At 71.5% G+C, this 56,552-nt stretch carries 52 protein-coding genes (2 of these 52 cut by a window edge); 23 read left to right on the top strand and 29 right to left on the bottom strand.

What is annotated here, in order from left to right; translation table 11 throughout:
• From AB0I15_RS16600 to AB0I15_RS16580, 5 genes are all read right to left on the bottom strand, one after another.
• A protein-coding gene (locus AB0I15_RS16600; RefSeq protein ID WP_358095516.1) for a beta-L-arabinofuranosidase domain-containing protein crosses the window boundary here: on the bottom strand, positions 1-138 show its 5' portion. It extends 2,694 nt beyond the left edge of the window; the window shows 138 of its 2,832 coding nt (coding positions 1-138); its start codon is at positions 136-138; its stop codon lies beyond the left edge, outside the window.
• A 163-nt stretch (positions 139-301) separates the two neighbouring features.
• The gene (locus AB0I15_RS16595; RefSeq protein WP_358095514.1) at positions 302-1,435 is read right to left on the bottom strand and encodes an FAD-binding oxidoreductase; all 1,134 of its coding nucleotides are present in this window, start codon (positions 1,433-1,435) and stop codon (positions 302-304) included.
• A 20-nt stretch (positions 1,436-1,455) separates the two neighbouring features.
• Complete coding sequence (locus AB0I15_RS16590; RefSeq protein ID WP_358095512.1) at positions 1,456-2,220, bottom strand: amino acid ABC transporter ATP-binding protein; 765 nt, start codon at positions 2,218-2,220, stop codon at positions 1,456-1,458.
• Entirely contained in the window at positions 2,217-3,068 is an 852-nt protein-coding gene (locus AB0I15_RS16585) for an amino acid ABC transporter permease (protein ID WP_358095510.1), read from the bottom strand. The genes AB0I15_RS16590 and AB0I15_RS16585 overlap by 4 nt, the downstream gene beginning before the upstream one ends.
• Positions 3,065-3,952, bottom strand: a complete 888-nt coding sequence (locus tag AB0I15_RS16580) for an ABC transporter substrate-binding protein (protein ID WP_358095508.1) — start codon at positions 3,950-3,952, stop codon at positions 3,065-3,067. The genes AB0I15_RS16585 and AB0I15_RS16580 overlap by 4 nt, the downstream gene beginning before the upstream one ends.
• Positions 3,953-4,172: 220 nt before the next feature.
• Between AB0I15_RS16580 and AB0I15_RS16575 the strand changes: the two genes are divergently transcribed.
• Both AB0I15_RS16575 and AB0I15_RS16570 read left to right on the top strand, forming a co-directional pair.
• Positions 4,173-5,099 (top strand): LysR family transcriptional regulator, encoded by a 927-nt coding sequence (locus tag AB0I15_RS16575; protein WP_358095506.1) that lies wholly within the window; start codon positions 4,173-4,175, stop codon positions 5,097-5,099.
• A gap of 82 nt (positions 5,100-5,181) precedes the next feature.
• Complete coding sequence (locus AB0I15_RS16570; protein WP_358095505.1) at positions 5,182-5,811, top strand: carboxymuconolactone decarboxylase family protein; 630 nt, start codon at positions 5,182-5,184, stop codon at positions 5,809-5,811.
• An 83-nt stretch (positions 5,812-5,894) separates the two neighbouring features.
• Here the strand turns inward: AB0I15_RS16570 and AB0I15_RS16565 are convergent, their stop codons facing one another.
• Positions 5,895-6,572, bottom strand: a complete 678-nt coding sequence (locus AB0I15_RS16565; protein ID WP_358095503.1) for a GntR family transcriptional regulator — start codon at positions 6,570-6,572, stop codon at positions 5,895-5,897.
• A 98-nt stretch (positions 6,573-6,670) separates the two neighbouring features.
• Here AB0I15_RS16565 and AB0I15_RS16560 point away from each other — a divergent pair, with 98 nt between their 5' ends.
• The 12 genes from AB0I15_RS16560 (at position 6,671) to AB0I15_RS16505 (ending at position 18,754) form a co-directional block, all read left to right on the top strand.
• Positions 6,671-7,474 (top strand): FAD binding domain-containing protein, encoded by an 804-nt coding sequence (locus tag AB0I15_RS16560; protein ID WP_358095501.1) that lies wholly within the window; start codon positions 6,671-6,673, stop codon positions 7,472-7,474.
• Positions 7,475-7,553: 79 nt separating this feature from the next.
• Positions 7,554-8,054: a (2Fe-2S)-binding protein gene (locus AB0I15_RS16555; protein ID WP_358095499.1), complete on the top strand. Its 501-nt coding sequence runs from the start codon at positions 7,554-7,556 to the stop codon at positions 8,052-8,054.
• Entirely contained in the window at positions 8,051-9,460 is a 1,410-nt protein-coding gene (locus AB0I15_RS16550) for a molybdopterin cofactor-binding domain-containing protein (RefSeq protein ID WP_358095497.1), read from the top strand. Before AB0I15_RS16555 ends, AB0I15_RS16550 begins: the two co-directional genes overlap by 4 nt.
• Positions 9,461-9,462: 2 nt before the next feature.
• A complete protein-coding gene (locus AB0I15_RS16545; RefSeq protein ID WP_358095495.1) occupies positions 9,463-10,476 on the top strand; it encodes a molybdopterin cofactor-binding domain-containing protein in 1,014 nt (337 codons plus the stop codon).
• Complete coding sequence (locus AB0I15_RS16540; RefSeq protein WP_358095493.1) at positions 10,470-10,772, top strand: EthD family reductase; 303 nt, start codon at positions 10,470-10,472, stop codon at positions 10,770-10,772. Before AB0I15_RS16545 ends, AB0I15_RS16540 begins: the two co-directional genes overlap by 7 nt.
• A complete protein-coding gene (locus tag AB0I15_RS16535) occupies positions 10,769-11,629 on the top strand; it encodes a MoxR family ATPase (protein ID WP_358095491.1) in 861 nt (286 codons plus the stop codon). Before AB0I15_RS16540 ends, AB0I15_RS16535 begins: the two co-directional genes overlap by 4 nt.
• Complete coding sequence (locus AB0I15_RS16530; RefSeq protein WP_358095489.1) at positions 11,622-12,800, top strand: VWA domain-containing protein; 1,179 nt, start codon at positions 11,622-11,624, stop codon at positions 12,798-12,800. Before AB0I15_RS16535 ends, AB0I15_RS16530 begins: the two co-directional genes overlap by 8 nt.
• 38 nt (positions 12,801-12,838) lie before the next feature.
• Positions 12,839-13,723 carry an amidohydrolase family protein gene (locus AB0I15_RS16525; RefSeq protein ID WP_358095487.1) on the top strand — a complete coding sequence of 295 codons (885 nt, stop codon included), beginning with the start codon at positions 12,839-12,841 and terminating at the stop codon, positions 13,721-13,723.
• Positions 13,724-13,933: 210 nt separating this feature from the next.
• On the top strand, positions 13,934-15,064 hold the full coding sequence (locus AB0I15_RS16520) for a hypothetical protein (RefSeq protein WP_358095485.1): 1,131 nt from the start codon (positions 13,934-13,936) through the stop codon (positions 15,062-15,064).
• Between the two features lie 435 nt (positions 15,065-15,499).
• Complete coding sequence (locus AB0I15_RS16515; RefSeq protein WP_358095483.1) at positions 15,500-16,429, top strand: hypothetical protein; 930 nt, start codon at positions 15,500-15,502, stop codon at positions 16,427-16,429.
• 177 nt (positions 16,430-16,606) lie between these two features.
• Entirely contained in the window at positions 16,607-17,635 is a 1,029-nt protein-coding gene (locus AB0I15_RS16510; RefSeq protein WP_358095481.1) for a helix-turn-helix domain-containing protein, read from the top strand.
• 30 nt (positions 17,636-17,665) lie between these two features.
• Complete coding sequence (locus AB0I15_RS16505) at positions 17,666-18,754, top strand: hypothetical protein (RefSeq protein WP_358095479.1); 1,089 nt, start codon at positions 17,666-17,668, stop codon at positions 18,752-18,754.
• An 86-nt stretch (positions 18,755-18,840) separates the two neighbouring features.
• Here AB0I15_RS16505 and AB0I15_RS16500 read toward each other — a convergent pair whose 3' ends face one another.
• From AB0I15_RS16500 to AB0I15_RS16490, 3 genes are all read right to left on the bottom strand, one after another.
• Complete coding sequence (locus tag AB0I15_RS16500; RefSeq protein ID WP_358095477.1) at positions 18,841-19,818, bottom strand: MarR family transcriptional regulator; 978 nt, start codon at positions 19,816-19,818, stop codon at positions 18,841-18,843.
• 127 nt (positions 19,819-19,945) lie between these two features.
• Positions 19,946-20,404, bottom strand: a complete 459-nt coding sequence (locus AB0I15_RS16495) for a roadblock/LC7 domain-containing protein (RefSeq protein ID WP_358095475.1) — start codon at positions 20,402-20,404, stop codon at positions 19,946-19,948.
• Positions 20,401-23,208: a nitrate- and nitrite sensing domain-containing protein gene (locus AB0I15_RS16490; RefSeq protein WP_358095473.1), complete on the bottom strand. Its 2,808-nt coding sequence runs from the start codon at positions 23,206-23,208 to the stop codon at positions 20,401-20,403. Before AB0I15_RS16490 ends, AB0I15_RS16495 begins: the two co-directional genes overlap by 4 nt.
• A gap of 412 nt (positions 23,209-23,620) precedes the next feature.
• Here AB0I15_RS16490 and AB0I15_RS16485 point away from each other — a divergent pair, with 412 nt between their 5' ends.
• From AB0I15_RS16485 to AB0I15_RS16470, 4 genes are read left to right on the top strand one after another with little or no spacing between them, the layout of a single operon-like run.
• On the top strand, positions 23,621-24,604 hold the full coding sequence (locus AB0I15_RS16485; RefSeq protein ID WP_358095471.1) for an ABC transporter substrate-binding protein: 984 nt from the start codon (positions 23,621-23,623) through the stop codon (positions 24,602-24,604).
• On the top strand, positions 24,601-25,377 hold the full coding sequence (locus AB0I15_RS16480; protein WP_358095469.1) for an ABC transporter permease subunit: 777 nt from the start codon (positions 24,601-24,603) through the stop codon (positions 25,375-25,377). The genes AB0I15_RS16485 and AB0I15_RS16480 overlap by 4 nt, the downstream gene beginning before the upstream one ends.
• A complete protein-coding gene (locus AB0I15_RS16475) occupies positions 25,374-26,153 on the top strand; it encodes an ABC transporter permease (protein ID WP_358095467.1) in 780 nt (259 codons plus the stop codon). Before AB0I15_RS16480 ends, AB0I15_RS16475 begins: the two co-directional genes overlap by 4 nt.
• A 17-nt stretch (positions 26,154-26,170) precedes the next feature.
• Positions 26,171-27,175: a methyltransferase gene (locus tag AB0I15_RS16470; RefSeq protein ID WP_358095465.1), complete on the top strand. Its 1,005-nt coding sequence runs from the start codon at positions 26,171-26,173 to the stop codon at positions 27,173-27,175.
• Here AB0I15_RS16470 and AB0I15_RS16465 read toward each other — a convergent pair.
• The 14 genes from AB0I15_RS16465 to AB0I15_RS16400 form a co-directional block, all read right to left on the bottom strand.
• A complete protein-coding gene (locus AB0I15_RS16465) occupies positions 27,126-28,508 on the bottom strand; it encodes a HAMP domain-containing sensor histidine kinase (RefSeq protein ID WP_358095463.1) in 1,383 nt (460 codons plus the stop codon). The genes AB0I15_RS16470 and AB0I15_RS16465 overlap by 50 nt on opposite strands.
• Positions 28,505-29,170, bottom strand: a complete 666-nt coding sequence (cseB, locus tag AB0I15_RS16460) for a two-component system response regulator CseB (RefSeq protein WP_358095461.1) — start codon at positions 29,168-29,170, stop codon at positions 28,505-28,507. Before cseB ends, AB0I15_RS16465 begins: the two co-directional genes overlap by 4 nt.
• 15 nt (positions 29,171-29,185) lie before the next feature.
• A complete protein-coding gene (locus AB0I15_RS16455; protein WP_358095459.1) occupies positions 29,186-30,361 on the bottom strand; it encodes an ABC transporter permease in 1,176 nt (391 codons plus the stop codon).
• A gap of 2 nt (positions 30,362-30,363) precedes the next feature.
• Positions 30,364-31,038 carry an ABC transporter ATP-binding protein gene (locus AB0I15_RS16450; protein ID WP_358095457.1) on the bottom strand — a complete coding sequence of 225 codons (675 nt, stop codon included), beginning with the start codon at positions 31,036-31,038 and terminating at the stop codon, positions 30,364-30,366.
• Positions 31,031-32,728, bottom strand: coding sequence for a peptidoglycan-binding protein (locus tag AB0I15_RS16445; RefSeq protein WP_358095455.1), 1,698 nt, complete (start codon positions 32,726-32,728; stop codon positions 31,031-31,033). Before AB0I15_RS16445 ends, AB0I15_RS16450 begins: the two co-directional genes overlap by 8 nt.
• Positions 32,728-33,513 carry a hypothetical protein gene (locus AB0I15_RS16440; protein WP_358095453.1) on the bottom strand — a complete coding sequence of 262 codons (786 nt, stop codon included), beginning with the start codon at positions 33,511-33,513 and terminating at the stop codon, positions 32,728-32,730. The genes AB0I15_RS16445 and AB0I15_RS16440 overlap by 1 nt, the downstream gene beginning before the upstream one ends.
• Before the next feature lie 244 nt (positions 33,514-33,757).
• Positions 33,758-34,339 carry a dihydrofolate reductase gene (locus tag AB0I15_RS16435; RefSeq protein WP_358095451.1) on the bottom strand — a complete coding sequence of 194 codons (582 nt, stop codon included), beginning with the start codon at positions 34,337-34,339 and terminating at the stop codon, positions 33,758-33,760.
• A gap of 133 nt (positions 34,340-34,472) precedes the next feature.
• Positions 34,473-35,246 carry an ABC transporter ATP-binding protein gene (locus tag AB0I15_RS16430; RefSeq protein ID WP_358095449.1) on the bottom strand — a complete coding sequence of 258 codons (774 nt, stop codon included), beginning with the start codon at positions 35,244-35,246 and terminating at the stop codon, positions 34,473-34,475.
• A complete protein-coding gene (locus AB0I15_RS16425; protein WP_358095447.1) occupies positions 35,243-36,301 on the bottom strand; it encodes an iron chelate uptake ABC transporter family permease subunit in 1,059 nt (352 codons plus the stop codon). Before AB0I15_RS16425 ends, AB0I15_RS16430 begins: the two co-directional genes overlap by 4 nt.
• A gap of 2 nt (positions 36,302-36,303) precedes the next feature.
• Positions 36,304-37,332: an iron ABC transporter permease gene (locus tag AB0I15_RS16420; protein ID WP_358095445.1), complete on the bottom strand. Its 1,029-nt coding sequence runs from the start codon at positions 37,330-37,332 to the stop codon at positions 36,304-36,306.
• Positions 37,333-37,341: 9 nt separating this feature from the next.
• A complete protein-coding gene (locus AB0I15_RS16415) occupies positions 37,342-38,379 on the bottom strand; it encodes an ABC transporter substrate-binding protein (RefSeq protein ID WP_358095443.1) in 1,038 nt (345 codons plus the stop codon).
• 513 nt (positions 38,380-38,892) lie between these two features.
• Complete coding sequence (locus tag AB0I15_RS16410; protein ID WP_358095441.1) at positions 38,893-39,654, bottom strand: class I SAM-dependent methyltransferase; 762 nt, start codon at positions 39,652-39,654, stop codon at positions 38,893-38,895.
• 43 nt (positions 39,655-39,697) lie between these two features.
• The gene (locus AB0I15_RS16405; protein WP_358095439.1) at positions 39,698-40,753 is read right to left on the bottom strand and encodes a methyltransferase; all 1,056 of its coding nucleotides are present in this window, start codon (positions 40,751-40,753) and stop codon (positions 39,698-39,700) included.
• Between the two features lie 102 nt (positions 40,754-40,855).
• On the bottom strand, positions 40,856-41,926 hold the full coding sequence (locus tag AB0I15_RS16400; protein WP_358095437.1) for a serine hydrolase domain-containing protein: 1,071 nt from the start codon (positions 41,924-41,926) through the stop codon (positions 40,856-40,858).
• A gap of 329 nt (positions 41,927-42,255) precedes the next feature.
• On the opposite strand from AB0I15_RS16400, the gene AB0I15_RS16395 reads away from it, so the two are divergent.
• From AB0I15_RS16395 to AB0I15_RS16385, 3 genes are all read left to right on the top strand, one after another.
• Complete coding sequence (locus AB0I15_RS16395; RefSeq protein WP_358095435.1) at positions 42,256-45,072, top strand: BTAD domain-containing putative transcriptional regulator; 2,817 nt, start codon at positions 42,256-42,258, stop codon at positions 45,070-45,072.
• Positions 45,073-45,196: 124 nt separating this feature from the next.
• Positions 45,197-45,691 carry an anthrone oxygenase family protein gene (locus AB0I15_RS16390; RefSeq protein WP_358095433.1) on the top strand — a complete coding sequence of 165 codons (495 nt, stop codon included), beginning with the start codon at positions 45,197-45,199 and terminating at the stop codon, positions 45,689-45,691.
• A gap of 60 nt (positions 45,692-45,751) precedes the next feature.
• On the top strand, positions 45,752-47,620 hold the full coding sequence (locus tag AB0I15_RS16385; protein WP_358095431.1) for a BTAD domain-containing putative transcriptional regulator: 1,869 nt from the start codon (positions 45,752-45,754) through the stop codon (positions 47,618-47,620).
• Between the two features lie 8 nt (positions 47,621-47,628).
• Here AB0I15_RS16385 and AB0I15_RS16380 read toward each other — a convergent pair whose 3' ends face one another.
• Genes AB0I15_RS16380 through AB0I15_RS16360 form a run of 5 tightly spaced genes read right to left on the bottom strand, consistent with a single transcriptional unit; the run spans position 47,629 to position 53,848 of the window.
• Positions 47,629-48,522: a polysaccharide deacetylase family protein gene (locus AB0I15_RS16380; RefSeq protein WP_358095429.1), complete on the bottom strand. Its 894-nt coding sequence runs from the start codon at positions 48,520-48,522 to the stop codon at positions 47,629-47,631.
• Positions 48,506-49,525, bottom strand: a complete 1,020-nt coding sequence (locus AB0I15_RS16375) for an asparaginase (RefSeq protein ID WP_358095427.1) — start codon at positions 49,523-49,525, stop codon at positions 48,506-48,508. Before AB0I15_RS16375 ends, AB0I15_RS16380 begins: the two co-directional genes overlap by 17 nt.
• The gene (locus AB0I15_RS16370) at positions 49,522-50,862 is read right to left on the bottom strand and encodes an MmgE/PrpD family protein (RefSeq protein WP_358095425.1); all 1,341 of its coding nucleotides are present in this window, start codon (positions 50,860-50,862) and stop codon (positions 49,522-49,524) included. Before AB0I15_RS16370 ends, AB0I15_RS16375 begins: the two co-directional genes overlap by 4 nt.
• A gap of 8 nt (positions 50,863-50,870) precedes the next feature.
• The gene (locus AB0I15_RS16365; protein WP_358095423.1) at positions 50,871-52,193 is read right to left on the bottom strand and encodes an MFS transporter; all 1,323 of its coding nucleotides are present in this window, start codon (positions 52,191-52,193) and stop codon (positions 50,871-50,873) included.
• Positions 52,190-53,848, bottom strand: a complete 1,659-nt coding sequence (locus AB0I15_RS16360; protein ID WP_358095421.1) for a thiamine pyrophosphate-binding protein — start codon at positions 53,846-53,848, stop codon at positions 52,190-52,192. The genes AB0I15_RS16365 and AB0I15_RS16360 overlap by 4 nt, the downstream gene beginning before the upstream one ends.
• Positions 53,849-54,027: 179 nt before the next feature.
• On the opposite strand from AB0I15_RS16360, the gene AB0I15_RS16355 reads away from it, so the two are divergent.
• A complete protein-coding gene (locus AB0I15_RS16355; RefSeq protein WP_358095419.1) occupies positions 54,028-54,738 on the top strand; it encodes a GntR family transcriptional regulator in 711 nt (236 codons plus the stop codon).
• Between the two features lie 33 nt (positions 54,739-54,771).
• Positions 54,772-56,256: an FAD-dependent tricarballylate dehydrogenase TcuA gene (gene tcuA, locus AB0I15_RS16350; RefSeq protein ID WP_358095417.1), complete on the top strand. Its 1,485-nt coding sequence runs from the start codon at positions 54,772-54,774 to the stop codon at positions 56,254-56,256.
• Positions 56,257-56,339: 83 nt separating this feature from the next.
• On the opposite strand, the gene AB0I15_RS16345 is transcribed toward tcuA, so the two are convergent.
• A protein-coding gene (locus AB0I15_RS16345; protein ID WP_358095415.1) for a VOC family protein crosses the window boundary here: on the bottom strand, positions 56,340-56,552 show its 3' portion. It continues 249 nt past the right edge of the window; the window shows 213 of its 462 coding nt (coding positions 250-462); its start codon lies off the right edge, out of view; it ends in the stop codon at positions 56,340-56,342.

Genomic DNA, 56,552 nt, shown 5'->3' with positions numbered 1-56,552 from the left:
CGGTGGGTCGAGTTGCGCCGGTGCGGCCGTACGGGCGGCGTGGGCGGTGCCGAGCGGGACCGAGGCGAGCGTGGCCGGGGTGGCGGCGGCCAGCACCGCCAGCCGCAGCGCCTCGCGCCTGGGCATCATGTTCGACATCTCACTGTCCTGTCATGCTCAGGGCCGCCGGATGATAGCGCTAACATTTCCGGGCCGAGCACCCGGCGATGCGTGCTCGGTCGTAACTGGGGAGTGTCAACGATCTCGTCGCACCCGTCAAGGCTCCGTTGCGGCGCGGGCCCCGGAGGGCCCGGCGGCGGGCTCAGCTCGTGGTCATGAGGGTCAGGCTTTCGTCCTCCACCGAGGCCGCGATGTCGCGGGTGACGCGGTAGCGGGCGAGGCCGGGGCCCTCGCCGTCGATGATCTCCTGAGCCGCGAGGCGGCCGAGCTCGGGCGCGAGGTTGACGCCGCTGTGGGTGACCAGGTGATAGAGGCCGGGGACGTCGGGGTGCGCGCCCGCCAGCGGCAGGCCGTCCGACGGCACCGGCCGGACGCCGAGACGGACGCCGGCCAGGCGGGCGGTGCGCAGCGCGGGCAGGATGCGCTGGCCGGCGGTGTGCAGCCGGTCCGCCAGGGCGTCGTCGCTCTGGCCGGGCAGCAGCGCGTCGACGGGCCAGGAGATGGAGCAGATCCGGTCGCCGGGGGCGGGGCGCAGGTCCACCTGGGGCGTGGCCAGGATCGCGCCGAGCCGGAGGCCGGGGATGGGGGTGCTCTCTCCCACCAGCCCGGGGATCCGGGTCATGGGGAGGCCGGTGCCGGCGAGCGCCGCGACGCGGTCGGCGTCCGGGCCGGTGCAGTTGACCACCCAGTCGGCCTCCCAGCGCCGCGTGCCGGTCTCGACACCGGTGACGGCGTCGCCGTGGCGGATCAGCGCGTGCGCCCGCAGGCCGTACCTGATGTCGGCGCCGAGCGTGGCGGCGTGATCGAGCAGGCGCTGGACGAAGAGCGGGGCGTCGTACCACGCGCTCTGGTCGTGCACGACGAGTTCGCCCGCCGTGCACGCCGCGGGGTCGACGGCGGGGGCGAGGTCGCGCAGCTCGGACGGTTCGGCGATGCGGCAGGGGTGCCCCCAGGACCGGAGACGGGCGGCCCGCTCCCTGAGCCCGCGCCGGCTCTCCTCGCTGTCGCCCCACTGGACGGCGGGCATGGGGTGCCGCCACGACGGGCCCCCGAGTTCCTCGGCCAGCGTGGCGTGCAGGGCGGCGCCGGCGCGGTTGAGCTCGTAGTAGGTGCGCGGGGTCTTCAGATGGGTGACGTCCATGGAGAAGGTCGCGCCGGAGGTTCCCGCGGCCGGACCGCCGGCTTCGATGACGACGACCTGGGCCCCGGCGGCGGCCAGGTGGTAGGCGACGGAGGCGCCGAGCACTCCGGCGCCGAGAACGATGACGCGGGACACGTGGATATCTTCCTTCGGGGTCAGAGAACCTTGCTGAGGAACGCCCGGGTGCGCTCGTGCCGGGGCTCGCCGAGCATGGCGGCGGGTGGCCCGGATTCCACGACGATCCCGTCGTCCATGAAGACGATGGAGTCGCACACCTCGCGGGCGAATCCCATCTCGTGGGTGACGATGATCATCGTCATGCCGTCCGTGCTCACCAGGTCGCGCATGACGTCGAGGACCTCGCCCACGAGTTCGGGGTCGAGGGCCGAGGTCGGCTCGTCGAACAGCATGAGGTCGGGCCGCATCGCCAGGGCGCGGGCGATGGCGACGCGCTGCTGCTGGCCGCCGGACAACCGGTCGGGGCGGCTGTGCGCCTTGTCGGCGAGCCCCACCCTGGTCAGCAGGGCGTGGGCGCGTTCGAGCACCTCGGCCTTCGGCTCCTTCTTGACCATGATCGGCGCCATCATGATGTTCTCGAGCGCGGTCATGTGCGGGAAGAGGTTGAAGCGCTGGAAGACCATCCCGATGTCCACCCGCTGGGCGGCGATCGCCTTGTCGGGCAGCTCGTAGACCTTCCCGTCGCGCTCCTCGTAGCCGATCAGGCGGTCGCGGAAGTAGAGGCGGCCGGCGTCGATGCGTTCGAGGTGGTTGATGCAGCGCAGGAAGGTGGACTTGCCGGACCCCGACGGGCCGATGAGGGCCAGCACCTCTCCCTCCGCGACCTCCAGATCGATGCCTTTGAGCACGTCGAGCGCTCCGTAACGCTTGTGCACGCCCTCCGCGCGGATGAGGGTCTTCATCGGCTGAACCTGCGTTCGATGTAGTGCTGACCGGCGTTCAGGACGGTCGTGGCCACGAGGTACCAGAAGCACGCGACCGTGAGCAGGGGCACCTGCTGGAAGTTCCTGGAGTAGATGCCCTGGATCGAGGTCAGGAGCTCCGGTACGGCGATGGCGAAGACGAGGGAGGTGGTCTTGAGCATCGAGACCACCTGGTTGCCCGTCGGCGGAATGATGACCCGCATGGCCTGGGGAAGAATGATCTTGCGCAGGGTCTGGAAGCGGGTCAGGCCCAGGGCGTGGGCCGCCTCCGACTGGCCCGGGTCGACGGAGGTGATGCCGGCCCGCACGATCTCGCCCATGTAGGCCGCCTCGTGCAGGCCGAGGCCCAGCACCGCCGCGGTGAGCTGGGTGATGATCAGATTGGTGTCGAACTCCACGAACGTCGGTCCCCAGGGCACCCCGAGCCCGATCTTCGGCACCACGGCCGACAGGAAATACCAGAACAGCAACTGCACCAGCAGCGGCGTGCCACGGAAGATCCAGATGTAGAACCCGCTCAGCGACGACAGCAGGGGATTGGGCGACATACGCATGACGGCGAGCACGACGCCGCCCGCGATGCCGACGACCATGGCGAGCAGCGTGAGCAGCAGGGTGGTGCCGAGCCCGCTCAGGACCGCGGGGGAGAACAGGTATTCGCCGACCACCCTCCACTCCATGCGCGGATTGGCCAGCCACCCCTGCAGCAGGAAGATCGCCAGGAAGCCGAGCACGGCCGCGCCCGCCCAGCGCCCCGGGTGGCGCAGCGGGACGGCCTGGATCCGTGCCCGCGCGTCCGGGGATGCCTCCTGCCGGGTCGTGGTCACGACTCGCCGCCGTTGATCACGGCCTTGTCGAGGGCGCCCGACTGCATCTGCCACTTGGCCAGGATCTTGGCGTAGGAGCCGTTGTCCATCAGCTTCTGCAGCGCCTGCTGCACGGCCTTGGCCAGGCTCTGGTCCTCCTTGTTGACGAGGATCCCGTACGGGAGGAAGCGGTAGGGCTCACCGACCTGCTTCATCCGGCCACTGGACTGGGCGGCCTGGTAGTTGATGGTGGGGGTGCCGCCGATGAAGGCGTTGGCCCGGCCGGTGGAGACGGCCTGCAGGCAGCCGACCGTGTCGGGGAACACCAGCACCTGGACCGCGGGCTTGCCCGCCGCCGTGCACTTCTTGCTCTGCTGCTCGGCGTCGTCGGCCTGGGCGGTGCCCTGCTCGACGGCCGCCGTCTTCCCGCAGAGGTCGTCGAGCGACCGGATCGCCTGAGCGTCCTTGTCCTGGACCAGCAGTGAGCTGCTGGTCTTGAAGTAGTCGACGAAGGTGACCTTCTCGCGGCGTTCCGGCTTGTCGAGCATGGCCTGGATGGCCAGGTCGTAGCGGCGTGCCTGCACGCCGGCGATCAGGCTGTCGAAGCCGGCCTGGCTGAACGTCACCTCGACGCCGAGCACCTGGCCGACGGCCTTCATCAGCTCGGGTTCCAGGCCGACGACCGACTTGTTGTCGGTGTCGAGGAAGACCAGCGGCGGGTAGTTGTGACCCGCCGCGACGTTGAGCGCGCCACTCTTCTTGATCTTGTCGGGCAGAAGGTCGTGGAGCTCTTGACTCTTCTGCTGCGCCGGGGCGGCAACCTGGGCGGTGCCACCTCCGGAACAGGCTGTCAGGGACAGGAGTCCCGCCAGGCCGAATGCGGCGGCTGCTTGGGTGAACCGCATCGCGCAGGACACCCCCTCTCGGGCTTGGTGCTACGTTCCGTAAACACCAATATTGGGGGTCCGTTTGGATACGGCAAGATGAGCGAGCATGCGCATTGATGCACAGACTGTTCAGTCCTTCTTATCCTTTTCTCGTGGGGACCTGGGGTGGAGTGTGACGACGGGTTCGTGTTGGGCAGTGGTCTGGTGATGCTGGCCACCTGACTGTTAAGTTGGGCCGATGCTCACTCCGGCCCAGTTGCAGGCCATCCGTGAAGTGGTCGCCACCGGCTCGCTCAGGACGGCCGCCAAGCGGCTCGGATTCACCCCGTCGGCCATCTCCCAGCAGGTCTCCTCGCTGGAGCGGACCCTCGGGGTCCAGCTCTTCGAGCGGCTGCCGCGCAGCATCCGGCCCACCGCGGCGGGGGCCGAGCTGGCCCGCAAGGCCGCCAGGTTGCTGGCCGACCTGGAGGCGGCGGAGGAGGAGATGCGCTCCTTCGCCGTCGCCGACCGGGGCCGGCTGCGGCTCGGCAGCTTCTGGTCCGCCGGGTTCCGGCTGGTGCCGGCCGTACTGGCCGAGTTCCTCCGCGACCGCCCCAACGTGGACATCCGCTACGAGGAAGGCGATCCGCACAGGACGATTCCGGCGGTGAACGAGGGTCGCCTCGACCTGGCCGTGATCTTCGAGTACGGCATGGTGCCGCACAGCCGGCCGAAGGACCTGGACCTGACGCTGATCATGGAGGAGCCGCTCTACGTGCTCGTGCCGCCCGGTCATCGGCTGGCCGCCCGCAAGCGCATCCAGTTCGGCGAACTGTCCGCCGAACGGTGGATCTCCTACACCGAGGGCATGGACGCCTCACTCAACCTGTCGCACATCTGCGCGGCCAGCGGCTTCGACCCCGACGTGCTGTTCCGTACCAACGACTACAACCTGCCCTTCGAGCTCGTACGCAAGGGGCTGGGGGTGGCGATCGTGCCGGAGCTGGCGATGATCGAGTCGCACGACGTGTGCGTGTTCCGGCTCGGCGACACCTCCCACATCCGCAGGGTCTTCACCGTGTGCCGCGCCACCGACCCCAACCCCCTGCTCGGCCACGCGACGAACATGCTCGTCAGCGCCGCCGAATCCCTGCACCGGCGCACGGACCTCCCCATCGCCGTATGAGGCCCGGCCTCGCCACGGCATGACGATCGGCGCGCCCGGCGGTATGAAGGGGAGGAGAACCGTCGGCGGATGGGAGCCCGTTGTGCGGAAAGAGCAGCGCATCAGCTACGTGCCGCTCGAGTCGATGGACGAGGTGATGCGGCAGGAGATGCACAGATGTGCCCGTGAGGGCACGCCCAGGCCGGAGAGCTCGGCGGTGCGGGCGCACGCGCCGAACGCGTTCTGGGCGTTCGCCGACTCCTGGAAGGCGCTGTTCTACGACGGCGTGTGCGATCACGCGATCAAGGAGCTCTGCCGGGTCTACATCTCCCGGACGGTGAAGTGCGAGTTCTGCGGCAACCAGCGCTCGGTCAGAGCCTCCGGGCAGGGGCTGCTGGAGCGGCAGTACGACGAGCTGCTGAACTTCGAGTCCTCGCCGAGGTACGACGAGCGGCAGCGGGCGGCGCTCTCCTACGCCGAGGCGATCGCCTGGCGGCTCGACACCGGCGACGCGTTCTGGGAGCGCCTGCACCGGCACTTCTCCGAGGCCGAACTCGTCGAGCTCGGGTGCTTCGTCGCGCTCACCTTCGGCCAGCAGAGCTGGATCCGGCTGCTCGGCATCGACCATCACGAATACCTCGCGGGCACGTCGGCGGCGATGGCGCCGGGCTTCGAGAGCGCGGAGTCCGCGGCGGCCACCAAGGCCGGCGACGGCTACTGGGCGGCGGACTAGAACAGGCTCACCCCGACGCACCGGAAGCCGGCGCGCGGGGCCGGCTCGTGCGGGCCTGCCTGTGGTGAGGCGTTTGGGGGTGGTCAGCCTGCGGCGGAGTCGCGGGTGCGGCCGTGGGCGTCGTGCGGGAGGTCGGCGTAGTGCCATTGGTGGTCGCGGGCGTGCCTGCACGCGGCCTCCAGGTCGCCGGCCTCGATCGCGGCCAGCAGGTCGGCGTGGTCCTGGACGATGTCGTGCAGGTCGACCTCGGTGGCGACCATCGTGACCGACGTCCGCGCCTCGATCTGCAGGCCCTCCCAGGTGAGCTTGAGCAGCTCGTTGTGCGCGGCCTCGACGACGCGCCGGTGGAAGGACACGCTGGCGCGCGCCGACGCCTCCCCGTCTCCGCGCTCGGCGGCGGCCCGCATCGTCTCCACGTCCGCCCGCATGGCCTCGACCGGCACCGTTCCGGCCAGCAGGGCGAGCCGGGTGGCCGTCTCCTCCAGCGCGGCCCGCACGACGTAGCTTTCGCGCAGCGTCTCCTGGACGAAGGGCCGGACGAAGGTGCCGCGGCGCGGCTGGGTCTCCACCAGCCGCATGGCCTCCAGCTCGCGCAGCGCCTCGCGGACGGGTGCCTGGCTGGTGCCGTAGGTCGCCGCGAGTCGCGTCTCCACCAGCCGCTCGCCCGGACCGAAGTGGCCGGACACGATGCTGGCGACCAGCGAGTCGCGGATCTGCCGGGCCAGCGTGAGGCGCGGCAACTTGGCGGGCTCTTCGGTCATGAGGTGATCCTACCGATTATCGATTGTCGAGCCGGGTCCCTTGACGCTTCTGAGTCGATAATCAATTATCGATAATGATCTGCCAAGGAGGTCCGGACATGGCCATCCGCGCGGTGCACGTGCCGGAGTCAGCCGATGCCGCGGTCGCCCGTCTGGCGGGCGGTGGCTGGGTCATGGGGGGCGGCACGGTCGTGATGCCCCTGGTGAACAGCGGGGCCGCGCCCGTGACCGAGCTCGTCAGCCTGCGCCGGGCGGGGCTGGGCGGCGTCGAGGTGCGCGACGGGGCGGCCAGGATCGGGGCGGCGGCCACGTTCACCGAGGTCGGTGCGCATCCCGGGCTCGCGTTCCTGCGTCCGGCGCTGCGGACGATCGCCTCCCCTACCCTTCGCAACCAGGCCACCGTGGGCGGCAACCTGTTCGTGGCGCAGCCGTACGGCGATCTGGCCGTCTGCCTGCTGGCCCTCGAAGCGACCTGCGAGATCGCCGGCCCGGACAGGCGGCGGGACGCGCCCGTGGCCGACGTGCTGGCGTCCGGGATCGGCGCGGGCGAGGTCGTCGTCGCCGTACGGGTCGCGCTGCCCGAGCCGGGCACCTGGCACTACCACAAGGCCATGCGCCGCCGCCTGAACTCGGCGGCGATCGTGACCGTCGCCTCCGTCACCGGCGTCGACGGTGGCGTGGTGGCCTCGACCCGGATCGCGCTGGGCGGCGTCGCGCCACGTCCGGTGCGCGCGGTGTCGGCCGAGCGCCTGATGCTGGGCCGCCCGCTGACCCACGAGGCGCTCACCGAGGCGGGCGAGGCGGCCCGCGGCGACGCCGACCCCTTCGACGACGCCTACGCCAGCGCGTGGTACCGGACGCGGGTCCTGCCCGTGCACCTGCGCCGGGCCTTCCTCCCCTAACACCGATCACCAGCAGCGATCACCAGCAGCGATCACCAGCAAGGCCGCATCAGTCAGCCGCATCCGTAAGAGGTGGACCGTGCCGTCACAGATCGTCTCGCTCGTCGTCAACGGCGAGCAACGCGAGTTCATCGCCGCGCCGGGCGTCACGCTGCTCGCGAGCCTGCGCGAGTCGCTGGGGCTCACCGCGGCCAAGCGGGGCTGCGCGCAGGGCGCGTGCGGCACCTGTACCGTCCTGGTCGACGATCGGCCGGAGGTCTCCTGCCTGGTCGCGGTGGAGACCGTCGCGGGCAGCTCGATCCGCACGCTGGAGGGGGTCGCCGCCGGCGGTGAGCTGGACGAGGTGCAGAGCGCCTTCGTCGACTGCTTCGCCACCCAGTGCGGCTTCTGCACGGCCGGCATGATCATGGTCGCCGAGGCGCTGCTCGACCGGGACCCCGATCCGAGCGAGGAGGACGTCGTCGAGGCGATCTCGGGCAACGTCTGCCGGTGCACCGGCTACCGGCCCATCGTGATCGCCATTCTCGAGGCGGCCAGGCGTCGCCGCGAGCGGGCCCCGCAAGGGGCGGTGTCGCGATGAGCTACCGGCTCGCCCCGATCGACACGACCACCTTCACCGCCGAGCGGGCCGCCGCGGCCACGGGCGCGGACGGCGGTGACCTCACCGTCATCGGCTCGGTGGTGCAGCGCTCCGACGCCCGCGGGCACGTCACGGGGCGTACCGAGTTCTTCGAGGACGTGGCCCCGCCGCGGCTCGCCCACCTGAAGATGCACCGCTCGGCCCGGCACCACGCCAGGATCCTGGACGTGGACCTGACCGAGGCCCTCGCCGTGCCGCGCGTCCTGCGGATCCTCACCCACGCCGACATCCCGAACAACCTCTTCACCCCGCTCAAGCTGATCGGTGTCGGGCCGGACGACGAGCCCATCCTGGCCGTGGACAAGGTGCGCTACCTCGGCGAGCCGATCTGCGCCGTGGTCGCCGAGACCGAGGCGGCCGCGCTGGAAGGGGCCGCCCGGATCAAGGTCACCTACGAGGACCTGCCGCCGGTCTTCGACGTCGAGGAGGCGCTGGCGGAGGGTGCGCCGCTGGTCAACGAGTACCACGGGCAGAACCACTTCATCTACGAGGGCCATCACTGCCGGCGCATCCGGTTCGGCGACGTGGAGGAGGCGTTCGCGCGGGCCGACCACGTCTTCGAGTGGCGCTACCAGTCCGCGCCGATCGAGCAGGCCCCCGTCGAGACCACCGGCTGCGTCGTCGTCCCGCAGGCCGACGGGCGGCTGCGCATCCACTCCGACACCCAGGCGTGCTTCTTCACCCTGGACAACACGGCCCTGATCCTGGAGACGCCCTTCAACAAGCTGCGCATCGTCGGCGGCACGGTCGGCGGCGGCTTCGGCGGCAAGGTGGACGTGGTGGTCGAGCCGGTCGCGTGCGTGGCCGCGATGCTGGCCGACCGCCCGGTCAGGTTCGTCTACGACCGGGCCGAGGAGATGCAGGTCTCCTCGCCGCGCGCCGCCGAGCGCATCTACATCAAGGACGCGGTCATGAACGACGGCCGGATCATCGGCCGCAAGGTCACCCTGTACGTCGACGCCGGCGCGTACGCCCGCCACAGCCCGTACGGCACCACGAAGGCCGCCGCGCACCTGCCCGGCCCCTACTCGATCCCGAACGTGTGGGCCGACTGCCACTGCGTGTTCACCAACCGCACGCCGTCCAGCGCCATGCGCGGCTTCGGCGTGACCATCGCCGACTTCGCGCTGGAGTCGCAGATGGACCAGATCGCCCGCGCGCTGGATCTGGACCCGCTGCGCCTGCGCCTGCTCAACGCCTACCGCGACGGGGACCTCAAGGCCCACCGCAAGGTCGCCGAGGGCACCGCCCTGGTCGAAGTGATCCAGAAAGCGGCGGAGATGGCCGGGCACGAGCTGCCCGAGGCGTACCGGCGGATGTCCTCCACGACCAGGGAAGGGCTGTAGCGATGGCGAAGCTGCGCGGGCGAGGGTACGCCTCGGTGAACTACCCGACCGGCATGAACCTGGGCGGCGACCCCTCGCAGGCGCTGATCCACGCCACGACCACGGGTACGTTCGTGATCTCGCTGTCCTCGGTGGACCTGGGGCAGGGCATCAAGACGATCGCCGCCCAGTGCGCCGCGGAGACGCTCGGCCTGCCGATCGAGAACGTGCTCGTCGACACCGCCGACACCGACACCGGCCCGCACTGCATGGGCACGTTCGCCAGCCGTGGCACCCACCGGGTCGGCAACGCCGTCATCATGGCCGCGGCCGAGGCGCGCGCCGTGATGCTGGAGGTCGCCGCCGAAGAGCTGGAGGTCGACGCCGGGGACCTGGAGACCGACGGCACCGGCTTCATCCGGCTCAAGGGCGCGGAGGAGAAGGGCATCCACATCACCGACCTGGCGCTGGCCGCGCACTTCAAGCACGGCCGGACGATCTCCGGCCGCGGCATCTACCTCAAGGAGCCGAGCACGCCGGTGCCCGAGACGGGGGAGATGGACCCCGACTCCTGCCAGGCGCACGCGTGCACGGCCGCCGTCGTCGAGGTCGACGACGAGACCGGGGTGGTCGAGGTGCTGGAGCTGTACAACGCCTACGAGGTCGGCCGGGCGCTCAACCCGGCCATGGCGACGCAGCAGGTGGAGGGCGGGGCCTGGATGGGCGTCTCGCACGCTCTGTTCGAGACCACCGAGCCCTACTACCCGTCGCGCGACCACGGGCCGCGCGACTTCGCCGGATATCTGATGCCCGGCCCCGCCGACATCCCGGTCCAGCACAGCCTGTTCATGGAGCGCCCGGCCGCGAACGGGCCGTACGGCGCGAAGGGGATCGGCGAGATGACGGCGAACGCGCCGATCCCGGCCATCGCCAACGCGATCTTCGACGCCTGCGGTGTGCGCCTGACGTCGATGCCCTTCACCCCCGAACGCGTCCTGCGAGGGCTGGACGCCCTGCATATGGAGGAACCATGTTGAAAGTCATCTCGCTGCTGAAGCGTGCCGAGGGCCTGTCCCACGAGGAGTTCGCCAAGTGGGTGGTGGAGGACCACGTCGAGTTCGCCAGGAAGCTGCCCGGCCTGCGGAGGTACACGGTGAGCGTGACCAACGACGACGGCGGGGCGTACGACTCGGTGAACGAGCTGTACTTCGACGACGAGGACGCCCGCGCCGCCGCGTTCGGCTCCGAGCACGGCAAGGCCGCCGCGGCCGACGCCGCCGCGCACACCTCCCAGCGCGTCCACCTGCTGACCACCGAGCACGCGCAGTTGTGACACTCGACCCCGGCGAGCTGGGCGCGGCGCTGGAACGGAAGGGCTACTTCGCCGACGAGGGGCTGTGCACGGCCGTCCACCTGGCGCTGCGGCTGGGCCGGCCGTTGTTGCTGGAGGGCGAGCCGGGCGTCGGCAAGACCGAGGTCGCCTCGGTGCTCTCGCGCGTCACCGGCCTGGACCTGATCCGGCTGCAGTGCTTCGAGGGGCTGGACTCCGGCCAGGCCCTGTACGAGTGGGACTATCCCAAGCAGCTCCTCCAGGTCCGGGTGGCGGAGAGCCGCGGTCAGGACGTCGGCGACCTGTACCGCGAGGAGTTCCTGCTGCGCCGGCCGCTGCTGCGCGCGGTGCGGGCCGAGCGGGGCGCGGTGCTGCTGATCGACGAGATCGACCGGGCCGACAGCGAGTTCGAGGCGTTCCTGCTGGAGTTCCTGGGCGACTTCCAGATCACGATCCCGGAGCTGGGCACCGTACGGGCGCGCACACCGCCGATCGTGGTGCTGACCTCCAACCGCACCCGCGAACTGCACGACGCGCTCAAGCGGCGCTGCCTCTACCACTGGATCGCCTTTCCCGAGCCGGGCCGCGAGCGGGCGATCCTGCGCGCGGCCGTCCCCGGGATGGAGGAACGGGCGGCGGAGGGGCTGGTGCGGGCGGTGCAGCGCGTACGCCGGTTGCCGCTGCTCAAACGGCCCGGCATCGCCGAGTCGGTGGAGTGGGCCCGCGGCGCGATGGCGCTGGCCGAGGGCGGCAGCCCGTGGCCCGTGGCCCTGCGCCGGGCGCTCGGCCTGCTGATCAAGGACGAGGAGGACACCCGGCTGCTGCTCGCGCATGCCGAGGAGGTGTTCGGCGATGCCTGACCCCGCCACGCTCGCCGCCGACCATCTGTGGGGGTTCCTGACCGCGCTGCGCGGCGCGGGCGTGACCGCCGCGCCGACCAAGCGGGCGGACCTGCTGCGGACGATCGCCGAGTCCCCGCCGCCCGACCCGGCCAGGCTCTACTGGTACGCCCGCATCACCCTGCTCCAGGACGTGGCCGACCTGCCCGCCTTCGACCGCGTCTTCGACGCCTGGTTCCGGCAGGGCGGCCCCCTGCCCGCCGACGCGCGGCTCGAAGCGGACGACGGCGCGCAGTCCCCCGGTGGGCCCGGCGAGGACGACCCGCCGCCCCGCGAGGTGCGGCCGGGCGACGGCATCGAGGCCAGCGTCCTGAGCACGTACGGCACGCGCGACTTCGGCCGGACCGGCGAACGCCGGGCCGCGTTCATGCGCGCGCTCGAAGCCGCCTGGCCCGCCGCGCTGCCCGCCGTCCCGTCGCGGCGGCGGCGTCCGGCCAGGTCGGGGGACCGGCTGGACGTGCGGCACGCGTGGCGACGGGCGCAGCGCCACCACGGGGAGATCATCCAGCTCCGCCGCCTCGCCCGCCCACCGCGCCCGCGCCGCCTGCTGCTCCTCGTCGACGTCTCCGGCTCGCTCCGGCGGCACACCCCGGACCTGCTCCGCGCCGCGCACACCGCGCTGCGCGCGGCGCCGGCCCGTACCGAGGTTTTCACCTTCGGCACCCGGCTCACCCGGATCACCGCCGCGCTCTCGCACCCGCACGCCGACCAGGCGCTGCGCGCCGTGTCGAGGCTGGTCACGGACGCCGACGGCGGTACGGCGATCGGCGCGGCGCTGGGACGATTCCTGGCCAACCCGCGTTTCGTGGCGCTCGCCCGGGGAGCGCTCGTGATCGTGCTGTCCGACGGGCTCGAACGCGGCGACCCCGACCCCATGGTGCGCGCCACGGCCCGGCTGTCGCGGCTCGGCCACCGGCTCGTCTGGTGGTCCCCGCTGGCCTGTTCGCCGGCCTACCGTCCCGTCACCCGCGCCATGGCCGCACAGCTCCCGAGCCTGGACCACCTCGGCGGCGTCCGGGACCTGCCCACCGCGCTGGAGGAGGTCCGCCGCCTGCCCGCCGTCCTGTCCGGCCCCCGCCGTCTCGCGGCGCGGCGCTGGTCCGCACCACGATCCAGGGGAACAACCCGATGACCTCCTCTTCCTCCCACGGCTCTTCCTCCCACGGCCCAGTGGGGATCGTCGACTCGCACCACCACATCTGGCGCGCCGCCGACCTGCCCTGGCTGCAGGGGGAGATGGTCCCGCGCATCTTCGGCCCGTACGAGCCGATCCGCCGTGACTATCCCGCCTCCGAGTACGTCGCGGAGGCCACCGCCTGCGGCATCACCTCGGCGGTCTACGTCCAGGCCAACTGGTCGCTGGATCGCTGCGTGGAGGAGGTGCGGTGGTTGCGCGACGTACACGTCGAGACCGGCTGGCCCACGGCCGTGGTGGGCTCCGCCGACCTGTTCGACGAGGGCGCGGTCGAGGTCATGCGCCGGCAGGCCGCCGTCACCCCGCTCGTCCGCGGCACCCGCCTGCAACTGCACTGGCACGAGCGGCCGGAGTTCCGCTACGCCGCCGCCCCCGACCGGATGAAGGACCCGGTCTTCCGGCGCAACATCGCCGCGCTCGCCGACCTCGGCTGGCTGTTCGAGCTCCAGGTGTTCCCCGCGCAGATGGCCGACGCCGCGGCCCTCGTGGCGGACTTCCCGGACGTCACGTTCGTGCTGGTTCACGCCGGGATGCCGGTGGGGTCGGAGCCGGCGGTCGTCGAGGAGTGGACTCGCGGCCTGCGGCTCCTGGCCGAGCGGCCCAACGTCGTGGTGAAGCTCACCGGTCAGGGCACCTTCGTGCGTCGCGTGGACCGGCCGCTGATCGAGCGGGTGGCCGCCACCTGCCTGGACCTGTTCGGGTCCCGCCGCTGCATGTGGGGCAGCAACTTCCCGATCGAGAAACTCTGGACCGATCTGGGCACCCTGGTCTCCACCTGGCAGGAGGTGCTCTCGGGCCGATCCGGGGAGGAGAGGGAGGACGTGTTCGCCGCGACCGCCACCCGCGTCTACCGCCTGTGACCGGTGCCGTGCGGGGTTGACCTGTCGATGTCCACCCAGGTTGCGCGCGGGCCGGACGATCTCCGTCGCCGCCCTCCGGCTCCGTGTGCCGGGGTGCCGCGGGCGACCACTGGACGATCTCGGACAAAACCCCCTGGCTGGTCAATGTGTGGAGCAATAAGCAGGCCTCCAAGAAGGTCCATCGGACCGACGTCCCTCACGGAGGCACTCATGAATATTCGATCAAGGCGACACATCACGTACGCCGCTCTGGCCGGTGTCCTGGCGCTCGGCGGAACGGGGCTCACCATAGGGGCCGCGACGGCGCAGCTCGAGAACGACGACCCGGATCTGACCATGGTCGAGAAGGCGGCGGCGGACAAGAGCGACTCGCTCATGGCCGCCGCCACCTCCAAGGAGGCCGACCCGGCCGAGGACGGCGAGTCGGAGGAGATCACCGTCGCCGACGAGGCGGACGACCCGGAGGAAGGCTCCGAGGAGTCGTCCTCGGAAACCGACTCCACGGACGAGACCACCACCGAGTCCGACGAGTCCGACGAGTCCGACGAGTCCGACGAGACCGAGGAGAGCGAGGAGTCCGACGAGAGCGAGGAGAGCGAGGAGTCCGAGGAGTCCGACGACGCCGAGAAGGCCGACAAGACCGTCGCCGAGGTCGGCGCCGATGAGGTCGAGGAGGTCACCGAGGAGGAGCAGGCCACCACCGAGCTCACCGAGGAGCAGGCCCGCTGCCCGTTCACCACGATCTACAAGGGCAGCGTCAAGCAGATGCTGATCAAGCGTGAGGGCGGCGCGCGGACCAAGGCGTACAACGCCGGTGAGAAGACCAGGAAGGGCAAGAGCCGCAACATCGTCACCATCGGGATCGGCTTCAACATGAGCCGCGGCGACGCCCGGACCATCATCAACCGCATCCTGAGCGAGACGAGCCCGCAGTCCGCGCAGGCCGACATCAAGTCCGGCCAGGCGTTCGACGACCTCAAGGCGGGGGTGAGCGAGCTGACGGACGAGCAGGTGACGATGCTGTTCGAGGTCTCCTACGAGGAGGCCAAGGAACTGGTCACGCGGCGGGGCATCGAGAGCTTCGACAAGCTGCCGCGGGCCGTGCAGGCGGCGTTGATCGACGTGGCGTTCATGCGGCCGGGCAACATCAACGACATCGCCGACGAGGTCAACCTGGCGACCCAGGCGGCCATGGCGAAGAAGCAGTCGCTGAGCAGCGCGAACTATGAGCCGGCCGCCAAGCGGCTGGAGACGTTCGGCAAGATCGCCGCGAAGCGGGGGCAGGGCGGTAACAAGATCCGGTTCGAGCAGGATGCCGCGATGCTGCGTAACAAGTGCTGAGTCCTTTCACTGAACCCCGCTGAATGGATCGGGTCGTGCCCGGGTTTCCCCCGAAACCCGGGCACGACCCTTTTCCATGACCGCCCCTGCACCCCGTCTCAGCCTCGCGCCGCGAGCCGGTCCCGCCCACCGGAGGCGTCGGGATCGAGGGGAGCCGGGCCGGAGAGGGCGGCGGTGTGTGGACGGCGGCGGCGGGGTTCGGGCACCCGGGGGCGGGCGCTCCCGTACAGGACCGGTGAGCAGCCGCGGCGGTGGAGCCCCCGTGTGGTCAACGGTTTGAGGCGCTGGACAACGTCCCCATCTGGATGGTCATCAATGAGCCCCGTAATCAGGAAACGCAGGCAACTTCCGGACGCGCTTCGGCGCCCCGGGGCGGCGGCTCCCGAACGAGTGGGCCCTCCCTCGCCGATCGCGTCACCATGAGAGGAAAACAACATGAGAGCACCTTCGAAGCTTCGTCTTACCGTGGCCGGGCTGGCGGTCGGCGGTGTGCTGGTCGGCACCGGCCTCACCGGCGCCCCGGCGCAGGCGCAGACGGTGGACCCGTTCGGGCTCGGCGGTTCGTCGGGCGGCAGCTCGTTCGACTTCGGCTTCGGCTCCGGGCTCACCCAGCCGCTGCCGTCGGACCAGGGCAACAGCGGCTCCGGGCTCGGCGACTTCTTCAAGGACCTGGGCAAGAACCTCGGCAAGGAGCTGGGCAACCGGGCGATCGACTCGCTGCTCAACCGGAACAAGGGTGGCGGCAACACCACCACCCAGCCCAACACCTCGACCGGCGAGGGCACCGTACAGTCCGACGACCCGAGCCTGACCCAGCAGTTGCCCAGCACGACCGGCGCGGGCAGGCGCATCCCCGAATCGATCGAGAAGGTTCTGCGGGAGGCCGGCGTCAACTTCGTGGACTGGCTGGTCAAGCGGCAGCCGGGCAGCAAGCGCAACGGGATGGGCTCCTTCGGCCAGCCGGACCGGTACTTCCGCGCGGAGCTGCAGCGGCAGTCCTGCCGCGTCCCCGGCTACGTGCGCCTCTTCGGTACGACGGTCGGCAAGGGCCGGTTCACGCCGAGCACCTTCATCGGCGGCGACAACCTGGGCAGGACGCTCGTCGTCGGCCGGAACTCCTTCCTGGCCCCGTTCGGCGACAAGCTGAAGAGGTTCAGCACGGTCAACTTCGTCTTCCTGTCGAAGAAGGGTGCCGAGGTCCTGCGTCCGCAGCCCCGCGTCGCCAGGAACACGGTCCTGGAGGACCGCGTCCGGTACTCCACGGACTTCCTGAAGAGGGGCGTCAAGTACACCGTGATCGTCCGGTACGTCAACACCTGCAACGAGCCGGTCGTGGACGTCCTCGGCAAGGTGCGGCGCCGATAGTCCGGAAATCTCCGGATCGCCGTGCGCGGGGTGGCCCCGATCCAGGGGTCACCCCGCCGGCATGTGATTTAGGGACGGGAACTGTCTGGTCATTGTCAATTCCGAAATTCAAAGGATCAGTCCGCCGGCCAGGTAGCCACGAATAGGGGCCGACAGTTCGTATCGCCAGGGGGCACGATGATCTACCAAGACACCACCACCCGAGGCAGGCGGGAACGGCCGGTCCCGCCTGGCCCGCTTCAGGAGTTCGCCCAGGGACTGCGCGACCTGCGGGCGGCGGCGGGCAACCCGAGCTACCGGGCCATGGAGCGTAAAGCGGGATATTCGTCGTCGGCGCTGTCGGCGGCGGCGTCAGGGGACAGGCTGCCGAGCCTGTCGGTCACGAAGGCGTACGTGGGGGCGTGCGGCGGTGACCAGGACGCGTGGGCCAGGAAGTGGAACACGCTGAGAGCGGATCTGGACAACAAGTCCCACGACGGCGAGGCCCCCGCGGGCGTCGCGCGTCCGGCGGCCGGGGGCCGCCCGGCGCAGGGGCGGCTGAGCCGCCGCGCCGTCAAGCTCTCGGCGCTCCTCGTCGCGCTGGGGGTGACCGGGCTGACCGGGCTGGTCACGGCCGGCGCGCTCGGCGACAGCGTGCTGTTCCGGTCGGTCTCGACCACGGGCGGCCAGCCGAAGCAGGCGCCGCAGGCGCCGGACAGGAGTCCCGCGTTCACCGCGGTCGCCGGGCCGAGCTGCCCGCGCGACACCACGCGGAGCGTCCGCATCGACGCGATGCCGGGCCGGGACGGCTGGAAGGACGCCGGCGCCTCCGGCTGGACCGGCGCGGGCTGCGGGGACAGCTTCCTGTTCTCGGAGCTGACCTACGACGCGCGGGCGAAGGCGCGTCTGCGCAACGCCTTCCAGTGGCGCTTCACCACGGGGCTGCGTGGCCCCCACCAGTGCACGCTGACGGTCTACGTCCCGAGGTCGGGGCTGGCCGGGCAGCGCGTCTGGTACACGGTGAGCGACGGCTTCGACGAGGAGGCGCGCACGGTGGGGGAGTTCACCCTCGACCAGCGCATGCGGCAGGGCCAGTGGGTGCCGGCTCCGGTTCCCCTGGTCGTCACCAGCGGTCTGGTCATCGTGGAGATCACCGACACCGGCCGCGGCAACACCACAGGCAACCAGGCCATGGCAGCCGGCCCGGTCCGGCTGTCATGCCCGTGACCACGACCGACACGATCGCTGGGGGGCACGATGACGAGCAAGGACACGATCCAGGAATTACCGCGCGGCAGCAGGCCCCGGGGGCGGCACGCGCGGCCGGCGGCGCCCGATCCGCTGAAGGAGTTCGCCCGCGGGCTGCGCGATCTGCGGGCCGCGGCGGGCGGTCCGAGTCACCGCGCGATGAAGCGCAGGACGGGACATCCGGCCGCCGACCTGTCGGCGGCGGCGTCGGGGGACGCGCTGCCGAGCCTGGCGACCACGCAGGCGTACGTGGCCGCGTGCGGCGGCGACGAGCATGAGTGGACCAGGAAATGGCACGTCGTCAACGCGCTGCTGCGGGTGCGCAACAGCGACCGGGTGTACGAGACGGTGGAGTACCCACGACTGGGACCGGCTCCGGAGCCGGCGCCGCCCGTCAGGAAGCGCCCGTCCATCAAGACGTGGGTGATCGTCGGGGTGCTCGCGCAGATCGCGGTGCCCACGGCGCTGCTGGTCTACCAGAACCAGGTCCCCGTGGCCGTGCCGGTCGCGGGCCGTCAGGAGGCGTCCCCCTCCGCCACCACCTCGCAGTCCGCGCGCCCGGCGCCGCGCGGCACGAAGGCCGGCGCCGTCCGGCCCGCGTTCGTGGCGGTGGCCGGTCCCGGCTGCCCGCGTGACGCCAGGAGGAGCGTGCGCATCGACGGCCTGCCGGGCCGGGACGGCTGGAAGGACGCCAGCGTCCCCGGCTGGCGAGGCGCGGGCTGCGGCGACGGCTTCCTGTTCTCGGAGCTGACCTACGACGCGCGCAAGGCCGTTCATCCGAGCAACAGCTTCCAGTGGCGCTTCACGACCGGGCTGGCCGGCCGGCGTGAGTGCTACGTGGGGGTGTACGTCCCCAAGACCGGCTTCGCCGGCCAGCGGGTCTGGTACACGGTCACCGACGGCTTCGACCAGGACGCCCGCACGGTCGCGGAGTTCACCCTCGACCAGCGCATGCGCCAGGGCAAGTGGGTCCCGGGCCCGGTGCCCGTCACGATCACCAGCGGCCTGGCGATGGTGGAGATCACCGACACCGGCAGGGGCAACACGACGGGCGACCTGGCCATGGTGGCCGGCCCGGTGCGGCTCGCCTGCCTCTGACGAGGGTCGCGCCCGGACCCCCGCGTACGGGTCCGCGCCGCCGGGGCGAGGTCACCCCAGACCTCGCCACCGGACACGCCGGTGAATCAGGAGCTGAAGAGATCGAGCAGGGCGGCGCCGCGCGCGGTCCGGTGCACGTAGATCTCCCTGCCGTCGCGCCGCCGGGTGACCAGTCCCGCCGACTCGAGGCGGTTGCAGTGGTAGGTGATCACGCTGGGGTGGCATTTGATGCGCCTGGCCAGGACACCCATCGACAGCGGCTGGTCGACGCTGATCAGGATGGTCGCCCGCGCGTCGCCGAAGAGGAACCCGAGCTGCTCCTCGACACTCTTCGCCCGCGGTGTCGGGACCGTCATCGGCGAGTGCGGCAGGGGGTAGCCGATCCAGACGACGTCCGGGCTGTCGAGGCGGGCCATGATCGAGTTCGGCCCGGCGAGCATGGGCATCAGCACCAGGCCCTTGGACTCGATGGAGAACTCTTCGGGCTCGAAGTCGGGCAGGCTCCACTTGCCCTCGCGGAAGGTGCAGTCGTCGTGCAGGTCGTCGAGCACGACGTCGAGTGCTCCGCGGGCGCTGGCCACGGCGACCCGCTCGACCTCGCGATCGAAGCTCGTGCGGGCCTGCTGCCACTCCGGGAGCATGGTGGACCACACCTGCTCCAGGAGGTCGGCATAGCCGAGCAGCCAGCGGCGGGGCGCCTTCATGGCGGGCCGCCAGCGGGGCGGCAGGTCCCCGTTGGTCATGGAGTGCAGCTCCAGTTGCAGCACGTCGGGCGGCAGATCGCGGAGCATTTCGACCTGCGTGGAAACGTCCAGGTCCCGGCTGACGTCTCCGGGGATCAGCACGTCGGGAAGCACGGAGGAGCCGGGCGCCGCGAGCGAACGCACCACCGTTTCGTCCGGCGTCCCAGCGGCGGACTGCACCAGTTGCCGCCACCGCTCGGGGGCGCCCTTGTCCCGGCCCGCGAGCACATCGCAGATCAGGGCGAGCATGGACAGCCCGGGGGTCAACGTCACGGTCACGGGAACCCGATCAAGCCGCTCGATGATCAGGTGCGTGCGCATAAAGTGCGACTTCCTTTCGGGCTTCGTTCAACGAGAAGCGAGATGCCGGCCATGTCTGGCGGCGGGCACAGGCGGTTGCCTCGGCGTCCGCCGCCGGGAACGCGGTGATCGTCCGCGTCGGGTGCGCTCAGTTGCGCCGGTGTCGATCCGTCGTCTGCATCACCCTGGACTGGCTGGCGCGCAGATGCCGGCGTACGGCGGGCGTCAGCACCTGGCCCGTGCGCTCCGCCATGAGCGTCATGTGGTACGCGACCAGCGCCATGTCGCTCTCGGGCCCGGCGAGCACGGCCAGGCAGGAGCCCTCGCCGATCGACATGGTGGTCAGCATCATCCCGTTGTCCATCTCCACCGAGCTCTGCATGACCCCACCGCCCTCCAGGACCCCGGCCGCGGCCTCCGACAGGCCCACCAGCCCGGCGGTGATCGCGGCCAGCCGGTCGGTCCGGTCGATGGGGAAGCCCGACGACGACGCCAGCGGCAGGCCGTCACAGGAGAAGACGACGGCGTGGGCCACCCCCGGGACGATGCCGACGAACTCACTGATCAGCCAGTCGACCTCGTAGGCCATGTAGCTCAGGTCGTTCATGCGCCCGGTCCTCTGTTCGACGGGTCAGGAGCGCCCTTGCCCATGCTGATGTCGTCGCGAGCCGACCGGTATCCCTGCTGGAAGCTGGACAGACGGCTGCGCAGCCGCTCGGCGGAGACCGACGGCATCGGCGTCGGCGTGACGTCCTTGGGCGCGGGGGCGGGGGTCGGTGAGGCCGAGCCGGGCACCAGGTTGGCCTTGGGCACCCGCTTGGGCAGCCCGGCGGCCGTCGAACCGTCGCGTACCGGCTCCACGGCGGCCGCCTTGGCCGCGTTCCAGCCGGCGTCGGCCGCACCCCAGCTCGCCGCTCCCTGCTCGAACCACGCCGACTCGATCGAGGCGTAGATCGGCAGGTAGTCGTCCGAGGTCGCCTTGGTGGTCGGGATGGGGCCGGTGGACGCCGACGCCGTCTCGGGGAAGTCGTAGCCGGACGGTCTCAGCGGCGGCTCGTCCAGGCTGTCGCGGACGCTCAGGTTGGGGCGTCTGGGCAGGAAGGGTTCTTCGCCGGTCAAGCCGGGCCGGGGCCGCGACGGCGTCCACGCGTCGGCGGCGCCGTACGGGCCCGTGGCAGGGGAGCCGTACTGGCCTGTGTCGACGCTGCCGTACGGGCCGGTGCCGGCGGCGCGCGGCACGGACGGCCAGCCGGGGTCCGCCGCCCGCTCGGCCGGCGCGAGCCAGGAGCCGGACGGGTGCGAGGGGTACGACGGGTGCCCCGGGCTCATCTGGAAGGGGCCCCACTGCGGGGCTGGGGGGAAGGCTTCGGGGACGCCGCCGGGGTAGCCGGGCGGCTGCGTGCCGAGCAGCGACTCGGGCATCAGGACCATCGCGGTGAGCCCGCCGGGCTCGTGCGAGCGGAGCTGCACCCGGACGCCGTGCCGGTGCGCCAGGCGGGCGACCACGAACAGGCCCATGCGCCGGGAGACCGACACGTCCACGGTGGGCGCGTCGATGAGGCGTTCGTTGGCCTGGGCCAGCTCGTCGTGGGTCATGCCGATGCCGAGGTCGCTGATGGCCAGCATCACGCCGCCGCCGTCGATTCGGCTGCCCGAAACCGTGACCCGGCTCTCCCTCGGCGAGAACGACAGCGCGTTCTCCACGAGCTCGGCGAGCAGGTGGATGATGTCGTTGACGGCCTGCCCGGCCACCGAGGCGCCGTCGGGCACCTGGAGCACGACGCGCTCGTAGCTCTCGACCTCCGAGAGCGAGGCGCGGGCGACGTCGACCAGCTTGACCGGCTTGCTCCAGCGGCGCGGCGGTTCCTGGCCGGCGAGGACCAGGAGGTTCTCGCTGTTGCGCCGCATGCGGGTGGCCAGGTGGTCGAGCTTGAACAGGTTGCCGAGCCGCTGCTCGTCCTGCTCGCCCTGCTCCAGGCCGTCGATCAGGGTGATCTGCCGCTCGACCAGCGTCTGGCTGCGGCGCGACAGGTTCACGAACATCGCGTTGACGTTGCTGCGCAGACGGGCCTCCTCGCCGGCCAGCCGGACCGCTTCGCGGTGCACCTCGTCGAACGCCCGCGCCACTTCACCGATCTCGTCCTTGGAGGAGACGGCGATCGGCGGCACCGTGACCGTCCGGGTGTCGACCTCGCTGGTGCGGAGCTGGCGTACGAGCTCGGGCAGGCGCTGGCTGGCGATCATGAGGGCGTCCCGGCGCAGCCGCCTGAGCGGCAAGACGAGCGAGCGGGCCATGACCGCGGTGATGCCGAGGACCAGGATCAGCAGCGTGGCCAGGATGATGATGTTGAGCGTGGCCGCGGACCGGTCACTCGACTGGATGTCGGCGCTGCGGGTGCCGACCTGCTCCAGCAGCGACCGCTGCACGGTGTGCAGCCGGTTGACGGTGTCGCTGATGGCGTTGAACCACAGGGTGACGTCATTGGTGGTCGAGGCGTCGAGCCGCTGGAGGGGCAGGCCGGCGTTGGCCAGGAACACGGCCCTGTTGATGTAGAACTCGCCCCGGCCGACCTCCACGCTGGTGACCGTGTTGTCGTGGAACTGCCGCTGCGCCAGCGTGGCCACGGCACGGAACGAGGCGCGTTCGCTCGCGCGGTTGGAGCGCGCGTCGAGGAACGCCTTGTGCTCGGGCTCTTCGAACGACCCCTTGACGAGCGCGATCGTCAGCAGGCCGCGCAGCTTGGCGGCCTCCTCCTCGGAGCGGGCGACCGCGCGCAGCGCCGCGCTGGTGGAGATGAGCTGCTCGTCCGTCGAGCCCTGCGCCACCTCGTCGTACAGTTGCAGCATGTCCGCGATGGCCTCGGAATACTTCTCCATCGTCGGCAGTGGCGGCAGTTGGGCGTTGTCGCCGGACACGGTCTGGCGCAGTGAGGGGAGCTGGGTCAGCCGGACGCGGACGGCGGCCAGTTTCCTGCTGCCGAGATCGGACAGCGAGTCGCCGACCGCCGCGGCGGCCGCGTTCGTGCGCAGCACGCTGGCATCGACGATCTCCCGCTGGCTCGCGAGCCGCTCCAACTGCTCTGGAGCCCTGTTGGAGGCGACATAGTGCGCGGAGAGGTCGCGTTCGAGCGCCATCTCGCGTGACAACTCGCCGAGCTGGGTCACCAGGGTGCCCACGTTGCTGATGCGCTCGTTCTGTTCGGCGCTGCTGATCGAGATGCCGACCCGCAGGGCCCCCAGGATCACGGCCACCAGGGTCGGGAGCACGATCAGCGTGATGAGACGGGTGCGCACACGCCAGTTCCGCAGCGCCATCGGGTTCCCGTGGGCATGCGCCTGCTCCGCTGACTTCTCCTCGGCCAGTGGCCGTTCCTGCGGAACGGCCACGCCGGTACGACCAACTTGGGTCATCTTTGTCCTTACCGATGGGAAACATCCCGACGGCCTGCCTTGGAAGACTTCGGCCGCGCTGCTGACTGAACGCGGACCAGCTCCGGTGCCGCTGATTGAACGCGGGCAAGCTCCGGCGCAATTCGACCACAAACCTCATAAGTTGGCCAACGCCCCAGGGGTATTAAATAAATAAACCTTTGCATCTCTCTCCAACTGTCCCATGCGACAGTTCGGCGGCTTGATCTCCCGGTCATCGGATCATTTGGGAGCGTGCCCACCGTTCGCCCTGGTGGCTCAATTCATTTGCAGAGAATTCCAAGAGAACGTCATCCGATGCGGCTTCGGCCTCGACCTCGCCTTCGGTACTCTTCACGCTCGGTGCCCCGGTGCCGATCACCGGAGGCTTCCTGCTGTTAGGAGAGAACCCCAAATGAACCGCATAGTGCGCTGTCGCGCCCTCGTGCTCGGCGTTTCGGCCACTCTGTTATTCGCCGGCTGTGGCGGAAACGGTGAGCCCGCCGGCTCGACGGGCGGCAATGGCTTGGAGAAGAGCACCATCAGGGTCGGCGCCATGCCGATTCCCGACCCGGCCTCCCTCTACATCGCCATCTCCAAGGGCTTTTTCAAGGAGGAGGGCCTGACGGTCGAGCCGGTGCCCATCACCGGTGGCGCGGCGGCCGTCCCGCAGATCAAGAACGGCCAGCTCGACATCACCCAGAACAACTACGTCTCCACCTTCCTGGCGGTGAGCACAGGGGAGAAGTTCAAGCTCGTCGCGGACATGTACCAGGCCGGTCCGAACGCCTACAACATCATGGTCCCGAAGGATTCGCCGATCAAGACGGTCGAGGACCTCAAGGGCAAGACCATCCTGGTCAACAACCTCAGGAACATCGCCACGCTGGCCGTCACGACCCAGCTCAAGGTGGCCGGTCTCACCGAGAAGGACGTCAAGTTCGCCGAGAAGCCCTTCCCCGACATGGGCAACGCGCTCCAGGCCGGGCAGGCCGACGCGGGCTGGATCACCGAGCCGTTCATCACCGCCAACCAGAGCAGGCTGGGCTTCCGTAAGATCGCCGACACCATGACGGGCCAGACCGAGGACCTGCCGATCGCGGGCTGGATGGCCACCGACGAGTGGGTGCAGAAGAATCCGAAGACGCTGGCCGCCTTCCAGCGGGCCATCGCCAAGGCGCAGGAACTCGCATCGAACAACCGCAAGGAGATCGAGGCGATGCTGCCCACGTACACGAAGATCGACGCGAAGACCGCCTCGGTCATCACCCTGGGCACCTTCCCGAGCGCGCTGACCGCCAACAGGCTGCAGAAAGTGGCCGACCTCATGCTCGAGTACAAGTACCTCAAGAGCCCGATCGATGTGAAGTCGGTCATCGCGGCGCCGTCGGACGGATGAGCCGTTCGCGTCTCTTCCGCAGTGTCGCGGGCGTCGCGGGGTTCCTCGTCGCGGGCGAGTTGGTGATCCGGTTCGGGCTGGGCAACGGCGTGATCTTCCCTCCGCCTTCCGCCATCCTGCTGGAGGCCGGGGGGCTGGCGGCCGACGGGGAGTTCCTGCGCGGAGCGCTCACGACGCTCACGAACTGGGCGCTCGGCCTGCTGACGGCGGTGGCCGTGGCGGTCCCGGCAGGTGTCCTGCTCGGCGCGCTCGCCCCGATGGAGCGCGCCGTCCGGCCCGTGCTGGAGTTCCTGCGGCCCATCCCCTCTGTCGCGATCATCCCGCTGGCCATCCTGCTGATCCCGGTGGACGGGCTGATGAAGGTCGGCGTCATCGTGTACGCGGCCGTCTGGCCGATCATGTTCAACACCCTGTACGGCATGCACGACGTCGACCCGCTGGCGAAGGACTCGCTGCGCAGCTTCGGGTTCGGCCCGCTGGCCGTGCTCTGCAGGGTGAGCCTGCCCAGCGCCGCGCCCTTCGTCGCGACCGGCGTCCGGATCGCCGCCGGGATCGCGCTGATCATCGCCGTCAGCGCCGAACTGTTCGCCGGCGGCACCTCCGGCCTGGGGGTCTTCGTCATCCAGGCGGGCAGCGGGGACAGGACCGACCTCATCATGGCCGCCACGCTGTGGGCCGGCATGTTCGGCCTGCTGGCCAACGTGGCGCTGCGGGCGGCCGAGCGCCGGCTGTTCACCTGGCACCGGGCGCGTACGGGCGCGGCGGAGACATGAGATCACTCGCCGGTATCTGGGCGATCGCCCCTGTCATCATCGTCTGGGAGCTCGTCACCCGGCGGCTCGGGGGCATCGACTTCCCGCCGCCCACCACGATCGTCGCCCGCATGCGCGAGTTGTGGTTCTCGGGCCCGCCCGCCCGCCTGTTCCTCACCGACGAGGCCGTGGACAACATCCTGCCCAGCCTGGGACGCATGTTCTCCGGCTGGCTCCTGGCCGCGTTGATCGGCGTGGTCGCGGGGGTGGTGCTGGGACGATCGCGGGTCGCGGCCGACTACGTGGACGCGCTGATCGAGTTCGGCCGCGCGGTTCCGCCGCCGCTGCTCCTGCCGCTGTTCCTGGTGCTGTTCCAGGCCGGTCTGGCGATGCAGCTCGCCGCGATCGTCTCCGGCGTGATCTGGCCCGTGCTGCTCAACTCGATCGACGGCGCCAGGAACGTCGACCGCACCTACACCGAGACCGCCATGGTGTTCGGGCTGTCGAGGGCGCAGCGTCTGCGCCGCATCGTCATCCCCGCAGCCTCACCCAAGATCGTCGCGGGGCTGAGGCTGAGCCTGTCGCTCGCGCTGATCCTCATGGTGATCTCCGAGGTGTTCGGCAGCACGGACGGCATCGGCTACCAGTTGCTGCAGGCGCAGCGGAGCTTCGACACCGCCGGCGTCTGGGCGACGATCGCCCTGCTGGGCGTGCTCGGCTACATCGTCAACTCGCTGTTCGTGCTCGCCGAGCGCCGGGTGCTGATCTGGCACCGGCAGGCGAACCGTACGCCATGACCTCTGGAAAAGGACACATGCCGTCATCCGACAGCCTCCTCTGGGAGGCGGTTTCCGGGATCTCCCGCTTCGCCGCCCTCTTGACCATGGCGGAACTCGGCGTGGCCGATCAGCTCGCGCGGGGACCGCTCGGCACCGAAGAGCTCGCCGCCAGGTGCGGCGCGCACGCTCCCTCGCTCCGCCGCGTCCTGCGCGAGCTGGAGAGCATGGGAGTCGTCCGGCCGGCCGGCCCCGACGGATATGACCTCACCGAGGAGGGCTCGGCGCTCCGCTCCGACGTCCCGGGCTCGATCCGCTCCTCCCTGCGCCTGCTCGGCGAGGAGAGCTTCTGGTACGCCATGGGCAAACTGCCGGACACGGTACGCGAGGGCAGCTCCGCGTTCATCGCCAGATACGGCGACCTCTACGATCACCTGGCCCGGAACCCCGGCGTCAGCCGCGTCTTCGACGACTACATGACCACCAGGGCCGACGTGTTCACGCGCGGCCTGGTCACGCGGTACGACTTCACCGGCGTCGAGACCATGGTGGACGTCGCCGGGGGCAAGGGCTCGATCCTGGCCACGGTGCTGGGGGCCAATCCCGGCATGCGGGGCATCCTCCTCGATCTCGGCCACGTGGCGGCCCACGCGGAGGAGGTGCTGGCCGAGGCAGGCCTGGCGGATCGGTGCGAGGTCGTGGCCGGGAGCTTCTTCGACTCGGTGCCCGCGGGAGGGGACGTCTACCTGCTGGCCAGCGTCCTGCACAACTGGGGCCATGACGACGCCGTACGGATCCTGCGGAACGTCCGGAGCGCGATGAAGCCCGGCGGGCGCGTGCTGGTGCTGGAGGTGGTGCTGCCCGACGGCGCGGAGCCGCATCTGGGCAAGGACCTGGACTTGCGGATGCTGGCCATCTTCAACGGCGGCTCGGAGCGTGGCCGGGCGGAGTACGCGACGCTCTTCGCCGCGGCCGATCTGGAGCTGGTGGAGGTCATGGAGCTGGGCGCGGGGGCGAGCCTCCTCCAGGCCGAGCCCATCTGACCCGGCCCGGCCCGCCCGTCGCCGGCGAACCCGTGGCCGGGCGGGGAAGACGGAGGGTGGCGCTGGCGCCGCCGTCGGGGGCGTTGGCCAGGGTCAGGCCGGCGCCGATGACGTGGGCCTGGCCCTGGGCGATGGTGAGACCGAGGCCGTGACCGTGGCCGCGTTCGGCGGCGCCGGTGCGGAAGCGGCCGGGGCCGTCGGCGAGGAGGTGCGGGGGGAAGCCGGGGCCGTGGTCGCGGACCTCGATCAGGTGGTCGATGATCGTGATCCGAATCGGGGGGCGGCCGTGGCGGTGGGCGTTGAGGAGCAGGTTGGCCAGGATGCGGTCCAGACGGCGGGGGTCGGTCTCGGCCACCGGCCCGCCGTGGGCCACGACCGTCGCCGTGACACCGACGCGGGTGGCGGATTGTGCGGCCAGGTCGGCCAGCGGCACCCGCACGTGGTCGGCGGTCTCGGCGCCGGCGTCCAGGCGGGAGATCTCCAGCAGGTCCTCCACCAGCGTGCGCAGCACCCGGACCCGGTCGCGGACCAGGTCGGTGGCCTCGCCCTCGTCCAGCAGCTCGACCGTGGCCAGCAGACCCATCAGCGGGGTGCGCAGGTCGTGCGCGACGTCGGCGGTGAAGCGCTGCTCGGCCAGCAGCCGATGCTGCAGGCTCGCCGCCATCGAATCCACCGCGACACCGATGTCGGCGATCTCATCCCCGCCCCGGCGGGTGGTGGCGATGCGGCCATCCGGGTCGCCGCGGCCGGAAGTGACACCGGCGTTCGGGTCGCCGCGGTGGGTGGTGGTGCGGGCGTTCAGATCGCCGTTCGCGATGCGGCGGGCGGTCACGGCGACCCGGCGTAGCCGCCGGTTGGCCGGTTCGGCCGCCAGCACCGAGAGCGGCAGCACCACGGCCAGCGCGATCAGCGCGGCCCGGACCATGGCCCGGTCCAGCGCGCTCAGCCCGGCCAGGTCCGAGCCCATCTCCACCTGCGCCACCGCCACCAGCCCCCCGTCCACCCGACGCGCCGCCCACATCCACCGCTGTTCCGGATTCGCCTCGTCGTACAAGGTGGCCGGCGATTGCGCGGCCAGCCGCCGGCGCAGCGCCGCGGGCAGCGTGACCGGATCCCGGACCCACTCCGTCCACCGCACCGGCCCCACCGGCTGGGCGCCCGCCCGGTAGTCGCGGGCCACCAGCGCGGCCGCCTCCAACGCCCGGCTCTCACCGAGCCGCATCGTCCGCTCCCACGTGGTGCGATGCACCAGCACCCCGACCACGGCCACGACCGCGCAACAGGCCAGCGCGATCAGCGCCGCCACCTTCCACCGCAGCGAAACCGCCCTCACGATGTACGCAACTTGTAACCGAACCCGCGCACCGTCTCGATCCGCTCCGCCCCGATCTTCTTCCGCAACCGCTGCACACACAGATCCACCACCCGGCTGTCACCGTCCCAGCCGTAATCCCACACCGTGCGCAGCAACGTGGCCCGCTCCAGCACGATCCCCGGATGCGCGGCGAACTCCAGCAACAACCGCAACTCACTCGGCGCCAACTCCACGAGCCGCCCCCCGAGCCGCACCTCCAACGCGGCCGGATCCACCGTCAACGCCCCGAACACCAGCACCCCCGACACCTCGACGGGGGGCGCGGCCCGGCGCAGCAGCGACCTGATCCGCGCCACCAGCACCGGCACGTCCACCGGCTTGACCACATAATCGTCGGCCCCCGCCTCCAGGCCCGACACCACGTCCAGCGAATCACCCCGGGCCGACATCATCAGGATCGGCACCTGACTGGACTCCCGGACCCGCCGGCACAACCCGATCCCGTCCAGCCCGGGCAGCATCACATCCAGCAGCAGCAGATCATGGCCGCCCGCCCGGAAGACCTCCAGACCGCTCAACCCGTCAGCGGCGGTGACCATCCGATAGCCGTAGCGTTCCAGGGCCAGGCCGACCGACGTGCGGATCACGTCGTCGTCCTCCACCAGCAGCACAGATGTCATGAAAAATACGCCAATCTATCGAAGAGCGTTGACCGGCTCCATCCGAGCGGCGCGCAGAGCCGGATACAGGCCCGCGAGCAGCCCGACGACGGCACCGGCGGCGGGCGCCATGACCGCCAAGCGTACGTCCATGACCGGCGTCCACTGCTTGACGGCGCAGATCGCGACGATCACCACGATCCCTCCGGAAGCGCCGATGACGCCCCCGGTCAGCCCGGTGAGAGTCGACTCCAGCAGGAACTGCGCGGCGATGTGGCGGCGGGCGGCGCCGAGGGCGCGGCGCAGGCCGATCTCGGCGATGCGCTCCATCACGGTCACCAGCGTGACGTTGGCGATGCCGACCGCGCCGACGACCAGGGAGACCAGCCCGAGGATCAGGAAGAGGGCGTTGACGTCGCCTTCCACCGCGTCGCGTGCCCTGGTGGGGCTGGGCGGTGAGATGACCTGGAGGAGGGCCTCGTTGCCGGGGCTGAGCGCGGCCGGCGCCTGCTCGGCGATCAGCTCGGCGGCGCCGAGGCCGGTGTTGACCAGGACCCGGGTCACGGTGCCCAGGCCGTAGCGCTCGCCGACGGCCGGCGGCAGCAGGACCGCGCTCGCGAGGCTCTTCTCCCGCTTCAGGTCGCCGAGCACGCCGATGACGGTGTACGCCTGGGTGCCGATGAAGACGGCCGGGGCCCGCGTCAGCCGGGTGATGCCCAGCAGTTCGGCCGCGTGCCGGCCCAGCACGACGACCTTGTCCCCGCGGGCGATGTGCCCGGCGTCGAAGTAGCGGCCCTCGATCATCCTGCCTTTGACCGCGGCGGGCAGGCCGGGGCCGCTGGCGAGCACGGCCAGCGTCTGGTCGGTGACCCGGGTCGGGTCGATGACGTCGTTGGAGCGGACGGTGAGGTTGGCGCTCTGTTCCGACTCGGCGAGCGCGGCTGCGGAGACCACTCCGCGCAGCCGCGTCACCCGGCCGACGTCGGCCCAGCCGACCAGGGGGAACGGGTGCTCGGGGACCTCGACCGTGACGGAGGTGGCGGTCAGCTCGTCGAAACGGCCGACGATCTGGTCGCCCGCCGTCGCGGCGACGCCCAGAGTGACCACGAGCGTGGTGATGCCCAGCACGGTGCCCAGCGTGGTCAGCGCCGAGCGCACGGGGCGGGCCAGCAGACCCGCCACGGCCTCGTTCAGCAGGTCGCGAGGGTGCACGTCTACTCCTCCGTCAGGACGCCGTCGGTGATGCGCACGCGGCGCCCGGCCCGGTCGCTCACGTCGCTCTCGTGCGTGATGACCACGATGGTCATCCCCTGGGCACGCAGGTCGTCGAACAGGTCGAGCACGGCGCCGGTGTTCCTGCTGTCGAGGTTGCCGGTGGGCTCGTCGCAGAGCAGCAGCGACGGGTCGCTCATGAGGGCGCGGGCGATGGCGGCGCGCTGCCGTTCGCCGCCGGACAGCCGGCCGGGCGGGAAGTCCACCCGGTGCGAGAGCCGTACGCGCTCCAGGGCCCGCAGCGCGCGGTCCCGCCGCCCCGCGCGCGGCGCCGGGCCGTAGACCTCGGCCAGCATGACGTTCTCCAGCACGCTGCGGTGCGGCAACAGGTGGAAGGACTGGAAGACGAAGCCGATGCGGCTGCCGCGGATGGTGGTCCGCGCGCTGTCCTTCAGGGCGATGGTCTCGATGCCGTCGAGCCGGTAGCTGCCGCTGGTCGGCCGGTCGAGCAGGCCGAGCGTGTTGAGCAGGGTGGACTTCCCGGACCCCGACGGGCCGATGACGGCGACGTAGTCCGATCTCTCGACCCTCAGGTTGACGGCGGACAGCGCCCTGACGGGCGGGTCGGCGGGGAACTCCTTGGTCAGGTCGTCGAGCAGGATGACCGGCTCAGGCACTGTTGATCACCACCTGGTCGCCCGGCCTGAGGTCGCCGGTCACCTCCACGGCCCCGTCGGCGGACAGGCCGGTGCGCACCTCCACCTCCTTGGTCCGGTCGGGCGCGATCTCCACCTGCACCCGGGCCTTGCCGTCCGCGGCGGTGACGACCGCCGCCGCGGGCACCGCGAGCACGTCGCCGCCGGTGGCGCCGATGGTCACGCGAACCGTGACGGGCGTGCCGGCGAGCTTCCTGAGACCCCTCATCGAGGCAGGGGAGATCGTCACCGGCACGGCGCCCTGCGTGACGCGCCCGCCGAGCGAGGTCACCGTGCCCGCAAGGGTCCTGCCGGCCTCGGTCTCGATGCTCGCGTCCAGGCCCGTCCTCACCCGCTCGGACTCGGCCACGTCCACCGAGCCGGAGACCACGATGGCGGAGCTTGTCACCGTGGCGATCGACTCGTCGACCGGCTCGCCCGCCTTGACGGCCGCCTTGTGCAGGCGGGCGGGCAGCTTGGGCAGGAAGACGACCTCTCCCGGCGGGACCGTGGTGCCGTAGGTCCGGGAGAACTCGGCCAGCAGCGCCCGCGCCGCGGCCAGGTCGCTCCGGGCGTTGGCCACCTTGAGCTCGACGGGCGAGAGCTGCCGGGCCTGCCTGAGCGTCTGCTCGGCGGTGACGACGGCCTCGCGCGCCACCCGGACGTTCTTCCCCAGCTCGGTCAGCCGCTTGGCCCGCGCGACCCCGGCCTCCTCCCGTACGCGCTCCAGAGCCGACCTGGCGGCGGCCAGATCCGCTCGGGCGTTCTCCACCCGGAGTTCGAGCAGGCGGGTGTCGGCGGGCGGTCCGGCCGTGGTGCTCGCGGCAGGGCTGGGGACGGGGGTGGGGGTCGCGGTGGCCTGGGCGAGCTCCTGCCGGGCCGCCAGCAGTTTCTCCTCGGCCGCCCGTACGGCGCCCTCGGCGGCCTCGAGCCTGGTGTCGTCCTCGGTGGTGTGGTCCTGGGCCCGCGCGCCCTTCAGCGCCTGTTCGGCCTCCTTCAGGTCCTGCCGGGCGTTGGCGAGCTTGACCTTCAGCGGGAGCACGTCCTTGCCCTGGTCAAGGGCCTTACGCTCGGTCACGAGCACTTCCTGTGCGGTCCGTACGGCCCGGCGCAGCTCGTCGCGCCGCTGCCGCAGCTCCAGGGTGGGTCGCTGGGCCTGGTAACCCCGCTTGGCGTAGAAGCGCGACACCGCGGCGATGGTCGCCTGGTCGAACACGCCGCTCACGGGCACGCGGTGGCCGAGCCTGCGCAGCGCCTTCTGCAACTGCGCGACGTCGGCCCCCTTCGCGCCGGGGACGATGGCGCGGTGCATCGGCACCTTGCCGGCGAAGACGAACACCGGACGCCCGTTCACCTCCATGATCACCGCGCCCTCCGCGAGGGTGCCCCGCCGGGGAGCGCGGGTGGCGCGCTGGACGGTCTCGCCGCCGCCCACGACCCCGGCCAGCGACACCGGGTACGGCGAGCCGTACTCCAGGGTGCCGCTGACCACGACGGTGGCGACCAGCCTGCGCCGCTCGACCGGGGCGGTGACCAGCGACGGCCTGGGCGGCTTGCGGGCCGCCGCCTCGTCGGCGGGGGAGCGCAGCAGGGTGCCCACGCCCCAGCCGGTCCCCGCGATCACCAGGACCACGGCGAGCACGAGCAGCAGCTTGCCGCGAGGGGTGCGCATCACCGCTCTTGGAACCCGTACTTCACCCGGGCCTCGTTGGTGAGCCGCCGCTGCTTGGGGATGAAGGCGGCGTAGAAGTCCTTGCCGCACTCCAGGTCGACCAGCGCCGACGTGATCTCCTTGGCGAGGTAGGGCCTGGCCTGCTCCGCCGTGACGGTGCCCGCCTTGCCGAGCCGCTCGGACTGCTCACCCCACACCACCATGCCGCGCACGCTCAGCGCCAGCGGCTTGGCGGAGGTCACCCGCTCGCCCTTGGACTTCAGGCACTCGGCGAACGGCGCGGCGAGCTCCACGAGCTCGGGGTCGCCGTCGAGGGCCTTGTCGATGTTCTCGATCTCCGTGCTCATCTGGTCCTGGTAGTCGGCCACCGAGGTGACCTTCAGGCCGTTCACCTGCTGGAGGGCGGTGACCCGGCACTCGTTCAAGGTCTTGAGGTAGGACTCCCGCTTGGCGCCGGAGAGGCCGTCGATCGTCGCCTGGTTGGGGTCCGGCGCCCGCGTCTCGGGCGGTTTCGGATAGACGACGGCGGAGAAGACGCCGAAGCCGTTCTTGGCGCGGTCCGCCTTCATCGCGGCGTGGTCGGCGGGGTTCGCGTCGGCCTTCTTGGGCTGACTGACCGAGGGGGTGTAGGAGAAACCCTTCCGCTTCATGCAGGTGGCGATGACGGTCTCCCGCTCGCGGACCTTGTCCACCGTGGCACCGCCGCCGTCGGCCGTGGGGGCGGGCGCCTGCCCGCAGCCGGTCAGCACCGCCAGACCGAGCAGACCGCACACCAGCACACGCATCAGGGACTCCTTCTCGGTGGGGATCACGCCGTCTTCACGACGCCGTGGCCACTCTGGAGCCCTTTTCCGTCCGCTCCGCATTGACGGGGTATCGGCCGGCGCTCAACCGTGTATCAGCCGCGTATCAGGCGTCCCGCCTCGCCGTGGGCTTCGGAGGCGGTCCGGTCACGCGATGACCGGTTCGCGTGACCCTGGCCGGGTCTGTCCGGCCAGGGTTCGTCACGCCGCGAGAGGTCGCCGCCCGTCAGTGGCGGACCCGGTAGCGCAGGTGCAGCACCCGGTCGCCCTGGATCACCACGTGCGGGTCCTCGAGCAGGTGCTGGGTGTCGACCGAGCCGAAATAGCGCTTGCCGGAGCCGAAGACGACGGGGACGACGTCCAAGGCCACCTCGTCCACCAGGCCGAGGGCCAGCGCCTGGCCGCCGACGTCGCCCGCCGCCACACCGACCGTACGGTGCTCGCCCGCGAGCTCCTTGGCCTTGGCGATCGCCTGCGCGACGTCGCCGACGAAGTGGTACGACGCCTCGGGGTGCCACCCGTCGGGCTTGGGCCGGTGCGAGACCACGACCACGTGCTCGCCCGCCGGCGGCGACCCTTCCCAGCCGTTGGTCATGTCGAACAGGTGCCGCCCGATCACCATCGTCCCGATCCCCTCCCAGGTCGGCTTGATGTACGCGGCCGAGACCCGCGAGACCGTGATCCCGCTGCCCTCGACGAGTTCGACGTCGCCGTTGTAGTACCAGTCGAACAGGGGGCCGATCTGGTCCTTCTCGTCGGCGATGAAGCCGTCCACCGACACGACGTTGTGCATCACCACGGTGCTCATCACATCTCCCAGAGGTTCGGAGGGCTTGCCCTCGCCCTTGTGCGTGCTCTCACAGACGCGTCGAACGGGGAGACGGCGGATCGACATCCGATGTGGAGAATTTCTCCAGCCGGGATCTACGGCGGTTCGGCGATCAGGAGGGCACCACCATCGGTGTGCCGGCGACCGGGTCGGGCACCACGACGCAGGCGAGGCCGAAGACCTTCTCGACCAGCTCGGCGGTGATCACCTCGGCCGGGGAGCCCTCGGCGACGATGGCGCCCTCCGACATCGCGATGACGTGGTCGCAGAAGCGGCAGGCGAGGTTGAGGTCGTGCAGGACGACCACGATGGTCTTGCCGGACTCCGCGTTCAGTTTCCGCAGCAGCCGCAGCAGCTCCACCTGGTGGTTGATGTCCAGGTATGTCGTGGGCTCGTCGAGGAGCAGCAGGTCGGTGTCCTGGGCGAGCGCCATCGCCACCCAGACGCGCTGCCGCTGGCCGCCGGAGAGCTGCCGCAGCGGGCGGTTGACCAGGTCGGCGGTGCCGGTGGCGTCGAGGGCGCCGGCGACCGCGTCGTCGTCGCGTTCGGTCCAGCGGCGAAACCACCCCTGGTGCGGGTAGCGGCCGCGGGCGACCAGGTCGGCGACGGTGATGCCGTCGGGCGCGAGGGGGGTCTGCGGCAGCAGCCCGAGCACCTTGGCCACCTCGTGGGTGCTCATCTCGGTCAGCGCCTTGCCGTCGAGGTAGACGGCGCCGTGGCGGGGCTTGAGCAGCCGGGCCAGGCCGCGCAGCAGCGTGGACTTGCCGCACGCGTTGGCGCCCACGATCGCGGTGATCTTGCCGTCCAGGACCTGGACGTCGAGGTCGGTCACGACCGCCTGGTCGTCGTAGCCGAGGGTCACGCCCTCGGCGCGCAGTCGGGTCATCCACCCGCTCCTTGCCGGTTGGTGGTGGCCAGCAGCCACAGCAGGTAGGGTGCGCCGACCGCGCCGGTCACCACGCCGGTGGGCAGCGGCGCCGGCAGCAGGTGGGCGGCGATGAGGTCGGCGATGAGCAGCAGCGCGGCGCCGACCAGCGCGGCTGGGACGATCCCGCCCGTGGCGGGGCCGAGCAGCCGGTTGGCGATCGGTCCCGCGACGAGGGCGACGAAGATGATGGGACCGGCGACCGCGACGGCCAGGGCCGTCAGCACCACCGCCGTGGCAAGGAGGCCGGCACGGCTGAGCTCGGTACGGGTGCCCAGCGCGCGGGCGGTGTCGTCGCCGAGTTCGAGCGCTCGCAGGTGCCGCTGCAGGAGGAGGGCGGTGGGCAGGAGGACCACCAGGGCGGCGAGGAGGAGCCGGAGCTCGCTGGGGTTGGCCTGCCCGACGGAGCCGGTCAGCCAGTGCATCGCCTGCCGGGCCTCGAAGAGCTGGGCCCGGGTCAGCATGTAGCCGATCAGGCCGTCGAAGAAGAGCGCGACGCCGATGCCGATGAGGATGAACCGGTAGCCGGCGACGCCGTCGCGCCAGGCGAGCACGTACATCAGCAAGGCGGCGACGAGGGCCCCGACGAGGGCGAGCGCGCTCACGGCCAGGCCGCTGACCTGCAAGAGCACGATGCCGGTGATGGCGGCGAGCCCGGCACCGGCGTTGATGCCGACGAAGTCGGGGGAGGCGAGAGGGTTGCGCAGCAACTGCTGGAAGATCGTCCCGGCGGCGCCGAGGGCGAGCCCGACGGCCAGCCCGGACGTGGCGGTGGGCAGCCGCAGGTCCCGGACGACGAAGTCGACGCTGGGATCGTCGCGGAGGTGCAGCACCGAGGTGACGACCTCGCCCGCGCCGAGCTGGAAGCTGCCCACCATCATGGTGAGCACGAACAGCGCGCCGACGGCCACGACCAGCAGGCACGTCACCACGAGCGAACGGGTGGCCCGGTGACGCCGGGTGGTGCGGAAGGCGTCGACGGTCGTGGTCGCGTTCATGATCATCGTCGTTTTCACGGTCACATCTCCGACAGCCGGCCGTAGCGGACGATGCCGACGAACGCGGGCGCCCCGAGCACCCCGAGGACCACGCCGACCTGCAGTTCGTCGGGAGCGGCCAGCACCCGGCCGAGCACGTCGGCCAGCAGCAGCACGACGGGGGCCAGCAGCATGGAGTACGGCAGGATCCACCGGTAGTCCGGCCCGCAGATGAACCGCGCGACGTGCGGCACGACCAGCCCGACGAAGACGATCGGCCCGCAGGCGGCCGTGGCGGCGCCGGCGAGCACCGCGACCACCGCGAACGCCAGCGCCCGGGTCCGGGTGACCCGCTGGCCGAGACCGCGGGCCATGTCCTCACCGAGCGCGAGCCCGTTGAGCGCCCGCCCGAAACCCAGCGAGGCGACCAGCCCGAGGACGAGGAACGGCGCGACCCCGGTCAGGATCGGGGCGTACCGTCCGGCCAGCGATCCCACCTGCCAGAACCGCAGCTCGTTGAGCGCGTTCACATTGGTCATCACGATCCCGGTGGTCACCGAGGCCAGTCCCGCCGTGACGGCCGCGCCGGCCAGGGCCAGCTTGATCGGGGTGGCGCCCTCCCGGCCGAGCGACGCGATCGCGTACACCAGCACGAGGGCCCCGATCGCCCCGGCGAAGGCGAACCAGACGTAGACGCCCGCGCCGCGCACGCCGAGCACCGTGATGGCGAAGACCACGAAGGCGGCCGCGCCGGAGTTGATGCCCATGATCCCGGCGTCGGCCAGCGGGTTGCGGGTGACGCCCTGCAGGACCGCGCCGGCCACGCCGAGGGCGGCGCCCACCAGGATGCCGAGCAGCGTGCGGGGCACGCGCAGCTCCAGCGTCACCGTGCTGGTGATCGACCCGTCGGTGTCCATGCTGCCCAGGGCGCGCAGCACCTCCGGCAGGCCGATCGAGCGTGAGCCCAGGGTGATGCTGAGGAAGGCGACCAGGGCCAGGAGCACGCACAGCACCACGAGCCCCGGCCCGAGGGCCGTGGCTCTGCGTGCGAGATGTGTCGAACCGCTCATAGGTGGGGGTCAGTCGCCGATGTTCGGGTCCGCGGCCTTGATCGCGGTCGTCAGCTTGTCCAGCTCGGTGGCGAAGTGGCCGTAGGTGTGCAGCCAGTACGCCGGCCACGACACGACCGCCCCCGCCTTGGCCGCCTTGATCCTGAACCAGGTGGGCTGCTTCTTGGCCCACTCGTCGTTGGACGTGGGCTTGAAGGTCCGGCCGTCGAACAGGATCAGGTCGGGCTGGTACTTGTCGGCGTTCTCCCAGCTCAGGTTCTCCCAGTAGGGGAAGCCGGGGTCAGGGGTGTCGGGGGTGATCACCTTCATCCCCCAGCGCTGGAAGTCCAGCAGCTCGGGGGCGTACTCGGGGTTGGCCACGTACACCTTGTCGTCGGCGGGCGACATCGCGGCCACGGTGAGGCCCGACTTGGCCGCGATCGCCTCCTTGAACTTGACCACCGCCTCGTCGAAGCGTTTCTTGTTCACGGCGATCTCGGGGGAGTCGACGTTGGCGCCCAGGCTCTTGGCGAGGTCCTCGTACCCCTTGGCCAGGTCGACGATCGACTTGCCCTGTGAGACGCCCACCACCGGCGCCAGCTCGGCGAGCTTCTTGCTCTTCTCGTCGACGCCCTCCTCCAGGCCGCTGTGCGCCTTCTCCGCGGGCCACCAGTCACCGACGATCAGGTCCGGCCGCAGGGACGCGGCCTTCTCCACGTCGATCTTGCCCCACTCCTGGCCCAGGATCTCGATGCCGGTGAGGTCGAGGTCCTTCAGGTTCGCGTCGGTCTTGACCGACTCGTCGGAGTAGATGCCGACCGGCTTGATGCCGAAGGACATCAACGCGGCCGCCTCGCCCGCGTGCGCGATGATCCGCGTCGGTGTCTTGTCCGCTTTGATGACCTTCCCGGACCCGTCGGTGAACGACCAGGGGCCGGAGGGTGCGGCGGAGGCCGCCGCGGTGGTGGCGGTGGTGCCGGTGCTGCCGGAGGTGTTGTCTGCGGAGCCGCAACCGGCGAGCGCAACGCTCAGGACGGTGAAAACCAGGACCGGACGCCATGCGCGCATGGTGGAGCTTCCGTTCTCGTGTTGGGTGAGCACCGAAAAGTCAACAGTTAGGCAAGGCTAACCATGGTTTCCGCTTTTGGCTAGAAGGGCGCCCGCGGGCGGTCGTCCGGAGGCCCCTGCCAAAGTGGGGTGCCGCGGGTGACGATCGATCTCCGGGCCGGCTCATCGGCGGTGGGGCGCTCGTGTGCGCTCCGCTCGTGTACTTCGCGGGCCTGCTGCTGCGTTACCTGGCGCCACTCCGCCGGGTTCACCGCCGGGCAGCAGGCGGAGTTCTCCCGGGCGCCGTTCGCGGCCCCCGCACAACTGGCCGCGTACCTGGCGGAACCCGGCATGGTGCTGCTGGCCGTGGGCGCCTACCGGGCGGGGATCCTGGGGCCGGTCCGCAGTCTGGTCCTTCCGGCGCGGAGCGCGAGCAAGGCCAGGAGTGAGGCGATCACCCGACCTGGCGGACCGAGGTGGCCCTCAGCGACCTCACCCCCGCCCCGTCCCTGTCGACGGCCTGCCCCGCTCGGCTCAGCGGGCCAGCACGAGCAGGTCGCAGTCTTCCTCGACGGGGCCGGGGTCGGATCGCGTGGCGAGGTCCGCGTCCAGCGCGGCGAACCCCTCGGCGATCTCCTGCTCGGTCAGGTGCTCGAAGACCGAGTTGGCGCGCAGCCGCAGTCGCGCGGCGTAGTCGGCGCGGCCGGCCGCCAGCCGGTGCCGGACCGAGGTCAGGGCGACCGGGCGCAGGCCGGCCGGGGCGAAGGCGTCCGTCACTTCGGCGACGGTGGGGAAGAGCTCTTCCTCGATCGCACGGGCGCGCGGGAACCAGCGGTGCCACAGCGGGTCGGGCATCCGATCGGCGAAGGCGTTGCGGATGAGCAGCCGGCCGCCGGGGGCCAGCACGCGGGCGATCTCCATGGCCGCCGCCGGCAGATCCTGGACGTGGTGGATCACCAGGTAGAGCAGGGCCAGGTCGCAGCCGTCGCCAGGCAGGGGGATCCGCTCGGCGGAGCCCTCCAGATAGCTGACCGACGGGTGCGCGGCGAGCTCCATGGCCACCTGGCGCATCCGGGCGGAGGGCTCGACGCCGTAGACCGGGCCGCCGAAGGCGCCGGCGAGGGCGGGGGTGAACCGGCCGGTGCCGCTGCCCAGGTCCAGGACCGTCAGCGGCCGCCGGGACGGTGAGTGCCGCGCGAACTCCGCCATCCAGGCGGCGACGACGTCGGGGGGCAGCGCTCGGCCGCGGGCGTAGACCAGGTGCTGGCGGTCGTCGTAGTCGATGCGTTTCAGCACATTTCCGAACCTATCCCGGCGTCCCGGTGACCGTACGGCGCTCTCAAGGGCTCCGCGGAGCGCAGACGAGGATGAGGTGCCCGAGCTCCGTGCCGCGAATGTCGGCGATGTCGAGCCCGGCTTCGGCGGTGAGGGCGCGGTAGTCGTCGACGGTGCGCTCCCGGCCGCCGCTGAGGACGAGCATGCGCAGGTTCATCTCGGCGGCCATGGCCGGATCGGTGCCGGGAGCGCCGTGCGACTCGATCACGACGACCCGCCCGCGCCGTCCGGCCGCGTCGGCGCAGCGGCGCAGGATCAGTACGGCGTCGTCGTCGCCCCAGTCGTGCACCACCCGCCTGAGCACGTACACCTCACCCCCGGCGGGCAGCGGATCGAAGAAGCTCTGGCCGGCGAACGCGCACCGCGCGGCCAGCCCGCGCTCGGCCAGGTAGTGCCGGCCTCGAGCCACCGTGTCCGGCAGGTCGACGAGCGTGCCCCGGATCTCCGGGTGGGCGGCCAGCACCTCGGCGAGCAGGACGCCGCTGCCACCGCCGACGTCGACCACATGCCGCGCACCGGACCAGTCGTACCCCCTGGCCGCGTCGGTGACGTAGTCGGCGCCGATCGCCATCATCGCGTCGAACGACGCGCTCATCTCGGGGTTCGCGGCGAGATGGTGCCAGAACGGGGCGCCGAAGACCGTCTCCCAGGCCGGTTCGCCGGTGCGGACCGTGTGCAGCAGGCCGGTGAAGGCCAGGTCCATCTGCCCGCCGAAGCCGTCCAGGTCGAGCCGCTCCCGAATGCCGGCAGGATGGCCGGACGCCAGCAGCGCGGCGGGCTCGTTGACGGCGAACCTGCCCGGCTCCCGTTCGGTGAAGATCCCCCGGCCGGCCAGGTGACGCAGCAGCCGGCCCAGCGCGTCGGCGTCGGTGCCGGACCGGCGGGCCAGCTCCTCGACGGGCACCGCGTCGCCGGCCATCAGGTCGGCCAGCCGCAGCGTGGCCGCGACCCGCACCGCCATCGGCGTGACCAGGTCCGTCACGGGTGCCATCACCTTCCAGGCCGCCTCCCATGCCGACTCCCGGCCTGGCTCGTCGTGATCACCGTCAGCGCTGGTCACGGTCAGGTTCCTCTCGTGCCGGGGGATGCTGGGCCCGCCTGCCCGGACGCTAACACGCGACCGGTGTCCTCGGTCTTGGACAAAAGGGAAGTGAGGCCGCGGTCAGCAGAACACGGTGGCCAGGGCCTTCGGCAGCGCGTCGGCCGGGATGTCGCCGGTGTACGGGTTCGCGGACAGCACCAGGGTCCGCCCCTCGTCCGAGCGCAGCGCGTACGTGAGGTAGCCGAAGATCCCGCCGCTGTGCCCGTACACGCTCTTGCCGCAGGTCAGCTTGAACTCCTGGAGGCCGAGGCCGTATCCCATGCCCTCGCCCGCCGGGGCGGTGGCGCGCATCTGCTTGAGCGCGGACGCGCTGGTCAGCCTGCCGCTCATGAGGGCGTCGAAGAAGCGGGCCAGGTCCGCCGTGGTCGAGATCATCTCGCCCGCGCCGTACTCGAGGGACGGGTTGATCCTGGTGGCGTCCACGATCTTGCCCTGGTAGGAGGCGTAGCCGTGGGCGTGCGGCCGGGGCATGGCCTTGTCGTGGCCCGGCAGGAAGGTCTGGGTCAGGCCGAGCGGGCGCAGGATCCTGGCCTTGACGGCGTCGGCGTACGAGCCGCCCGTCAGCTTCTCGATCAGCAGGGCGGCCACCACGTAGTTCGTGTTGGAGTAGCGCAGGCCCGCGCCCGGCTTGAAGTACGCCGGCCTCGACCGGCCGACGGCCAGCAGCTCCTGCGGCGTCTGGTCGTACAACGACTCCACCGGCCGGAAGTCCCGCACCGACCAGCCGGGGATGCCGGCGCCCGCGTAGTCGAACAGGCCGCTGGTGTGGCCGAGCACCTGCCGCACCGTGATCGGGCTGTCCTCGGGCAACGCCTGGGGCAGGTGCTCGGCGATCGGGTCGTCGAGGGACAGCCTGCCCTCGTCGGCGAGCTGGAGCACGACCGTGGCCACGAACGACTTGGTGACGCTGCCGATCCGGAAATGTCCGGCGGGGTCGGCGGGCTTGCGCGAGGCCATGTCGCGGTATCCGGCCGCGGCCGTCCAGCCCTTGCCGTCCTCGCTCACCCGGACCAGTGCGGCCGCCAGGGCCTTGGTCGTGACCAGGGCGTCGAGCTGCCGTTCGAGGGAGTCCTGGACGGGAGACAGGGTGGTCAGGGTGAGGGCGAGCGCCGTGATCTTGGTGAGCATCATGGGGATGACGCTAGAGATCCGGGACGGGCCGGGGCCATGCGGGCGACCGTACGGCGACCTGGGGTAAACCCCAGCGAGCCGGGCGACGGAGTACGGGCAGTCCCACGAGGGCACGGCGACAGCTTTCACCGGTGACCGGCGCCCCAGGCAGCCCCGCCCGCGCACCGATCGAACCGGCCGCGCCATCGCGGCGACAGGGACACGAAAGGCGGACGACGCGGCGGATACCTATGTTCGCCACTGTCCGCATGCCTCTGACGTATCCGAACGAGGTCGACGTGATTGTTTTCCGAGTGCTTGGCCCGCTCGAAGTGGAGTGTGACGGAAAGATGCTCGCGATCGCCGCGAGCAAGCAGCGGATCGCGTTGGCGACCTTGCTGCTGAACGCCAACCAGAGCGTGTCGGTGGAGCGGCTGATCGATCGGCTGTGGCACGACGACGTTCCGCACGACGCCCGTTCCTCGCTGCACACGCACATGGCCCGGTTGCGGCAGGCGCTGGGCGACGGCGAGGAGGGACCGGGCCTGATCGAGTCCGGCCGGGGCGGCTACCTGCTGCGGGCCGATGCCGAATCGCTGGACCTGCTGCGGTTCCGGCGGCTGGTGGCCGAGGCGGCGCAGGCGCCCGCCCATGCCGAGGCGCCGCTGCTGCGGGAGGCGCTGGGGTTGTGGGGTCGCACGGTGCTGAGCGATGTGCCGTCGGAGGTGCTGCATCGTGACGACGTGACCGCTCTGACGGCGGAGTGGACGAAGGTGCAGGGACGGTGGTTCGACCTCGCCCTGTCCTCCGGAGAGGGCGCGCAGGTCATCGGCGAGTTGCGGGTGGCGCTGAGCGCCCTGCCCTTGAGCGAGCGTCTGTGCGTGCAGCTCATGCTGTGCCTCTACCAGGCGGGACGGTCGGCGGAGGCGCTGGAGACCTACGAGGAGGTACGCAGAAGGCTGCGCGAGGAGCTGGGCCTGGAGCCGAGCCAGGAGATGCGCCGCGTGCAGACGCTGGTGCTGCGCCAGCAGCCGATCGAGACGTGGCTGGAGAGCGGCGGCGACGCCGTGCCGCGTCCGGAGAGGAGAGCGGGACCGGATCCGCGACCGGACGAGCCGGACGCGCGGCGGGAGAGGGCGAAGCGGCTCGTGGGGCGGTTGCCGGCGGACGTGCCCACGTTCACGGGCCGGGCCGCCGAGGTCGAATCGTTGACGGCCGCGCTGGACCTGCTGGGGGTCGCGGCGATCGCCGGGCCGGGCGGCATCGGGAAGTCCGCGCTGGCCGTCCACCTCGCCCATCGGATCGCCGACCGCTTCCCCGACGGGCAGCTCTACCTCAACCTGCACGGCGCCAACGGCGACGTGCCCGCGCTGAGCCCGCGCGAGGCGCTGAGCCGGGTCCTGCACGCGATGGACGTGCCCGTCTCGGCGGTTCCCGACGACCTGGAGGAGGCGGCGAGCCTGTTCCGCTCGGTGACCGGCGGCCGGCGGCTGCTCATGGTGCTGGACAACGCCCGCGATGTGCGGCAGATCCGCCCGCTGCTGCCCGGCGGCAGGGGATGCGGCGTCCTGGTGACGAGCCGCCGCATGCTGACCTCGCTCGACGGAGCGCGGCACCTGCAGTTGGACGTGCTGCCGGAGGAGGAGGCGCACACACTGCTCGGCCGGCTGCTGGGCGCCCCGCGCCTCGCGGCCGAGCCGAGGGCCAGCGCGGAGGTGGTACGCCGCTGCGGCGGCCTGCCGCTGGCCCTGCACATCGTGGCCGCCCGCCTGATCATCCGCCCCGCCTGGCCGGTCTCGGCCATGGCCCGCCGGCTCCAGAGCGCCGAACGGCTGCCCGGCGGCGAGCTGGACGACGACCGGGCCATCCGCGCCAGCTTCATGGTGAGCTACCAGGACCTGCTGACCTTCCCCGGCGGCGGGCCGGCCGCGCGCGTGTTCCGGCTGCTCGGCCTCTTCGACGGCCACGACATCGGCGTACGGGCCGCCGCCGCGCTGGCCGGGGTGCCCGCCGAGCAGGCGGAGAGATCACTCGAACTGCTGGTGGACGCGCAGTTGGTGCAGACGTACGCGCCCGGCCGCTATCGCCTGCACGACCTGCTGCGGCTGTTCGCCCGCGAGCTCTCCGCGCAGGAGGGCGACGCGGCCGGCGCGGTGCGGCGGATGCTGCGCTTCTACCTGGCCACCGCGCGTCACGCGGTGGGCGCGCTCAGCCGGTCGCAGGTGTGGCGGGCCGAGGTCGGGCCGGCCGTGCCCGCCGGTGACGGCATCGCGCTGGAGACACCGGCGCAGGCGCTGTCCTGGACCGACGCCGAGGGGCACAACCTGGTGGCCGTGGTGCTGCAGGCGGCCAGGAGCAAGGACGACGACCTGACCGTGGCGCTGGCCGCGACGTTGTCGTACGTGGTGTTCACGCGGGGCCGGTGGCGCCGGGAGCTGCGGATCTGCGAAACCGCGATGGAGGCGGCCACCCGGTCGGGCAACCCGCTCTACCAGGCCATCATCCACCAGAACCTGGGCACCGCGCTGTCGGCCAGCGATCGGATGGCCGAGGCCGTCCCCCATCTGAAGCAGGCGTTGCGCGCCTACCGGCAGGTGGGCGTGGCCCGCCACGAGGCCACCCTGCTCGACGACCTGGGCAGCGCCCTGTGCCGGCTGGGCGACCACGCCGGGAGCGTCGCCCACCACCGGCAGGCGCTGGAGATCCACCGCCGGCTGGGCAACCGGCTCGGCGAGGGGATCACCCTGACCAACCTCGGTCTCGCCCATCAGCGGATCCGGTGCTTCCGCGACGCCTCCCGCCTGCACCATCAGGCCATCGCCGTCTTCCGCGCCGCCGGCAACCACCGGCTCCACGCCGCCGCGCTGGGCAATCTCGCCGAGGCGTGCCGCCTGGCGGGCCGGCCCGAGCGCGCCACCGGCCACTTCGAGCAGGCGCTCGACCTCGACCGTCGCGAGGGGCACAGCGGCTCCTACGGGCATGCCGAACGCCTGTGGGGGCTGGGCCAGGCCCTGCACGATCTGGGAAAGCTCCACGAGGCGCGCAGTCATTGGGACGAGGCCGCCGCCATCCTGCACGACCTCGGACTCATCTCGGCGGGCGAGCGGGACGACATCCGGACGAGCGCCGCGCCGGCGACCCCGAAGGTCATCCAGCAGCAGCTTTGACGCCCGCCGGCGAACGCGTCCCGATGAGAGACAGATTCGCGAAAGGCAGGCGAAAGAGGGCGGTGCAACAGTGGCCACAGAATTTCGGGGCCACAGAGTTTCCGGGCGAGCCGTGCGAGGAGGAATGGTGGACGGAATGCGGATCGCCGCGCTGATGATCGCCACGATGTCGACAGGACTTGTGGCCGGAGTGTTCGGCCTGTACGCGCACACGATCATGCCAGGGCTTGGGCGCACCGACGATCGGACCTTCGTGGGCGCGTTCCAGTCCATCGACCGGGCGATCATCAATCCGTGGTTCCTGGGCGGCGGTTTCTTCGGCGCCCTGGTGTTCGGCATTCTGGCCGCGGTGGCGCACATCGGCCGCGACGCCCTGACGTGGATCGTGGCCGCGCTCATCCTGTACGCGATCACGTTCGTGATCACGATCGCCGTCAACGTGCCGCTCAATGACGCGATCAAGGCGGCGGGGGACCCCGACCGCATCGACCTGGCCGCGGTCCGCGCGAGGTTCGGCGAGGCGCGGTGGGCGGGCTGGAACCTCGTCCGCGTGATCACCTCGACGACCGCGTTCGGCCTGCTGGCCTGGGCGCTCACGCTGTCCGGGAAGCAGAGCTAGCCGCGTTCGCCACCGGCGGCCGGCGACAGGAAACCAGACGATGGAGTGGTGTGCGGCCTCATGGAGATAGGCGACGGCCTGCGGTTCGGCGTGCTCGGCCAGCTCAAGATCGTCAAAGAGGGCGAGCCCGTCACCATCGCGGCGGCCAAACAACGGGTGGCACTGGCCGCGCTGCTGCTGCAACCGAACAGCCTGGTCACGAGGCATGAGCTGATCGATCGCATCTGGGCGAACGATCTCCCGGTCGATCCGTCGGCCTCCCTGCACACGCACGTGGCCCGGCTGCGGCGCGCGCTGTGCGGCGGGCGCGAGCTGATCAGGACGCACGACCTGGGCTACTCCATCCAGGTCACGGTGGAGACGCTCGACGTGCTGCGGTTCCGCCGCCTCGTCGAACTGGCCGCGGAGGCGAGAGCGCGGGACGACAGCAGGCTGGAGGCGCGGCTGCTGCGCGAAGGGCTGGCGCTGTGGCGCGGGCCCGCCCTGGCCGACGTCGCCTCGGAATCGCTGCACCGCGAGGTCGTGCCGCTGCTGGAGGAGGAGCGGCTGCGCGCCCAGGAACGCTGGTTCGAGCTGTCCATCAGGCTGGGTGCGCCCGTCGAGGTGATCCCGGACCTGCAGGCGGCCGTGGACGCGCATCCCACGAACGAACGGTTCTGGGCGCAGCTCATTCTCGCGCTGTCCCAGGGGGGACGTCAGGCGGAGGCGCTGGAGACGTACAGACGAGTCCGGGATCTGCTGCGCGCCAGGCTCGGCCTCGATCCGGGTCCGGAGATCCAGCAGGCTCACGAGCGCGTCAACGCGCCGTCGGCGACGCCGTCGCCCGGGGCGTTCCAGCAGGGCGCGGACGTCGTCGTACCGGCTGAGCTGCCCGCCGACACCGGCGCCTTCACCGGGCGGGCCGCCGAGACGCAGCACCTGTGCACGCGCATGACCCGCGGCCGGCAGCCGGCGATCTTCGCGATCACCGGCCTCGGCGGCGTGGGCAAGTCGGCGCTGGCCATCCACGCCGCGCACCAGCTCACCGACCATTTCCCCGACGGCCAGCTCTACGTGGACCTGCACGGCGCCACCACCGACATCGAGCCGCTGCCGCCCGTCGAGGTGCTCAGGCGGTTCCTGCGCTCCCTGGGCCTGGCGGAGTCGGCCGTGCCCGCCTCGGTCGAGGAGGCGGCGGCCCGGTTCCGGTCCCTGACGAGCGGCAAACGCATCCTGGTGGTGCTGGACAACGCCGGTGACGCGGAGCAGGTCCGCCCGCTCATTCCCGGAGGGCTCGGGTGCGGCGTGATCATCACGAGCCGGCGGACGCTCGCCCCGTTCGGCGGCGTCCTGCACCGCAGCCTCGACGTGCTCTGCGAGCGGGACGCCGCGCTGCTGCTGTCGCGCCTGGTCGGGCCGGAGCGGATCGAGGCGGAGGCCGAGGCCGCGACCGAGGTGGTGCGGTTGTGCGGAGGGCTGCCGCTGGCGCTGTGCATCGTGGCCGCGCGCCTGGCCGCCCGGCCGGCCTGGTCCGTCGCCGCGATGCGAGACCGGCTCACCAGCGAGCGGCACCGGCTGGCCGAGCTCCAGATGGGCGACCGCGCGGTGCGGGCCAGCTTCGAGATGAGCTACCGGGATCTCGCGAGAGACGGGGACGGCGCCGCCGCGCGACTGTTCCGGCTGCTGGGCACGTCCGACCGCGCCGACGTCGGTCCCGAGGCCGCCGCCGCCCTGACCGGCCTGCCCGTCGAACGCGCCGATGAGCTGCTGGAGATCCTGGTCGAGAGCCGCCTGCTGGAGCCGCTCGGCTCCGGCCGCTACCGCATGCACAGCCTGCTCCTGCTGTACGCCCGCGAGCGCGCCGAGACGCTCGGCCCCGCCCACGCCACGACCGCCCACCGCCGGTACGGCAGCAGGGAGGGCGGTCAGCCCGCCGGCTCGGTGGGATAGGCCGCGCTTCAGGCGGAGGGGAAGCGCTCCCGCCAGAAGTCCGCGATGGCGTCCCGTCCCGTGATCCAGACGTCGTCGCGCGCGCTGATCCGGTCGAGCACCCGGAGCAGGCCCGCCAGCCGGGCCGGCCGCCCGATGATCCTCGGGTGGAGCCCGATCGACATCATCCTCGGGTGCCGGACGCTCTCCGCGAGCAGGACGTCGAAGCAGTCGATGGCGTAGCGGGCGAAGTCGTCGGCCGTGAAGAACTGCCCCTTGTAGAACTTGGTGTCGTTGACGTCCAGCGAGTAGGGGACGATGAGGAACGGCCGCCCGTCGACCTGCTCCCAGTACGGCAGGTCGTCGCTGACCGAACCGGCGTCGTAGACGAGCCCGGCCCGCGCCAGCAGCGAGCGGGTGTGGACGGTGTTCGGCGGCCGGGTGAACCAGCCCCTGACGGGCCGGTGGGTGAGACGCTCCAGCGAGGCGACGCAGTCCTCGATGTTGCGGCGTTCCTCCTCGACGGTCATGCCGGTGTGCGGGATCCATCGGTAGCCGTGCCCGACCACGTCGCACCCCCGCTGGACGATGGCCTCGGTCACGGGCGCGTTCCGCTCCAGCGCCAGGGCCGAGGCGAACACGGTGGGCACGACGCCGTGATCGTCCAGCGCCTGGAGGATCCGCCAGATCCCGACGCGGGCGCCGTACTCGAAGGTCGACTCGGTGAAGAGTTCGCGCTCGCCGTCGGGGACGTCGTACTTCGCCTCGACCAGGGTCTCGCGGGCGGTGTCGCCGTCGAGCGCGTTGCGTTCCGCGCCCTCCTCGTAGTTGACCACGAAGTTGACGGCGAGCCGGGCGCCGTTCGGCCAGCTGAACTCCGGCGGATTCTGGCCATAGCCGATGAAGTCACGCGATTCGGTCATGGTCGGCTCCTTCATCGCCGGGTGGCGTCGTGGGTGAGGGGCGAGGAGGGAAGAGCTCCTCGGCGGACAGGCCGGCGGACAGGCCGAAGAGCAGCCGGAGCCGGGCCTTGGCCGGTGCCAGGGTCCGCGCAGCGAGCACTCCTTCGCCGAGCAGGTGTGTCTCCGATCCGGGGCCGCCGTAGGTCCGCCGCAGGATCGGGCCGTCGGCGCAGCGGCTGGCCAGGACGACGGGCCGCCCCGACCGCAGCACGCGGATGACCGCGTCGGCCAGCGCGGGGGACAGATGCCCGGCGCCGGTGCCCGCGACGACGAGCCCGGCCACGTCGTCGGCGATCGCGTCGATCAGCCTCCCGTCGGAGCCGGTCACCGCCACGACGAGCTCCACCTTCCGGTCCGGCGGAGCCGTGGCCGGCAGCCGGTCGGGCTCCGGCGGGGGGCCGAGCAGCAGCTCGACCTCGTCCTCGATCACGAACCCGACGGGACCGGCCGACGGGGAGGAGAACGCCGCCACCCGGGCGCTGTGCTGTTTGGCCACCAGCCGGGCCACGTGGATCTCGTCCTGGAACACCACGACCGGGCCGTATCGCGCCAGGGGCCGGTGCAGCGCCGCGACGACGGCGGCGACGAGGTTGGCCGGCCCGTCGGCGCCGGGGAGATGCGGGGCGCGCATGGCTCCGGTGACCACGACGGGGACGGCGGTGTCCACCAGCAGGGCCAGCGCGTACGCCGTCTCCTCCAGGGTGTCCGTGCCGTGCGTGATCACCACGCCGTCGGCGCCGCCGGCGATCTCGCGGCGTACGGCCCCGGCGAGCGTCCACATGTCGGCCGGCGTGACGGCCCGGCTGGACACGGTGCGCACGTCGGCCGTCCGGAGCTCGACCGGCAGGCCCGCGAGCAGGCTCGCGAGGTCGGCGGCTCCGTGGCGCGGCGTGGTCCCGCCCGCGGCGCGCTCGTTGGCGATGGTGCCTCCCATGGCCAGCAGGCTCACCACTGCCCTGGTCATCGCCCTCCCCCGGACGGGGCCGCCTCGAACAGGCCGGCGCAGTCGGCGATCGCCAGGAGCCCGTCGAGGCGTTCCCACCACGCGGCCGCCGTCCGCTGGTCGCCGACGAGCGTGGCGAACTTCTCCTGGTGCTCGGCCTCGGTGAGGGGACGCGTGTGGTGGCCGCGCGGATTCCGCACGGTCGCGGCCACGGAACCGTCACCGGTCACCACGCTCACCCGCGCCGGACCGGATTCCGGCCACTCGGCCTCGAACTCGGGCAGCACGCTCACCCGCACCTTCTCGGCCACGGCGGCGATCTCGGGGCGGAAGCCGAACGCCTCCACGTCGCTGCGGCCGAGGACGAGCGCCGTCGCCACCGCGTACGGCAGCGAGAACCGGCCGGACAGGTCGTTCGCGACCGGCTGCCGGTCGATCTTCAGGTTGACGGCCACCGTCTCGACCCGCACCTCGCGGATCTCCTCCGGGCTGACGGGCGCCAGGGCCAGCGCGGCCTCCACGGCGCTGTGCGACAGGGCGCAGGCGCTGTGGACCTTGAAGTAGTTGCGCGTGATGCCGAGATCGTCATGGCGCAACGGCCCGGTGAGCGCCGACGCGTCCGCCACTTCGCCCGCCACCTGGCCGAACGCCACCTCCAGCGCGCCGGCCGAGCCGGTGAACCCGGCGCGGGCCAGGGCGGAGGCGCGGACGCCGCTGTGCGCCGCGTGGCCGGTGTAGGCGTTGCGCGCCGTCGCGCCCTCGTAGCAGGACTGCCACACCGACAGCAGCGGGCTGGTCGCCGCGATTTCGGCCGCTGTCACCGGATCGGTCCCGTCGAGAAGTGCCACGGCGACCGCGGCGCCGACCGCGCCGATGTGCCCGTGCGGGTGGACGCCCTGCCGCAGGCGGTACGTGCGGAAGAGCCGGCTGCAGACCTCATACCCGGCGAGGACGGCTCGAACGAGGTCGGCGCCCGACGCGTGCGCCCGCTCGGCGACCGCCAGGGCCGCCGGGACCACGTGCATCCCGGGGTGGCCGGTGGGCCGCATGCCCTCGTCGAGTTCGAGGAACGTTCCCGCGGTCGCGTTGAGGAACGCGGCGTGCGCCGGGTGGGCCCTCCGGAGCGGGGTCGTGAGCACGGTCGCCGTGTGCCCCGCCCCGGCCCGATCGGCCGGGGTCACCAGCGCGTCGCGCTCGTCGAGGGCGGCCAGCGCGGTGATCTCCGGCGTCCTGGCCCCGGCGGCGGCGACCGCGACGGTGTCGGCGATGACGAGCCGGGCGCGGCGCAGCGTCTGCTCGGGGACGTGGGCGAGATCCAGCTCGCTCACTGTCCTGACGGCGGTTTCGATGCTGTTCACGGGCTTCCTCACCGTTCGAGGTCCAGGTGCCGGGTCTCACCGAGGGCCCGCACGGCGACGAGGCTGATGACCGTGACCAGCACCACGTAGGCGCCGACGGCGTACATGCCGAACGCGCCGAACAGGGCGATGGCGATGAACGGGGCCACCGCCGCGCCCATCAGCGAGCCGGCCTGGTTGGCGGCGGTGATGCCCGAGTAGCGGGTCGCGGTGGGGAACAGCTCCGCGAAGTAGACGCCGATCGGGGCGTAGGCGCAGCCCACGGGGAAGGCGAGCAGCGCGAGGCCGACGGCGAACAGGACGGGCGAGCCGGTCTCGATGAGGGCGATCGAGGGGAAGACGACGACGAGGATCCCGCAGAATCCCGTCAGCAGCGCCGTGCGCCTGCCCCGCTTGTCGGCCACCCCGGCGGACAGCCGCAGGCCGATGCTGTACGCACCCGAGGAGAGCAGCACCGCGGTGAGCGCCAGCGGCTGGCTGATCTTCAGCGGTCCGGTGGCGTGGGACAGCAGGAAGACGAAGGCGACGTAGAAGGTCGCGCTCACGGTCACGTACGCGAAGGTCGCGAGGACCACGGTGCGCCGTGACTCGCGCAGCAGGGTCGCGATCGGCAGGCGCGTGCCGGTCGTGCCCCCGGCCTTCTGCCCGGCCTTGAAGATCGGCGACTCGTCGATGCGCAGCCGCATCACCAGCCCGACCACGATCAGCACGGCACTGGACAGGAAGGGCAGCCGCCAGGCCCACTCCACGTAGGTCTCGTGCGGGACCAGGAGGGTCACGAGCAGCAGGACGGCCGTCGACAGGGCGAGACCGGCGGTGACGCCCTGCTGCGCCCAGCTCGACAGCCGGGCCCGCCGGCCGGGCGGCGCGAACTCGGTCGCCATCAGGACGGCGCCGCCCCACTCGCCGCCCACCGCGGCACCCTGGACGAAGCGGAGCAGGACCAGCAGGATCGGGGCCAGCGCTCCGGCCGTGGCATAGGTCGGCAGCAGGCCGACGAGCGTCGTGCTGAGACCCATCAGCAGCAGGGACGCGATCAGCGTCGTCTTGCGGCCGACCCGGTCGCCGTAGTGGGCGAAGATCAGGCCGCCGATCGGCCTGGCGACGAAGGCCACCGCGATGGTCGCGAACGAGGCGAGCGTCGCCGCGACCGGGGACATCGCGGGGAAGAACTGCGTGCCGAACACGAGCGTCGCGGTGCTCGCGTAGATGTAGAAGTCATACCACTCGATCGTGGTCCCGATGAACGCCGCCTTGGCGACCCGGGAGGCCTCTGCCGGAACCGGGGTTCCGCCGGCGTGGCCGCCGTCATTCACACCTGTCTGCGTCACCGTTGGTCTCCTTCAACATCCTGCGAGGTGCCTCGCAGCCGAGCGGCTATGTCGGCGAACGCCCGATTCTGGGCGTCCGGGTCGATGTGCACGTCGAAAAGGATCGGCCCTGTCTCGTCAGCCAGAAGCTGCGGCAGAAGGGCGAGATCCGACGCGCATCCGATGGAATGCGCCGGTATTCCGAATCCTCGGGCGATGCCCGCGATGTCCGGCCACGCGTGTTCGGACTCCGCGACGGGGAGGCCCTTGGCCCGGAGGCTGTGACGCTCCTGCCCATAGCCCCCGTCGTTCATGACCACCACGGTCAGCGGCAGACCGTAACGTCGGACCGTGGCGAGTTCGTTGAGGCTCATCATGAGGCACCCGTCGCCGAGCACCACCGTGACCCGCTCGCCCTCCCGGGCGAAGGCCGCGCCGATGCTCACGCCCAGGGCCTGGCCGATCGCGCCGAAGTCGTGGGTGAAGGCGTAGCGGCGGGGATCCCAGCTACGCAACGTCTGCTGGGCGTAGGAGCCGAAGTGACCGGCGTCGACGACCAGCAGGCGGTCTTCGGGCAGCGCGGCGTCGAGAGTGTCGACGACCTGCTGCGGGTGGACAGGTGAGGTGTCGCCCGCGAAGCCGGTCAGGGGGCTCTCCTCCGGGGGAGGAGCCCAGCCGGTGCGCGCGCCGGCGGCGGTCAGCCGGTCGCGCAGGGCGGCCACGGTCTTGGCGGCGTCACCGACGACGGCGACGTCCGGCCGCGTGTGCCTGCCCATCGCTTCCGCGTCGTGGTCGACCTGCACGATCACGCGGCCGGTCAGGCCGCCGTCGGTCGTCCACTGGTTCGCGGTGGCGCCCAGCACGAGGACGCAGTCGGCCTCCGCCAGCGCGCGGGAGGCGGCCTCGGCGCCGAGCCCGCCGGCCACGCCGAGGCTGCGGGGGTGGCGGGCGAGCAGCCCCTTGGCCTTGAGCGAGGTCGTGATCGGGGCTCCCAGCAGGTCGGCGAGCTCACCGACCGATGCCGCGTCGTCATCCGGCGGCACGCCGCGGCCGACGAGGATCACCGGCCTGCGCGCGGAGGTCAGCGCCGCCACGGCGGCCTCGACGGCCGCGGGATCCGGCGCGGGCCCGGCCGGTGGCCCGTCCGCCGGCCGGTAGGGCGCGGTGTCCGGGGACAGGGCGGCGAGCAGCACGTCGGTCGGGGCGTTCAGCACCGCGGGACCCTTGCCGAACCGGACGTGGCGGAACACCGCGCCGGTGTCGGCGTGCACCGTGTCAGGCCGGTGGAGGGGCCGGAAGAGGGCTCCCGTCGACCTGATGAACGACCGCTGATCGAAGCGCTGCGGGTGGTTCAGGTCTCCGGTCGGGGTGTCGGGGGCGATGAGGACGACGGGGGATCGGGCGGCCACGGCGGTCAGCAGCGACGTGGCCGTGTTGCTCAGCCCGGGGCCGTGGGTCACGCTCGCCACCCCGGGCCTGCCGGAGAAGCGGGCGTAGCCGTCGGCCATCGCGACCGCGCCCTGCTCGTGGCAGGCGTGCACCAGCTTGATGCGCCCGGTCATCGAGATCCTGGTGAGCAGGTCCAGGTTTCCGTCGCCCATCAGCGCGAAGACCACCTCTGTGCCTTCGGCGATCAGTGCTGCCGTGACGGCGTCCACAACCGTTCTGTCTTGCATGGGATGCGACTGTACTCGACCGTATTCATAACCACAAGGATTGGCTTCCGGCCGCCTTTCAAGCTGTCTAACAGGGTAAATGCTTCGGTCAAGGCTCGGCATCGCCGATCTGAGGCTCGCGTCCGAAGTATGGAAGACGGACTTGGAGTACGACGGGATGCACATGTATTCTGAGAGGCATGGACGAACCCCAGGCGGCTCGTGCCGACGCGTCGGAGATCACCCTCCCCGGCACCAGGCCCATCGCCGACGAGCTGTACGAATACCTGCGGCACGCGATCACCCGCGGCGAGTTGCCCGCGGGCGTGCGGGTGGTCGAGGGCGACATCGCGGCGCGGGCCAACGTGAGCCGCACGCCGGCGGGGCAGGCGCTACGCCGCCTCCAGTCCGACGGCCTGCTGCGCGCGTCGCAGCACGGGCTGCTCGTCAACGAGCTCTCCGCGGACGAGCTGTCCGAGACGTGCACCGTCCGCGACTCGCTGGAGGCGTTGGCCGCCAGGCTCGCCGCCTCCACCCGCACCGATCTCGACCTGGCGCTCATGGAGGAGCTCACCGAGCGGTTCGAGGCGGCCATGGGCGGCGACGTCGCCGAGATCGTCGAGCTCAACCACGCCTTCCACGACGCGGTGTGGGACGCGGCGCGCAACTCCTTCCTCAGGCGTTCCCTGCAGCAGACCCGCTCTCTGATCGAACGCCTGAACTCCACCACGCTCAGCTCGGAGGCCCGCCAGAAGCAGGCCCTCGCCGAGCACCGGGAGATCCTCGCGGCGATCGCCGCCCGCGACGCCGACACGGCGGAGAGGGTCACCCTGCAGCACTTTCACAAGGCGACGGCCATCCGGATCCTCTCCAAGCGAGTCCAGACGCGGGCGAATCCGACCACCGGCTGACCCATCCCACCACGACCAGGAGGATCTTCATTCATGGATGACCACGCGGACGTGATCGTCGTCGGCACCGGCAACGCGGGGTTCTGCGCCGCGCACGCGGCTGCCGAGCGCGGCGCGCGTGTCCTGATGCTCGAGAAGGGGCCGGCGGCGGCGATCGGCGGTAACACCTACTTCACCGCCGGCGCGATCCGCACCACCTATCAGGACCTCGGTGACCTCGTGGGCGTCATCGACGACCCCGACGAGCGCCTGCCGCACACCGACCTCGACCCCTACGGCCCCGCCGACTTCGCGGCGGACATGCGCCGGGTGACGCTCGGGCGGTGTGATCCCGAGCTGACCGACGCGATGGTGCACGGCATCGAGAACACCGTGCGGTGGATGCACGGCCACGGAGTGCGTTTCCGCCTGCAGTACGAGCGCCAGGCCTACGAGGTGGACGACCGCTTCCGGTTCTGGGGCGGCCTGCCGCTGGCGACCGTCGGCGGCGGGAAGGGGCTGGTGGCGCAGCACCTGGCGGCGGCGGAGCGGGCCGGGGTGCGGATCCTCTGTGACACCGCCGTCGACCGCATCCTGCGCGATGCCGACGGGCGCGTGGTCGGTGTGGGGGCGGGCGAGGCGGAGTTCCGGGCGGGCGCCGTGGTGCTGGCCGCCGGAGGGTTCCAGGCCAGCAGGATGCTGCGCGCCCAGTATCTCGGGCCCAACTGGGATCTCGCCAAGGTGCGCGGCACCCCGTACAACACGGGGAGCGTGCTCACGGCCGCGCTGCGGGCGGGCGCGCAGGCGGCGGGTCACTGGAGCGGCTGCCACGCCGTGGCATGGGACGCCAACGCGCCGGAGAGCGGCGACGTCGAGCTCACGAACCGGTTCACCAAGCAGTCCTATCCGCTGAGCATCGTGGTCAACGCGGCGGGCCGGCGCTTCCTCGACGAGGGGGCCGAGATCCGCAACTACACCTACGCCAAGTACGGCGCGGAGATCCTGCGCCAGCCGGGCGCCCTGGCGTTCCAGCTCTTCGACGCGAAGACGACACCGCTGCTGCGCGAGGCCGAGTACGAAGCCCCCGGCGTCTCCCGCTTCCAGGCCGACTCGATCGCCGAGCTCGCCGAACTGGCCGGCATCGACGTCGCCGGTCTGACCGCCACCGTCGAGGAGTACAACGCGGCCACCCGCCCCGGCCCGTTCAACCCGGCGGTCAAGGACGGGCTCGGCACGACCGGGCTCACCCCGCCGAAGAGCAACTGGGCCCAGCCGCTCGATCAGCCTCCCTACCTCGCGTTCGCCGTGACCTGCGGCATCACGTTCACCTTCGGGGGCGTGAAGATCGACACCTCCGGCCGCGTCATCGACGAGGCCGGCGAGGTGACCCCCGGGTTGTTCGCCGCCGGGGAGATGGCGGGCGGGCTGTTCTTCCACAACTACCCCGGGGGGAGCGGCCTGGCCGCCGGCTCCGTGTTCGGCCGCCGGGCGGGCGCCGAGGCCGCCGCGCTCGCGTCGACCGGAGTCCTGGCCTCCTGAGAGACCTCCCGCCGATCCCCCCACACCGCCGCACGGCCCCCACGGGCCGTGCGGCGGCGTGCGTCCCGCCACAACGGGCCGGGTCAGTCCAGGCAGAACTCGTTGCCCTCGGGGTCGGTCATCACGATGAAGCCGCCGCTCATCGGGGGATCGGGCTCGTGGCGGCGGACCCGCGTCGCCCCCAGCGCCACGAGCCGGGCGCACTCGGCGTCCAGCGCCGCCATCCGCTCGTCCCCCTGCAGCCCGGGGGCCGCGCGGACGTCGAGGTGGACGCGGTTCTTGGCGACCTTGTCCTC

Source organism: Nonomuraea sp. NPDC050643, from assembly GCF_040654715.1.
Classification (GTDB): domain Bacteria; phylum Actinomycetota; class Actinomycetes; order Streptosporangiales; family Streptosporangiaceae; genus Nonomuraea.
This window is presented reverse-complemented; position numbering and strand designations above follow the sequence as displayed.

Bases quoted from the DNA above. Each gene is read 5' to 3' on its own strand.
- AB0I15_RS16565 (WP_358095503.1), bottom strand. From the start codon at position 6,572: ATGACCGAAGAGCCCGCCAAGTTGCCGCGCCTCACGCTGGCCCGGCAG.
- AB0I15_RS16480 (WP_358095469.1), top strand. From the start codon at position 24,601: ATGAGCCGTTCGCGTCTCTTCCGCAGTGTCGCGGGCGTCGCGGGGTTC.
- AB0I15_RS16400 (WP_358095437.1), bottom strand. From the start codon at position 41,926: ATGATGCTCACCAAGATCACGGCGCTCGCCCTCACCCTGACCACCCTG.
- AB0I15_RS16490 (WP_358095473.1), bottom strand. From the start codon at position 23,208: ATGACCCAAGTTGGTCGTACCGGCGTGGCCGTTCCGCAGGAACGGCCA.
- AB0I15_RS16420 (WP_358095445.1), bottom strand. From the start codon at position 37,332: ATGAGCGGTTCGACACATCTCGCACGCAGAGCCACGGCCCTCGGGCCG.
- AB0I15_RS16505 (WP_358095479.1), top strand. From the start codon at position 17,666: ATGACGAGCAAGGACACGATCCAGGAATTACCGCGCGGCAGCAGGCCC.
- AB0I15_RS16390 (WP_358095433.1), top strand. From the start codon at position 45,197: ATGGTGGACGGAATGCGGATCGCCGCGCTGATGATCGCCACGATGTCG.
- AB0I15_RS16510 (WP_358095481.1), top strand. From the start codon at position 16,607: ATGATCTACCAAGACACCACCACCCGAGGCAGGCGGGAACGGCCGGTC.
- AB0I15_RS16530 (WP_358095489.1), top strand. From the start codon at position 11,622: ATGCCTGACCCCGCCACGCTCGCCGCCGACCATCTGTGGGGGTTCCTG.
- AB0I15_RS16550 (WP_358095497.1), top strand. From the start codon at position 8,051: ATGAGCTACCGGCTCGCCCCGATCGACACGACCACCTTCACCGCCGAG.
- AB0I15_RS16575 (WP_358095506.1), top strand. From the start codon at position 4,173: ATGCTCACTCCGGCCCAGTTGCAGGCCATCCGTGAAGTGGTCGCCACC.
- AB0I15_RS16445 (WP_358095455.1), bottom strand. From the start codon at position 32,728: ATGCGCACCCCTCGCGGCAAGCTGCTGCTCGTGCTCGCCGTGGTCCTG.
- AB0I15_RS16375 (WP_358095427.1), bottom strand. From the start codon at position 49,525: ATGACCAGGGCAGTGGTGAGCCTGCTGGCCATGGGAGGCACCATCGCC.
- AB0I15_RS16520 (WP_358095485.1), top strand. From the start codon at position 13,934: ATGAATATTCGATCAAGGCGACACATCACGTACGCCGCTCTGGCCGGT.
- AB0I15_RS16515 (WP_358095483.1), top strand. From the start codon at position 15,500: ATGAGAGCACCTTCGAAGCTTCGTCTTACCGTGGCCGGGCTGGCGGTC.
- AB0I15_RS16545 (WP_358095495.1), top strand. From the start codon at position 9,463: ATGGCGAAGCTGCGCGGGCGAGGGTACGCCTCGGTGAACTACCCGACC.
- AB0I15_RS16500 (WP_358095477.1), bottom strand. From the start codon at position 19,818: ATGCGCACGCACCTGATCATCGAGCGGCTTGATCGGGTTCCCGTGACC.
- AB0I15_RS16435 (WP_358095451.1), bottom strand. From the start codon at position 34,339: ATGAGCACCGTGGTGATGCACAACGTCGTGTCGGTGGACGGCTTCATC.
- AB0I15_RS16385 (WP_358095431.1), top strand. From the start codon at position 45,752: ATGGAGATAGGCGACGGCCTGCGGTTCGGCGTGCTCGGCCAGCTCAAG.
- AB0I15_RS16380 (WP_358095429.1), bottom strand. From the start codon at position 48,522: ATGACCGAATCGCGTGACTTCATCGGCTATGGCCAGAATCCGCCGGAG.
- tcuA (WP_358095417.1), top strand. From the start codon at position 54,772: ATGGATGACCACGCGGACGTGATCGTCGTCGGCACCGGCAACGCGGGG.
- AB0I15_RS16395 (WP_358095435.1), top strand. From the start codon at position 42,256: ATGCTCGCGATCGCCGCGAGCAAGCAGCGGATCGCGTTGGCGACCTTG.
- AB0I15_RS16580 (WP_358095508.1), bottom strand. From the start codon at position 3,952: ATGCGGTTCACCCAAGCAGCCGCCGCATTCGGCCTGGCGGGACTCCTG.
- AB0I15_RS16355 (WP_358095419.1), top strand. From the start codon at position 54,028: ATGGACGAACCCCAGGCGGCTCGTGCCGACGCGTCGGAGATCACCCTC.
- AB0I15_RS16540 (WP_358095493.1), top strand. From the start codon at position 10,470: ATGTTGAAAGTCATCTCGCTGCTGAAGCGTGCCGAGGGCCTGTCCCAC.
- AB0I15_RS16470 (WP_358095465.1), top strand. From the start codon at position 26,171: ATGCCGTCATCCGACAGCCTCCTCTGGGAGGCGGTTTCCGGGATCTCC.
- AB0I15_RS16440 (WP_358095453.1), bottom strand. From the start codon at position 33,513: ATGCGTGTGCTGGTGTGCGGTCTGCTCGGTCTGGCGGTGCTGACCGGC.
- AB0I15_RS16495 (WP_358095475.1), bottom strand. From the start codon at position 20,404: ATGAACGACCTGAGCTACATGGCCTACGAGGTCGACTGGCTGATCAGT.
- AB0I15_RS16430 (WP_358095449.1), bottom strand. From the start codon at position 35,246: ATGACCCGACTGCGCGCCGAGGGCGTGACCCTCGGCTACGACGACCAG.
- AB0I15_RS16590 (WP_358095512.1), bottom strand. From the start codon at position 2,220: ATGAAGACCCTCATCCGCGCGGAGGGCGTGCACAAGCGTTACGGAGCG.
- cseB (WP_358095461.1), bottom strand. From the start codon at position 29,170: ATGACATCTGTGCTGCTGGTGGAGGACGACGACGTGATCCGCACGTCG.
- AB0I15_RS16475 (WP_358095467.1), top strand. From the start codon at position 25,374: ATGAGATCACTCGCCGGTATCTGGGCGATCGCCCCTGTCATCATCGTC.
- AB0I15_RS16560 (WP_358095501.1), top strand. From the start codon at position 6,671: ATGGCCATCCGCGCGGTGCACGTGCCGGAGTCAGCCGATGCCGCGGTC.
- AB0I15_RS16360 (WP_358095421.1), bottom strand. From the start codon at position 53,848: ATGCAAGACAGAACGGTTGTGGACGCCGTCACGGCAGCACTGATCGCC.
- AB0I15_RS16485 (WP_358095471.1), top strand. From the start codon at position 23,621: ATGAACCGCATAGTGCGCTGTCGCGCCCTCGTGCTCGGCGTTTCGGCC.
- AB0I15_RS16415 (WP_358095443.1), bottom strand. From the start codon at position 38,379: ATGCGCGCATGGCGTCCGGTCCTGGTTTTCACCGTCCTGAGCGTTGCG.